This is a genomic window from Streptomyces sp. NPDC050164 (assembly GCF_044459945.1).
GTDB classification, from domain to species: domain Bacteria; phylum Actinomycetota; class Actinomycetes; order Streptomycetales; family Streptomycetaceae; genus Streptomyces; species Streptomyces coeruleorubidus_A.
This window is the reverse complement of record NZ_JBITJK010000031.1, coordinates 55,464-110,485: the sequence shown is the minus strand read 5'-3', so window position 1 is coordinate 110,485 and position 55,022 is coordinate 55,464. Positions and strand designations below refer to the sequence as shown.

Below are 55,022 nucleotides of genomic sequence, written 5' to 3'. Positions count from 1 at the left end.
CACTCTCCGGCATCCACAGGCCGTGGGACGACGCCCACAGGCCGTGGGGACGGAGTCGTACGCCCGGACGCCCGCCGGCGGACAGGCGGCGTCACGCCGCCGCGTCGAACCCGGTGCTGCGCGCCAGCTTCTTCAGCTCCAGCAGCGCGTGCTTCTCGATCTGCCGGATGCGCTCGCGGGTCAGGCCGTGCTCCTTGCCGACCTCGGTCAGCGTGCGCTCCCGGCCGTCCTCGATGCCGTAGCGCATCTTGATGATCGAGGCCGTGCGCTGGTCGAGGCGGCCGATGAGGTCGTCGAGCTCCTCGCTGCGCAGCAGCGTGAGCACCGACTGCTCGGGCGACACCGCTGAGGTGTCCTCCAGGAGGTCGCCGAACTGGGTCTCGCCCTCGTCGTCCACCGACATGTTCAGCGAGACCGGGTCGCGGGCCCAGTCGAGCACGTCGATGACGCGCTCAGGCGTCGAGCCGAGCTCGGCGGCGATCTCCGCGGGCTCCGGGTCCCGCCCGTGCTCGCGGTTGAACTCGCGCTGCACCCGCCGGATCCTGCCAAGCTCCTCCACGAGGTGGACGGGCAGGCGGATCGTACGGGACTGGTCGGCTATGGAGCGGGTGATGGCCTGGCGGATCCACCACGTCGCGTACGTGGAGAACTTGAAGCCCTTGCGGTAGTCGAACTTCTCGACCGCGCGCACCAGGCCGGCGTTTCCCTCCTGGATCAGGTCCAGCAGCGGCAGACCACTGCGGGGGTAGCGGCGGGCGACGGCGACGACCAGGCGCAGGTTGGAGCGGATGAAGACGTCCTTGGCCCGCTCCGCGTCGGCGACCAGGGCTTCGAGCTCCTCACGGGTGGCGTCGGCCTTGGTCTCCTCGCATCCGTCGAGGACCTGTCGCGCGAACACACCCGCTTCGATGACCTGGGACAGCTCGACTTCCTTGGCGGCGTCGAGCAGCGGTGTACGCGCGATCTCGTCGAGGTACATGCCGACCAGGTCGCGATCGGCGATCTCGCCGCCATGGGCGCGAACACTGCTTGCCGCGTCGGCCGTCTCGCCGGTGGCGGACTGACGACGGGCGACGGCACGGGTTGCCATGCGTGCTCCCTTGCGATGGTGAGGTCAGCGGGTGGTCCTTCGGACGCTGGACTCCGTCTCCGGGACTCTCCGGGACTCTCCTCGGGTGCCCTGCATCCGATGGAAACAACGACTGGAATCAGGACAGAATTCCCAACCCACCCCACGATTTTTCTGATCATGCAGTACCCTGTCCGGCCACACGAGGAGGCGAGATGCCGTCGGAACGTACAGAGGTGCAGGTCAGGACGGGAGTCGAGGATGACCTCGAGGCCCTCACGGCCCTCTACAACCACTATGTACGTGAGACGGCGATCACATTCGATACCGCGATCTTCACTCCGGAAGAGCGCCGCCCTTGGCTGCTCTCCCACCCTGAAGACGGACCGTACCGCCTGATGGTTGCCGCGGACCGGGACTCACAGGAGATTCTGGGCTACGCCACATCCAGCCCCTTCCGGGCGAAGCCCGCCTACGCGACCTCCGTGGAGACGACGGTGTACGTCGCCCCGCACGCCGGCCGCCGCGGCGTCGGCACCCTCCTGTACAAGGCCCTCTTCGAGGCGCTGTCCGGCGAGGACCTGCACCGCGCCTACGCGGGCATCGCGCAGCCGAACGAGGCGTCGGCCCGGCTGCACGAGCGCTTCGGCTTCCGGTACGTCGGGACCTACGGGGAGGTCGGCCGCAAGTTCGGCCGCTACTGGGACGTGGCCTGGTACGAGAAGGACCTCGCGCAGGTGCCGGCATAGGGTCCGGCCTCAGCCGAACAGCACCGGCGTCAGCCGAACTGCACCGACCGCTTCGCCAGCCCCATCCAGAAGCCGTCGATCACCGACTTGTGCGCGTCCAGCTCACCGGCCGCGTCGGCCGCGCCCATGGTCACGAACAGCGGGGCGAAGTGCTCCGTGCGCGGGTGGGCGAGCCGCCCCGCGGGCGACTTGCGGGTGAAGTCGAGCAGGGCGTCCACGTCACGCGCCTGAAGCGCCCGCCGCCCCCAGTCGTCGAACTCCGCCGACCAGGCGGGGATGCCGCCCTGCCGGAGCGCGGCCAGGTTGTGGGTGAAGAAGCCGGAGCCGACGATGAGCACGCCCTCGTCCCGCAAGGGGGCGAGCCTGCGGCCGATCTCCATGAGCCGGACCGGGTCGAGCGTCGGCATGGAGACCTGGAGGACCGGGATGTCGGCCTCCGGGTACATCTCGACCAGCGGGACGTACGCGCCGTGGTCGAGGCCGCGGTCGGGGACGTCCTGGACGGGCACACCGGGGGCGCGCAGCAGCTTCCGTACCGACTCGGCGAGCTCCGGTGCGCCGGGGGCCTCGTAGGTCACCCGGTAGTAGTGCTCCGGGAAGCCCCAGAAGTCGTAGACGAGCGGGACGGTCTCGGTGGCGCCGATGGCGAGCGGGGCCTCCTCCCAGTGGGCGGAGACCATCAGGATCGCCCGGGGGCGCGGCAGGCCGGCCGACCAGGCGGCCAGTTCACCGGGCCAGACCGGGTCGTCCGCCAGCGGTGGGGCGCCGTGGCTCAGGTACAGAGCGGGCATGCGCTCCTGGGTGGCGGCGGACATGCTGCGACTCCTTCCAAAACATGATTCCCTAACAAAACTGTACGGGGCATTTGTTTAAAGTTCAAGGAGGGGCCACGTAGAGTGGAAGACATGAAGGCACCCGCATCCGCAACGACACCGGGCTCCGTCGCAGAGCCTCCGGAACCGCGCTGGCTCACCGATGAGGAGCAGCGCGTATGGCGCTCGTTCATGGAGGGCGTCACCCTCCTCGACGACCATCTCGACCGTCAGCTCCAGCGTGACGCGGGCATGCCGCACGTCTACTACGGTCTTCTGGTCAGGCTCGCCGAGGCGCCGAAGCGGCGGCTGCGGATGACGGAGCTCGCCATGCTGGCGAAGATCACCCGCTCCCGCCTCTCGCACGCCATCGCGCGCCTGGAGAAGAACAGCTGGGTGCACCGCGAGGACTGCCCCGACGACAAGCGGGGCCAGTTCGCCGTGCTGACGGACGAGGGCTACGAGGTGCTGCGGCAGACCGCGCCGGGCCATGTGGAGGCCGTACGCCAGGCGGTCTTCGACCGGCTCACCCCGGAGCAGCAGAAGTCCCTCGGCGAGATCATGCGGATCATCGCCGAGGGACTCCAGCCGACCGAAGCGGGTGCGGACCTGCCCTGGCTCCGCTGAGCCAGGGCAGGTCCTGGAATCCGTGGGTACGAGGCGTCCCCTCCTCGTACCTACGGAGGGCCCGAAGGGGTGTTTGCGGGTACGGCCGTCAGTGGGCGACGACCGGGATCTGCACCTCGTCCGCCACGTCCTCGCCGGAACCGGAGCCGGAGCCGGTCACGGTGGCGCTGTCGGGGCGGCCCGCGTTGATGAAGGTCAGGGCGATCGCGGCGGCCACCACGAGGATGCCGACGGCGAACCAGATGGCACTCGTGTAGCCCTCCACCATGGCCTCCAGCTGGACCAGCTGCTGCTGGGACCGGCTGGTGGCCCCGGCGATGTGGTCCGCGACGTAGGACGTGGTGGCCGAGGCGGCGATCGTGTTCAGCAGGGCAGTACCGATGGCGCCGCCCACCTGCTGCGAGGTGTTGACCATCGCGGAGGCGACACCGGCGTCCCGCGGCTCAACGCCCTGCGTGGACAGCGACATGGCCGGCATGAACGCCGTACCCATGCCCAGGCCGAGCAGCAGCATCGCCGGCAGCAGCAGGGCCGCGTACGAGGAGCCGATCTCCAGCCGGGTCAGCAGCAGCATGCCGAGCGCGGCGACCAGGAAGCCGGGGCCCATCAGCAGGCGCGGCGCGACCCGGGTCATCAGGCGGGTGCCGATCTGGGTGGAGCCCGTGATCATGCCCACGATCATCGGCAGGAAGGCGAACCCGGTCTTGACCGGCGAGTACCCCTTCACGATCTGCAGGTAGTAGGTCAGGAAGAGGAACAGGCCGAACATCGCGATGATCGCGAGACCGAGGGAGAGGTAGACACCGCCGCGGTTGCGCTCGGTGATCACGCGCAGCGGCAGCAGCGGGGCCTTCACCTTGGACTCGACGATCACGAAGGTCGCGAGCAGGACGGCGGAGGCCACGAACATGCCGACGGTCACGGAGTCGCTCCAGCCGTCGGACTCGGCGCGGGTGAAGCCGTAGACGAGGGCGACCAGGCCGAGGGTGGACAGGACGACGCCCGGGGTGTCGAGCGGGGAGCGGTTGCGGCCGCCCTCCGGCTCACGGATGACGAAGTACGCACCGGCCGCGGCGACGACGGCGAACGGGATGTTCACGAAGAACGTCCAGCGCCAGTCCAGGTACTCGGTGAGGAAGCCGCCCAGGATCAGGCCGACGGCGCCGCCGCCACCGGCGATCGCGCCGTAGATGCCGAACGCCTTGGCGCGCTCCTTGGCGTCGGTGAACATCACGGCGAGCAGGGAGAGCGCGGCCGGCGCGAGCAGGGCGCCGAACACGCCCTGGAGGGCGCGGGCGCCGAACATCATCGCCTCGTTCGTGGCCGCGCCACCGAGCGCGGAGGCCACGGCGAAGCCGCCGAGCCCGACGACGAACGCCCTCTTGCGGCCCCACAGGTCGGCTATCCGGCCGCCGAACAGGAGCAGACCGCCGAAGGCCAGGGCGTAGGCCGTGACGACCCACTGCCGGTTGCCGTCGGAGATGCCGAGGTCCTGCTGGGCGGAGGGCAGGGCGATGTTCACGATGGTGGCGTCCAGGACGACCATCAACTGGGCCAGCGCGATGAAGACGAGCGCTTTCCAGCGGCCGGGGTCCGGCGAGGCGGCCGGAGCCCGCAGTGCCTTTGAGGCTGTTTCAGACATGGGAGTACCCACTTCGGGACAAGGTGATGGAAAAAGGTGTCGTTGAGGGACGACTCGACGACCGGCGTGGCCGTGAGCTGTGTGTGATGACTCGGTTGGCGCCCGGAACTGATCGGTCAGGCTTGGCGGAGGTCCTCCATGGTCACTGCCGCGCCCGGCAGGGCGGAACGGGCCGGGGCCCGCAGTCCGTCCAGGAACAGCTGAAGATGACGGTGCACGAAGCGGTCGGCGCTGAAGCACGCCGTGCCGGCCGGGGGCCGGCTGAGCTGGGCCACGGCGACCATCAGGTCACCGACACCGACGTCGGGGCGGAGCTGACCGGCCGCCTTGGCACGTTCCATGACCCTTTCGAGGATCCGCTCCAAGCGCTCGCGCGCCGCTTCCAGATCGGGGTGGTTCTCGTCGAACGTGCTCGAGACCATCGGGCACAGCGCGCTGATCCGCTCGTCGGCGGAGGTGTGCACGAAGCGCTCCAGGGCCTCGAACGCGTCCCCGGCCTCCGCGAGCGCGAGCTCGCCCGCCGCGCCCGTACTGTCCAGTACGGAGCAGACGACCTCGCGTACGAGCGCGTCGCGGTCGGGGAAGTGGCGGTACACCGTGGCGTTGCCCACGCCGGCCCGGCGGGCGATCTCGTCGAGCGGCACCTCGGGGCCGTGCTCGACGAACATCTCCCGGGCGGCGGTGACGATCCGCTCCCGGTTGCGCAGGGCGTCGGCACGGGGCCGGGGCGCCTTGCGCGGTGCGGGGGTGGCGGTCTGCACGGCGTACTCCTGGGTGGTCTGAGTGTGTGTGAGGCGATCCGGGGAGAGGCTCCCCGTTTTATTCGGACACACGGCTAAACGGGGACTGGGTCCCCGCTATTTCCCGCATCTGGGATTTTCATTTGTGACCTGGCTCATGGTGCCGACGGGACCGCTACCGACGGGAAACCCACGATCGGTCTCCTCCAACGCGCGCCCCCACACCCCCCGACGCAGGGTGATCGCATGGGTGCAGCCGGAGACCGGGAGGCTGCCGTGGCGCGGGAGGTCCCTTGCAGGTCCCTGGCATCCAGCCGCAGCCCCAGCGACCCCGGTCATACGGCTCGGGGCCGCCGGGCCGCCGGATACCCAGGCGGCGCCTGGCCGCTCTCGCCTGCGTGACCGCCCTGACCTTCACGGCCAGCTCGGCCGGCACGGCCCGCCTCGCCCCGGGCACCACCACGGCCGGAGCGGGCCCGGTCTCCCTGTCCCGCACCTCCGCGCACGGCCCCTGCCTGATCCGCGGCGCCCGCGAGGTCCAGATGTCCGAGGGCATCCCCACCACCGACGGCTACGCCCGCTCCACCGGCACCGTCCGCGCCCTCACCCTGATGATCGACTTCTCCGACGCACCCGGCGAGGGCAAGGCCCTGGACCGCTACCGGGAGTTCTTCCCGCAGACCCGGCACTGGTTCCGCACCAGTTCCTACGGCCGCCTCGACTACCGCCCCGAGACGCCGATACCGCAGTGGCTGCGGATGCCGAAGTCCTTCCACGAGTACGGCATAGAGCGCGGCGCCCCCTTCGACCCCGGCTACCGCGCGCTGGTCCAGGACCTCGTGGCCGCGGCCGACCCGAGGGTGGACTTCCGCAAGTACGACCTGCTGAACGTGCTGGTCACCCCGAACGCCGGCCCCTCCGCCCTCGACACCGTCCTCTCGGTCACCTTCGCCGGCAACCCCGAGGCCCCGAGGGCCGACGGCATACCCGTGGCCAATGCCTCCTTCGTCTACTCCCGCCAGGACGACGGCTCCGGCTCCTACGGCCGCACCGGCTACCGCGTCCTCCCCCACGAGAACGGCCACGTCTTCGGCCTGCCCGACCTGTACACCGCTCAGGGCGGGGGCGCGGTCGGCCACTGGGACATCATGAGCGAGGACTGGGGCGCCAACAACGACCTCCTCGGCTGGCACAAGTGGAAGCTGGGCTGGCTGGACGCCGCGCAGGTGCACTGCGCATCGGCCCCCGGCACCGCGGAGTTCACCCTGACGCCGCTGGCCCGCGCGGGCGGCTCCAAGCTGGTCGTCGTACCCCTGGACAGCAGATCCGGCTACGCCGTCGAACTGCGCACCCGGGCCGGCAACGACGAGTCGGTGTGCCGCCCGGGCGTCCTGGTCTACAAGGTCGACGCCGAGGTGGACACCGGCATGGGCCCGGTCACCGTCCACGACTCCCGCCGCGACAGCGGGGGCTGCACGCGCGCGCCGAACGTCCACGCGGAGCTGTCGGACGCGCCGTTCGCGCCCGGGGAGACGTTCAGGGATGCGCGGAGAGGGGTCGTGATCAGGGTGGTCGGGGCGGATCCCGGGGGGGATTACCGGGTACGGGTGACGCGGGGCCGGCCGCGGACGTGACGGCACTCGGCGCTCATTACAGGGGTCCGTTGCGGACTACGGTAGCCCTGCGCCGCGACCGCCGTACCGGAGAGCCGATGCCAGCCAAGCCCATGAACGACGCCGCCGACGAGGCCATGCCCGAGGAGGCCGTCCGGGCGGAGGCCACCCCTGCGGAGGCGGTCACGCCGCTGATCCGCGGTATCGCGGTCCTGCGGGAGCTGACCGAGGCGGACGGCACGCTGAGCCTCAGCGCCCTCGAACGGGCCACCGGTCTCGCCCGTTCCACGGTCGACCGCATCACGGCCACACTCGCCCGCATGGACTACGTCCGCGTGGACGGCCGGGACGTGCACCTGGCCCCCCGCCTGATGGAACTGGGCAACGCCTACCTCGCCGCCCTGCGCCTGCCCGCCCTCCTCTCCGCCCGAGCGGACGCCCTGGCCGACGAACTGGACGAGTCGGTCTCGCTCGCGGTCGCCGACCGCGACGGCATCCGCTTCATCCACCAGGCGACCCGCCGCCGCGCGATGTCCCTGAGCTTCCGCATCGGCGACCTGCTCCCCGCCGAACGCACCGCGCCGGGCCCGCTGTTCGCGACGCAGTGGACGCACACCGACTGGCAGCGCTGGCGGGACCGCAGGGCGTCGGACCCGAGGGACCTGTCCTTCACGGCCGTACCGCCGCGCACGTACGGAGAGGACGAACGGGACGACGAGGCCTTCGCCAGCCGCACGCAGGAGGCGGCCGCGAACGGCTGGGCCCTGGACGACCAGCTGATCGAACCCGGCCTGGTGGCGGTCTCGGTACCGGTCCGGTCCCCTCACACGGGCGGCCGCCGGAAGATCGCATGCGTGGCGAGCGTGGTCAGCCACACGAGTCGGCACACGGCACACGACCTGCGCACCACCCTGCTGCCGAGGTTGCGGTCGGCGGTGACGGAGATGGAACGCGAACTGCACCGCACGCCGCCCCCGGAGCCCGGCCCGCCCCCCTCGGACCTGGCGCTCTGGACGGGCGCTTCCAAGCAGCGGCTGGGCCGCGACTTCATCGAATCCCTGGCACGAGGCCTGACGGTCCTCACGGCCTTCGGCGAGGGCAGGCCGGAGCTGACCCTCACGGAGGTGGCCCGGGCGACGGGCCTGGCCCGGGCGACGGCCCGCCGAGCACTGATCACCTACGAACACCTGGGCCTGGTGACCACCCCGAGCCCCCGCACCTTCACCCTGACCCCCCGGGTCCTCTCCCTGGGCTTCCCGCCCCTCTCCCGCACGTCCCTCCCCGAGATCGCCCAGCCCCACCTGGCCGACCTGACGTCCCGCATCCACGAGTCGACCTCGATGGCGGTGCTCCCGGACCCGGGCGATGAGATCCAGTACACGGCCAGGGTGGCGACGGGCCGGGTGATGAGCGTAAACATCACGGTGGGCACACGCCTGCCGGCCTACGCGACGGCACTGGGACGAGTCCTGCTGGCGGACCCGCACAGGGACCACGGACGGCTCGGTGACGAAGAGACACCGTCCCGCACCCTGGCCTCGATCCACTCCCAGGGCTACGCCCTGGTCGACGAGGAACTGGAAGAGGGCCTCCGTTCCCTCGCGGTCCCGATCCGCGACCGGTCCGCAAGGGTGGTGGCCGCCCTGAACACGGCGATGCACGCCAGCCGCCACACCCTGCGCGAGTGCGTGACGGACCTGCTCCCCGAACTCACCTCAACAGCCGCCCGCATCGAGTCGGACCTCCACACCGCCGGCCGCTTCACCCACGTGTCGCTGACCTGACCCCACACCCGGGAGGGCGACGGGTGATCCGTGCCGCTCACCGGAGCGCCAGGTGGTCGAGGTAGGACCGGACGTTGCGGCGGGTCTCCTCGACGTTGTCTCCACCGAACTTCTCCGCCACCGCGTCCGCCAGCACCAGCGCCACCATCGCCTCCGCGACGATGCCGGCCGCCGGCACCGCGCACACGTCCGAGCGCTGGTGGTGGGCGGCCGCCGGCTCGCCCGTGGTGACATCCACCGTCTTCAGCGCCCGCGGCACCGTCGCGATCGGCTTCATCGCCGCCCGCACCCGCAGCAGCTCACCCATGGACAGCCCGCCCTCGGTGCCGCCGGAACGGCCGGACGTCCGCTTGATGCCCTCGGCGGTCGTGACGATCTCGTCGTGCGCCTCGGAGCCGGGGACGCGTGCCAGGCCGAAGCCGTCGCCGACCTCGACTGCCTTGATCGCCTGGATGCCCATCAGGGCGGCGGCCAGGCGGGCGTCCAGGCGGCGGTCCCAGTGCACGTGCGAACCGAGACCGACCGGCAACCCGTACGCCAGCACCTCGACCACGCCGCCGAGCGTGTCGCCGTCCTTGTGCGCCTGGTCGACCTCCGCGACCATCGCCTTCGACGCGTCCGCGTCCGCGTCCAGGCAGCGCAGCCCGTATTCGGTGGCTGGAGACGACCTTTGCGTTCACGTTTCCCCCGCTCGCCAACTTCACGGTTGCGCCCTCAACACTGGCCGCTCAGGTCCGACACGGGGAGGTGCACCGGGCACACACCTGCGAGCGACAACGGTTGCCGGGCCACCCCCTCGCTCCTGGGGCGCGATGCAACTACGACCTCAGCCCACCACCCCACCCCGATCCGCTACCCTGTCAGGGGCCGCCACCTCGGTGGTGTCCCGGCCCTTGCCGCAATCGGGGCGAATAGTCACTCAGAGTATTCAGCCACGGTCACGCAAGGCCCGCCTTCGCCTTCGTGGGGCTTGATCGAAACTCTGAGAGCGCAGGTCAGAGAGGGCGGCCTCGCTGCACTCAGAACGCGCTTCGGGCGATCTGGGAACGCCGTCGGCATCGCTGCAGGTCACAGGCCGTCAGCCTCCCTCCCGCCCACGCCTCTTGGCCGCACAGCCGGCGCCATGGTTGAGCCTTCCGCTCCATGCCCGTCGCTTTCATTCGCTCCGGCGCCTCTCAGGGGCGCCGAGGCGGCCATTGCCGGACTCTCGTTCCGCAGGCGGTCCGCCGCCCGCCGCCGACGGCGGCACAGCCCGGCTGCAGCTCAGGTCACCACACTCCCGGTCAAGCCCGCCCCGGCCCGGGACGGCCTGTAGTGCGTAGGCACCAGGACTGGCGAGCGGCGGGTCCTGGTGCACCAGGCCAAGACGGCTGCAGGGGACGATGCCCGCCAGGGCGCCGCAGGGAAGTGTGGGAGGCGCGCGAGATCTCGCGCATCCCTCTGGTCCAGTGGTGTCCGGAGTGATCAGCAGGTGACGACTTTTCCTTTGGTGCCCCCGGCGGGATGGGGAAGTGTCCCGCCGGGGGTTGCTCATCGCGGTGGCCTCAGAACTTGTGGTGGAGGGCCACGGCCAGCTGGGCGTCGATGGCCGACAGCGTCGTGAGGTAACCGCTCCCGATGCGGAAACGGGGGGCGGCGTGGTTGTGGAGCGCGTTCTGGGCGGCCCTGGAGAGGTCGCTCCAGTCGTTCTCGAAGTCCAGGCCCGTCACGTCGATCATGCTTCCGCCCGAGTTCGACCCGTTGCTGCTGATCGTCGACGACTCTCCGGGGTAGTAACTGTGGCCGCCCCTGATCGCCTGGCTGACGCGGTAGGAGATGAAGTCGGCGCGGGCACCTTCCGCGAAGGCCTGGGTGAGGATCAGCAGGGCCCGTGCCTGGTCCCGCCCGGCCGCCGTGTAGTGCTGGCCGCCCAGGTCGCTGATCGAGCCCTGGATCGTGCCCAGGGAGATGCCCAGGCTGCCCCGGCTGATGTTGCCTGCGGCCCCCTCCATGTTGTTGTAGTTGAGCCAGTTCAGATGGCGCACCCTGGCCCCGGCGATGGTCGCGGGCCCGTGGCCCAGCCGGTAGTACGTGTTCGTTTCGTGGTTGCGCCAGCCGACGATGTACAGGTTCCTCGCGTTGAACACCAGGGTGACCTGGCTGCGGCCCATGGCCAGGGTGACCGGGAAGTAGTCGTCCTGGTTCCGGGCGAGAATGATGTTGCCGTAGAGCCGGGTGCCCCCGACCCGGCCGCGGATGTCGTTGATGAGGGCGTCGTACCGGCGGGCGAGGTCCGAGTGGACGCCGGTCGTCAGGTCGTAGCTCTTACCGTCGGTCGGTATGGAGTCGCTGACCAGCTGGGCCTCCTGCCCGAGCGATGTGTGGTGCGTCTCGGTGAGTCCGCTCATACCGGTGACGGCCAGGGCGCCGACGAGTGCCGCCGGCACGACGGCCGAGGTACGAAGCCTGCGGAGGACCTGAAATCGGGACATTGCGCTGTTCTCCCCGTGCTGGGTGTGCCGGATACCGGCCTTTCCCCACCGACGTTCGCAACCGGAACCTTGATTGGCACGTCCCTTTTGTCAGGTCAATCAATCCTGTGGGCGAAAGGGGATTGATTGACTTCACATGCCGCAACACCTGCACACCACCCGTGGGCAACCTGGGCGCTGTCGGGCGTCTTGTGTGTTCATCACGCTAAATGTCGCTTTCGCCTGGCTGTACGGAGGTATGCGCATGGGGCGCCCGGAAAGACCGCTGGACCCGACGGCCGGCCCCGTGCCGCGGCTCGCGCACGAGCTCCGGGAGCTGCGCCGGACGGCCGGTGGCCCGTCCTACCGGGCCATGGCCAGGACGGCGGGGTTCTCGGCCACGACGTTGTCCCAGGCCGCGGCCGGCGAACGGCTGCCGTCGCTCGCCGTCGTCCAGGGATATGTGCGGGCCTGCGGAGGAGACCCGGCCGAGTGGGAGTCCCGGTGGAAGGCGGCTCAGGCGGAGGCCGCGGGCACCGCGCGCGAGGACGACGAGGACGCCGTGCCGCCGTATCGGGGACTGGCGCGGTTCGAGCCCGACGACCGGGCGCTGTTCTTCGGCCGGGACCGGCTGGTGGAGGAGTTGCAGGAGCTGGTGTGCGAGCACCGTTTCGCGGTGGTGTTCGGCGCCTCCGGCAGCGGGAAGTCCTCGCTGCTGCGGGCCGGACTCATCCCCCGCCTGCGGGAGAAGATCCTGGAACTGGGCTCCCCGGCAGTCCTGCGGATCCTCACCCCGGGGCCCCGGCCCGCCTCCGAGTACGGCCACCTGCTGGCCCCGGCGCAGGACGAGCCGGAGAGCTGGGTGGTGGTGGACCAGTTCGAGGAGGTCTTCACCCTCTGCCGGGACCGGGAGGAGCGGGCGCGCTTCATCGACCTGCTGCTGGCCGCCCGGAAGCCGGACAACCGACTCCGGGTGCTCATCGCCGTACGCGCCGACTTCTACGCCCGCTGCGCCGAGCACCGCGACCTGGCGGACGCCCTGCGCGGCGCAGGACTGCTGGTCGGCCCGATGACCGCGGACGAGCTGCGGGAGGCGGTGGTCAAGCCCGCGCAGGCGGTCGGGCTCCTGGTCGAGCGGGAGCTGACCGCGCGGCTCGTCGAGGAGGTGCTCGACGAGCCCGGCGGACTGCCGATGCTGTCGCACGCGCTGCTGGAGACCTGGCGCCGCCGCAAGGGCAGGATGCTGACGCTGACCGCGTACGAGGCGGTCGGTGGAGTGCGCGGTGCGATCGCGGCCAGCGCCGAGGAGGTGTACGGGCAGCTGTCGGCGGCACAGGCCCACACCGCCCGCCGCCTGCTGCTGCGGCTCGTCGAACCCGGACAGGGCACCCCCGACACCCGCCGCCCGCTCTCCCGGTCCGAACTGGAGGAGTGGGGGGACCCTGACGTGCCGCCGGTGGTGGAGCGGCTGTCCGGCGCCCGCCTGCTGACCGTCGACGAGGAAGCCGTCCACCTCACCCACGAGGCCCTGCTCACCTCCTGGCCCCGGCTGCACGGCTGGATCGAGGAGGACCGCGAGCGGCTGCGCCACCACCGGAAGCTGACCGACGCCGCCCGCACGTGGCTGGAGCACGACCGCGACCCCGGCGCCCTGTACCGGGGCACCCGGCTGGCCCGCGCGGAGGAGCTGTTCCCCGACCACGAGCGGGACCCCGCACTGACCGCGGCGGAACGGGCGTTCCTCACCGCCACGCTCGACGTCCGCGATGCGGAAGCCCGGGCCGCCGCCCGCTCCACACGCCGGGCACGGGCCGCGGTGGGCATGCTGTCGACCGTCCTCGTGGTGGCGCTGGTCGCCGGTCTGGCCGCCTGGACACAGCGCCGGGACAACCAGCACCGGCGCACCGACGACGTGGCCCGCCGGATCGCCGACGTCGCGGACGCCCTGCGCACGACCGAACCTCGCGTCGCGCAGCTCCTGGGCGTCGCCGCGTGGCGGGTGGCCCGCCTGCCGGAGACCCGGCGGGCCCTGCTGGGCTCACTTGGCCAGCAGGAACTGGACACCTTCAGCGATCACGCGCCGGGCGACAGCGCCTCCCGCTATCTGACGGACTCGGGTCGCACGTTGCTCAGCGTCGAAGGCCGCACCTGGCGGACCTGGGACGTGGCACGGCACCGGCGGATCACCTCGGGACGGGTGCCGGTGGGCGGGCTGGTGCTCGGGGCGAGTCCGGACGGCCGGCTGCTGGCGGTCCACGCGGACGACGGCGTACGGCTGTGGGACACGGCCGCCGGACGGTGGAGCGGTGACCGGCTTCCGGCGTCGTCCCTCGTGGACTTCGCCGGGAGCAGCTACGCCGTGAGCGGCGTGGACGACTTCCGGGTGCAGGTGCGTTCGAACGCGGACGGCAGGCTGCTGTTCGAGACGCAGTCGGCGACCCTGGTCCCCAGCGCGGACGGCCGACTGGTCGCGTTCTGCCATGCCGGTGACGGGCTGCGGGTGCGGGACCTGCGAAGCGGGCGCACGGTGCCCGGGCGCTGGGAGCACGGCGGCGAGGTCTGCGGCGACGAGCGGGCACAGCTGGTGCTCGACGACGGGAAGAGACTCGCCGCCGTGAACGGCACCGGCGTGCGCGTCTTCGACGTCCGGACGGGGCGGCAGCTGGCCGAACTGCACGACGCGGGGGTGAAGCTGGCCGCCTTCAGCAAGGACGGGAACTTCCTGGCGACCGCCGACGGGGAGGAGCTCAGGGTGTGGCGGCTGGGCGTCGACGCCCCGGTGTTCCGGCACCCCCTCAACAACCAGCATCTGTACGGCGCTCTGGCCTGGGACCCGGCTCAACCGGTGCTGCGGTATCTGGAGGGCGGCACGGTGCACTCGCTGGACGTCGCGACGGCCGTGACCTCCGCCTGGCAGGACCAGCCACTGGACAGGGTGCTGATCGGCCCGGACGGCCGTACCGTCGCCACCGCCCGGCGCACCGGCGACCGCTACGTCTTCGAACTGCGCGACACCCGCGACGGGCGGCTGCTGCGGACGCTGCCGTCCCCGCCGCTCCCCGTCTCCCGCGACCCCTCCCGGCCGGTGGACGCCGAGCAGACCCTTGCCCTGCTGGCCTTCGGCCCCGACGGCACGTCGCTCGCGTACGGTGTCTCGGCCCCGGGCAGCGAGGCGTCCGCGCAGCGCATCACGATCTGGGACGTCACGCGGGGACGGGCCCGCACGACGGTGGATCTGGCGCCGGGCGGGCCGGACGGGGCGGTGATCACGCTCGCCCTGGGCCCGGACGCCCGCACGCTCTACGCCGCCCGCACCCTGGCCGAAGGCACGCTGAGCAACGAGGTCTGGGACACCGCGCACCACCGCAGGACGGCGGTCCTCCCGGCGCTGTCCAGCCACCACCTCGCCGTCCGCCCCGACGGCGGGCTCCTGGCCGGCGACAACCGTTCGGCGGTCCTGCCCGGCGGCAAGGTCGCCGGACAGGACCTCGTCCAGGGCGAAGAGCTCGGCACCCTCGCCTTCTCCCCCGACGGTTCGCGGCTGGCGGCGGGGGACCAGACGGGCCGGGTGGCGCTGTGGGACGGGACGCTGCGGCAGCGGGCGGGAGTCCTGCCGAGCGTCTTCCCCACACTCCCGGAGGGCATCTCCGACTCACTCCTCGGCGACACATCGGAGGCCGTCAGCGCCCTCGCCGTCAGCCCTGACGGCAGCACGCTGGCGGTGGGCGGCGAGGCGGGGACTCTCCAGCTGTGGGACATCGCCACGCAGCAGCCGATCGGCGGTCCGCTGACGACACCGGGCGAGGCGATCGACACGGTGGCGTTCGCCAGGGACAGCTCCACGGTGTACGCGGGGAGCGCGCACGTACCCCTCCAGCGCTACACGATCCACCCGTCGAAGGCCGTCGAGTCGGTGTGCGCGCGAGCGGGCGGCGGCGACCTCACTCGGGCGCAGTGGCAGACGTACGCGCGTGACGTGCCGTATCGCGAGGTGTGCGACGACTGACCCGTCCGGCATTGATTTCCCTGGTCAGAGGCGATTGATTGACCTGATGGAAAGGCTGGCCGATCAACCCCCCGGGCCTGACGATCGACCCGTCGCTGCCCCGGTCCGACTCCCCCCTCGGCCGGGGCAGTGGCCGACCCGACCAGCGGGTCGAGGAATCCGACGGGAGAACCACCCATGAAGATCCGGAAGACCGGCCGCCGCCGGACGGCCGTGCTGACATCGGCCCTCGCCCTGGCGCTGATCCCCCTCTCCACGGGCACGGCCGGCGCCAACACCAGCCCTGGCTGGGGCGACGACAAGCCCGACGTGATCTGGGACTGCAACAACGGCAAGGCCGACCTGTGCCAGTACCACGAGGTCAACGCGTGGACCCAGCTGGGCAAGCGGCGTCAGGTCGGCAACCCGGTGTACAACTGCGCGGGCAGCAGGGACCTGGGCTTCGACCTCGCCTTCAGAACCGACCGCAGCACCTCGTACTCCTTCCAGCAGGAGACGAAGGTGGAGGTCAAGGCCGGCTTCTCGGACGTGCTCGAAGGGGGCATGTCCGCCAGCCTGTCGCAGACGGAGAAGTGGGAGGTCGGCAGGACCACCAGCGCCGGCACCACGCTCAAGGGCGTCATCCCGCCCCGTATGGCGGGCGGGTACTGGTTCGCGCCGTACTGGCGGAAATCCCAGGGGTGGCTGGAGGTCCACTACGGCAAGCGCAAGCACGACCACTACTTCTGGTACTACCCCGGCAAGGGCTCCACGGGTGTCCGGATCGCGACGCCGGTGATGAACTCGGACGGCTCGATGAAGGGCAAGTGGTACTGGGCGACTTGGAAGTGCTGACCCGGCCGGCTGCGTGATTCGCATCCCCAAGCACCTCCAGCAGTCCCCGGGTACACCCGCACCCACCGGCTCGTCCACCCCTACCGCAGCGACGCCGAGTCGGACCGCACCCAGCTCGACGCCTCACTGTGGAACGGGCGCCTGCTCCTCACCCTCGGTTTCGTCCTCGCCGAAGAGGGGTCACCCTTGCTGAGCCTCACCGCCTGAGCACCCCACCGCCCACCCACCAACACCAGCGCCCGCCCGAGCCCCGATCCGGTACCCTGTGGATCGAGCGCCCCGGCGGGCGCTGCGGCATGTCACCAGGCCCAGCCTGTCCACGCGCCACAGCGGTCGCCTCCAGGACGCTCAGGGCTTGACAGAGAGACCTGGCCACGGGCACTTCACCGAGTTCCGTGCAAGGTTTCGATCAAGCCTCGCCTTCGTAGCTCAGGGGATAGAGCACCGCTCTCCTAAAGCGGGTGTCGCAGGTTCGAATCCTGCCGGGGGCACCAGGTCAGAAGGGCTCGCACCTACGACTTTCGTAGGTGCGAGCCCTTCTGACATCTACAGCTGACATCAACGAGCCTGGTCATTGACGACCGGGGCGTCTCCTGAGCAGGCGGTCCATGTGGCTCATGGCTTCGCGCTGCGTGTCCTGGACGACGTGGGTGTAGACGTCCATGGTGATGCTGATCTGTGAGTGACCGAGGATCTCCATCACGACGCGGGGCGCGACTCCGGCCGCCGTGAGCAGGGTGGCCGTCCCGTGGCGAGCGTCGTGCAGCCGGATCACGCGGAGGCCGGCGGACACGGCGACGCGGGTGAAGGAGCGGTACAGGTTGCGCGGCTCCACGGGGCGGCCGGTGCGAGTGGCGAAGACATAGTCCGACTCCTGCCACCTCTCCCCCGCCTTGGCGCGCGCGTCCGCCTGCCGTAGGCGGTGCCAGCGCAGGGGCGCGATGCAGAGGGCGGGCAGCGGGACTGCGCGGCGACGGCGGCTCTTGGGGTCGTCGTCGTACAGAACGCCACGGCGGCGCTGGACCTGGTGGCGGACGTAGAGGACACGGTTGTCGAGGTCGAGGTCCGACCAGCGCAGGCCCACGATCTCTCCTCGGCGGAGCCCCATGGCGATGGCGAGCACGAAGGCCGCGTAGAGCGGATCCTTGCGGGAGGCAGCGAGGAAGTCGAGCGTCTCGGGGTGCAGCTCGGGCTTGTCCGTGCGGGGCGGCTCGACGAGCTTGGCGACGTTGCGCGCGATGAGTTCCTCGCGACAGGCGGAAGACAGGGCCGAGCGCAGAACTCGGTGCGACTCCTTGGCCGTTGCGGCGGTCGTCTCCTTCTCCAGGCGGACGAGGAACCGGCGGACGTCGGCGACGCCGAGGGATTCCAGCCGCTTGGCACCGAGCAGGGGCACCAGGTAGAGCCGGACGTGTGCCTCGTACTTGTCGAACGTGCTGAGCTTCCGCCGGGGCTTGATGACGTTGTCCAGCCAGTACGGGAGCCAGTCCGAGAGCTTGGCCGACTTGGTAGGCACGGGCACGCCCTGGTCGACCTTGTCCAGCAGCTCGCGACGCTTGGCGTCGCACTCGGCCCAGGTCTTGCCGTAGGCGAACTTACGGGCGCGGGTGCCGTCCGGCTGGAGGACGTAGACCGCGCACTGGAAGCGGCCGTCCTTGCGCTTGGTGATGGTGCCGGCGCCGTTGGGGTTCCGCTTGCGTTGCTGGGCCATCAGGCGGCCGCCTCCAGTTCGTGGGTGATGTACTCGCGGACAGCCCGCGCGGGGATCCGACGGCACCGGCCGATGGTGATCGAGGGCAGACGACGGGAGCGGATGAGGTCGTAGACGGTGGAGCGACCGAGCTTCAGCCGCTCCATCACGTCAGGCACCGTCAGCAGTTCGTCGTCATGCATGGGTGGGCTCTCCTTCCGTTCCGGGGGCGGGTTCGAGGGATGCGGCAAGCCAGGCTTCGGCCTCCGAGAGGCCGGTTCCGGCGAAGACCCAGTGCGAGAGCACGTACGTCGTGTCGGTCTCGGGGCCGTTGGCAGGTGTGGCTCGCGCACGGCGCCATTCGGCGCGGGCGTCGCGGAGGGCGCCGAGGGTGGTGGAGTAGCGGCGGGACTTGGTGGAGAAGTGGCCGCGGAAGCCGAGCATGTGGGCCCAGGCGCGCAGGCGGAGGTGTTCGAGGTCCTTGCGGGCGCCGAGGAACCATGCGGTGCGGATCATGCGGCGGGCGTGGTCGCTGATGTCGAGCTGGGCGAGTTCGGCGGCGAACTTGAGCGGCCGGTCGAGAGCTCCCGTCGCTGTCTCAGCGCCCTTGGTGGCGTACTTGGCGATGTAGGCGGCGACGGCTCGTTCGGTGAGCTCCTGGCCGCCGTTGAAGTCGGCCGAGCGGATGGTGCGGACGTCGAGTTGGCGGCCGAAGGTGTGCGCACGGCCGTCGATGACCGGTCCGTCCACGCGAACCCTGGCAGCGGCAGCGCGGATCGCGTCCGTGAGCAGTTCGGCGGTTGCCCAGGCAGGGGGTGGAGTGTCGCCGCCGCTGGGGCCGTCGATGCGGATGACGGCGTGGAAGTGAACTGCTCCGCGCTTCTGGTATTCGGCGACCTTGGCGAAGCTCACGCGGGCGTGCTCGCGAAAGCGCCGCTGGGACAGGCCGGCGCGCTTGGCAACCTCCCGGCGCAGGTAGGTCGAGAAGCGCCGCCAGAGGGGACCGGCGTGGGCGTTCCAGAGCACGGCGGCTTCGTAGTCGTAGGTGTCCGGGTCGAGCGCGGTGCCGAGTTCGTCGTCGTCCTGGTCGTGGTGGGTGCCGCAGCGGCAGGGGCGCCCGCTGGAGAGGCGGTTGTGGACCGGGCCGAAGCTCGGCGCGGTGAAGGTGGCGAACACGCGAGGGTGCGTGGCGACGTGTTCGGGGATCCCCTTGCCGCCGCGCAGGCCGGAGGTGATCAGGTGGAAGGTGTCGCGGCGGTACACCTCGGCGCAGGCCTGGCAGCGGGTCGTGCGGCGGTTGTTGCAGCGGACGAGGAGCTGTCCGGCCGGGAGGCTGGTCGAGTCGAGGCGGTGGAGGACGTTGCCGATCTCGCCGGTGCGGGTGTCGACGTCGTACTCGGTGCGGTGGCCGTCGAGGCGGATCGGGTGGGTGCAGCCGCCGAGTCCGGAGAGTTGGCGGAGGATACCCGGCAACGTGCCCTGCGCGGCCAGGTTCGCGAGTTCCGGGAGAGGTGCCGGAGTGGTGCGGGTGAAGATGGCGTTTCCCCTTCTGACTTGCTGGGTCGGGAGGAGCAGGCGCCGGGGCGGCGAACTGCTTGGTCGTGTGCCGCCGCCCCGGAGGCCAGCGCGGTTCAGCGGCGGTGGTGGTCGCGGAACATGGAGCGCAGGACGACGGCGGCAACGGCTACGGAGATGGCCGTGACGGCGACGGCCGCCAGGAGCGCGGTGAGGACGACCCCGCCGACGACCAGGGCCACGACGGTCTTCTGATCGATGGAGACCGACGGGAGCGAACGCCGTACGGGCGGCGGCTCGGTCGGGGTGTGGGTGTGCGCGGGCGGCGGGGTCGGGCTGTCGGGGTACTTCGGGAGGAACACGGGTGAGGTCTCCTTATCTACTCGTCTAGGCGTGTGAGCCGTTTATGACGGTCACGCCGGAGCGCGTGCCGGACTCGATGGCGGGGGCGAGGAAGGTGCGGGAGAGCCAGAAGCCGAAGAGAGCGATCAGGACGACGATCCAGACGCGGACGCCGAGGAACCTGACTGCTCCCCAGGCGAAGAAACCGAGGAGGACGACAAGCGGAAGGCTGACGGTCACGGGTCGGGAATCCTTTCAGCGCACGGGGCAGCGGTGGGTGCGGGCGGCCAGCTCGGCGGCGGCGCGGCTGTCGTAGTCGGCGGAGAAGCCGCAGCGCGGGGCGGTGCAGGCGGCGGTGTGCTTCTGCCGGCCGCGACCGTCGTAGGACGTGCCGACCTGGACGGGGCCGATGCGGCTGACGTGGCGGAAGCGCTTCGGTGCGGGCATGGTCAGTCCTCCTGTCGCGGGCTGGGGCGGGGGAAGTCGCGCAGGATCCGGGCGGCTTCCTCCGGGTCCGGCGTGCGGTCGGCGGCTTCCTCGGCGAGGAGCCGGGCGAGCGCCGATCGGCCGCTGACGGCCATCTCGCGGGCCGCTGAGAGGTAGTCGGCGGCCGTGTTGAAGCAGAAGAGGGGCATGATCTTCCTTTGCTGGTCAGGTGAGTTAGGCGGCGATGGCTTCGGCCATGGGCGGTGGGACGCCGAGGCGGGCGCGCAGGGTCGGGGTGTCGATGGCCGTTCCGGTGCGGGTGTGGTGGTCGGCGGCGACTTTGCGGGCGTGCTCGACGAGGGCGGCCGGGACAGCGACCGGAGGCGGGGCCAACGGTGGGGCCGATGCCGGGTCGGCCGCCGGTGGCGTCGGGGGGGCTGGCGTGGGATCGGGCGCGTTCTCCTGGTCCTCGATGCCGTCGAGTTCCTGTTGGTCTACGGCGTCAGTGGTCTCGTCGTGCGCTGTCGGCGGCGAGTGGACCAGGAGGGTTCCGCCGAGGAAGGCGACCGCGGGCCAGCCCGCCACGAGGATGCGCAGCCAGGCCGGTACGTGATCCAGGTCGAGCAGGCCGGCGGTGGCGACGTTCGCGCCGAGGGACGCGGCGAGTGCAATCAGGAACCAGCACCACCCGGCCGTCTTCGCTTCTCCGGAGCGCAGTCGGCGCCAGGCGGCGACGAGCAGCAGGTCGACGCTGATCGGGTAGGCCCACGCTTTCCACCCGTTCTGTCCGGACGCCGAGGCGACATCGTGCAGGTGGGCGAAGGACAGCGCGGCGGCGATGACCGCCTGGACCAGCACCGCATCGACGCGGGCCAGGTGGGCGCGCATGCTGCGGCTCCTTCCGGTTCGGGCATGGGAGGGGTAGGGACGTGGCGTGAGGCGGTCACGCCAACCGGGGTTGAGCGGGGACGCGGGTCAGTCGGCCACTGGCCGGGGCCGCACAGCCGGTCCCGGTGCCTCGACGGGCAGTACGGGCACATCGGGCCGGAAGGGCTTGAGCGCGGGCAGGTCGGGGACCAGGTGGGCCGACTCGCGGCAGGTCTCGGCAGCGTCGCCGAGGGACAGGTACGGCGTGCGGATGCGCGACCAGCCGCCGGAGGTGTCACCGGCCACGGCGAGGCCGGGCCGTTCGGGGGCAATGGCGCAGGCGGCCGTGACCGCTTCGGGTGCGATGTCGCCGAGCGCCATCTTCGCGGAGGCTTCGTCGTTGACGCGGTGGCAGACGCGGCCGGTCAGCTGGGCTCGCAGCATGGTGGCGCCCTTGCCCAGTTCGGCGCCGAAGCGCTGGCCGCAGACCTCCAGGTAGATGCCGGCCGCGCGGCCGAGCTGGGCGAGGCGAATGAGCTGGGTGACCATCTCGTCCCGGCGTTCCTCGTCCTTTCTCGTGGCGACGAGGAAGAGTTCAGCCACCTCGTCCACGAACAGCACCATCGGGACCGGGCGTTCTGACTCGGGCAGTCCCCAGACGTCCGAGGTGATCTCCTCGGCCGGAGTGTTCGGGGCGATGCCTTGCCGGGCCTTGATCAGGTCGTAGCGGTCCTCCATCTCCTTCACGAGCACGGGCAGCAACTCGGCGGCCTGTTCCGGTTCGGTCGCCAGCGCGGAGAGGCGGGGGGCGAACGGCGCCAGCTCCACGCCGCGCTTGCAGTCGATGCCGACCAGGGCGACCGGCTGAGGGGCGAGTCCGGCGATCAGGTGCCGCAGGTACATGGACTTTCCCGACAGTGTTGCGCCGAGGGTGAGTTGGTGGGGCACGGATCGGTAGTCGCGTATGAACGGCATGGCGTCTTCCCGCAGGGCCACGGGCACCTGAAGGAACTCGGTGTCCACCTTGCGAGGCATCCGCACCTGCCGCAGCACGTCGAAGCCGACCAGCCGCAGCTCAACCACACCGGGCTTGATCGTGGTCACGTACACGGCGTGGACGCCCCAGGCGTGCCGCAGCCGTTCGGCCGAGGCGGCGACGTCGGCTGGTTCCTGCCCCGGAGCGAGCCGGAGCCGGATCCGCAGCCCGGTCGAGGTGGGCCGGATGATGCCGCGACGCGGCGGCACGGGCCGGACCTCACGGCGGGTGGTGGCCTTGACCGCCAGCATCCGCAGCCGGGACGGAGCCACGGTAAGGCCGCAGGCCTCCATGACCGAGCCGTAGGAGCTGAGGAGCCGGGCGGCGGATATCGGCAGGCCGACCGTGGACCAGTACACCCCGGGATGCTTGGCCCGGGCGTAGGCGGCCCCGCCGCCGAGTGCGGCGACAGGACCACCCACCTCCAGGAGTGTCGTCAGATCGGTCATCAGGCAGCGGCCCCGGTGGCGGCCGGGAACGCGGCCGGAGTCACGGCGGCGGCGCGGTAGGCGATGCCGTGCCGCTGCTGCCCGTTGAAGACGCTCTCCCACGGCCGGGCCACCAGACCCGGCAGAGAGACCGGAGCCCCGAGCGTCAGCCCCTCGGACACTCCGCTCTCCGGAACGGTGACCTTGATCAGCGACGACTCGCCGTCTTCCAGGTAGACGACGCCGATCGTCATCAGGGCCTCTCCGCTGGTGGCGTCCTTGGCGATCTCGCCCGTCTGCCGGTTGCGGACCTTGGGCTCGGGCGCCTCGGTCAGCAGGATCGTTGCGGCGGAGGTCTCTACACGGATGGTGCGCAAGACTTCTTCCCATCTACTCGTCTATACAAGATGCGGCGTTCGAACCCGGTCCCCGGGAACGGCAACCACCTTGCCACACCACTCGCCCACTCGTCTATACGAGTAAGCGTGTTGGGGTGTACGAGTTCGGAGAAGCACCCCCGCGCACCACCACCGATCAGGCGCTCACGTCGCCGGGAGCTGGTACGACAGCACGTAGGCGTCCGCCGCCATGACCGTGTCGCAGACCTCCACGGCCCGTCCCTCCTGGTCAAACGCCGTGCGGATCAGGTGAATGACCGGCACGCCGGAGGCCAGCCGCAGCGTCCGGACCTCATCGGGCGAGGGCATCCGGGCACGAATCTCTTCCTCGAAGTGGTCGAGGCGGTGCCCCAGCTCCTCAAGCCGGGCGTAGATGCCACCAGGCCCGGGGTTCGGCTCGGCGATCGGCGTACCCCGCGCGATGTCGAGCGGCAGATACGACGTGGCGAACTCCACCGGCCGCCCGTCCAGCAGATACCGGCGACGCCGGGCGAGCACCCGTCGCACGGATCCGAGCCGGGTGGAGACGTCCTGGCTGGCCTTCTCCTCCTTGACCTCCAGGCTGTCCACCTGCGGGTGACTGCCGGCGGCGTCGGCCTCCACGATGAACGCGGACTTTCCCTGCTCGCGGTGGCGCCGGGCGAACCGGTCGGAGGCGAGCCGCCTGACAGGCGGTCGTGGTCGCACGAAGACGCCTTTGCCGTGCTCGGCGTGCACCAGGCCCTCGCCCTGGAGGACCGAGAAGGAGTTTCGAACCGTCATACGGGAAACCCCGTAATGCTCGACCAGTTCGGCCTCGGAGGGCAGCTTTTCGCCCTCTTTGAATCGCCCACGGTCGATGGCCTCACGCAGCTGGTCGGCGATCTGCCGAAAGACCGCACGATCGCTCGTGGGGTCGAGATCGCCGAGGAGGCCGGAGGAAAGAGAGGGCACGTGTACTCCTTTAGGTATCTAGACGAGTGGGCGAGCTTTGTTGCTACGGTGGAGAGCCTAGCCATCCGAGAGGGCAGAGGAACGTGAGCACCGACCGTCCGCACTCCGTGAGCGTCGCCGGAGTCATCGTCGACGACCAGGACCGCGCCCTCTTGATCAAACGCCGCGACAACGGCCACTGGGAACCCCCGGGCGGTGTCCTCGAACGCGAGGAAACCATCCCCGAGGCCCTCCAGCGCGAAGTTCTCGAAGAGACCGGCATCAAGATCGCGCTTCCCGCGATGCTGACCGGGATCTACAAGAACATGAAGGGCTTGATCGTCTCCATGGTCTTCCGCTGTGAGGCCGCCGACGGCAGGCCCACCACCGGGGACGAGACCCGCGCACTGCGCTGGGCCACCCGTGAAGAAGTCATCGAACTCGCCGATGAGGCGTACGCGATCCGCGTCCTGGACGCATTGGACGCGGCATCCCCGCCGGCCATCCGCGCCCACGACGGCGTGAAACTCGTCTAGCCCGAACCCGCTGCACATGGCGGCCTACCAGCACGAAGGAACTTGTATGCACGAGTATACGAGCACCGCCCGGGTCTGGGGACTCACTTGCCCAGGTTTTCCGGAAGAGGTGAGCCGGGCCCGCCGCTGGACGCGGGACATCCTGCGGGGATCTCCCCTGGCCGACGACGCCGAACTGATCGTGAGCGAACTGAGCGCGAACGCGATCCTCCACACGGCAAGCGGCGGGGAAGGCAGCTTCCACCTGGCTCTCGCGGTCTCCCCGAAGGTGGTGGCTCTGTCGGTCACCGACGAAGGAGGGATGGGCACGGCCCCGAAGGTCGAGCGGCCGAGCCAGGACGCAGTACACGGCCGCGGCCTGGGCATGGTCAGCGTCATCGCACACCGGGTCGTCGTCCACGGCAGCCACAGCGGCTACACCGTCACCGCGGAGCTCTTCACGGACGCTCAGCCCGGAGGTCACCCGTGCTGATGGACAAGCCCCAGCGGGGTTTCTGGTGCGAGTGCTGGACGCAGGACGTCAACGACGAGACGGGGTGGCCGGCACTTCGGGCATCCTTCGACGCCTGCTCAGCACCGCAGGCTGACAGATGGGCAGCGGTCGCCCTGCGCACCATCTCACCAGCACTCGACCCGGACGCCTCAGACGAAGCCTGGGCCTGGCTCTACGACGGCCGCATCGATACCCGACGAGCCCTCTTACGCATGGAACCCTGCACGGTCTCTCTGATCCATGCCAGCACCCGCATCACATGGACGATCCGGCCAGTGGTCTTCCTACCGCTGGTCCACCGCCAAGGTGTCGATCTCCCAGCCTGCGCATACGACTTCACCGCCCACGCCACGATGTCTAGTCCCAGGTGATGTTTGACGTTCTGGTCCCAGCTGATGCTTGACGGTGGGCCTAGACACGCCCACGCCACGGACTGAGTTACAACTTTCTCTACTGGTTCAAGGCGGCTCGCTCCGCTCCCCGCACGCGGCCCGGCCCCCGGCCGGGCCTGCGCTCCTGCCTTCGTCCCGCTCCAGCCCGGCCGGCGCCCGCGCCGCACTCGCAACGTCCAGTCACCTGAAGCCAGAGGAGAGGTGCGTCGCGGCTGGAGCGGCCGTCTCTACGGATTACAGTCTCCTCTTCCATCCGAGGCACGCATCACGCACCGCAAAGGGCATCCGCCACAGCCGGGCACAACCTCGAATGATTGACCGAATCGGACGGCCGCTCAAGGGGACCGGGCATGATCCACCCTGGTCCCCCATCACTTACGCAGCGGCAATCAGAAGCAGGATCAAGTGATCCTCTCCGTTCGACTACTCGTTCAATCCCCGGCCCACGCAGTAAGGTGGCCTCCTACGCACAGTTGCACTGTTGTCACGGTGGGAGAAAATGGCAGCCAGCGACATCACAACTTGGACCGTAGTTGCCGGAGTCGCTACGGTCACTGTGGCGGCACTTCAGCTGATCCTCATTCAGTACCGCCGATGGCGCCTCACCTCAGAGCAGAATTTTAATCTTGAGAAAGAGCGTCTAAGGATTGAACGCGATCGACTTGAGTTCGAGTTTAGACGCCGCACATCGAAGAACGAACCAGACAGGATGCTAGTTGACCTTATCGGGCGACAAAATGAGCTTCTTAGTAAACTGGATGGCCTGAATGTGGTTGTGAATGTCGCTGAAACTGGCCACGGCGCGAGCAGTCCACGAGGAGATCACCCACAAGCGGACTATACGTCGCTGATCCGAGAGATTTCGCACAGCTTGAACACGCCGCTTTCACAAATCGAGACTATGGCAATTCTGCTCAATGAGGACGGCATTGCGGCACCCGAGGCAACGGAAAGTCCTGCGGCAAGGATTTTGAGTAGCGTGGAGATGTGCAAGGCCTTCCTTTCGGGGTATCGACAGCTAACGCAGGTCGCTGATAGCGCCGCGAGATGGAACCCAAAATCCCTTAAGGAGAGTATCACAGCAGCCGGTGAAATCTATGCAACCCTGGCCGCAAATGAAATCTCCCTAGAAACAGATATTGGAGAGGAGCTCGGCGGATACCCGAACAGCTTCACTCTGTCTGCGCTACTTCCCCTACTGGAGAATGCATATGAATCTGCACCTCCGAATAGCATCGTTCAAGTCAGGCAGTCATCTGTCGCCGAAGGCTTCCGGCTAGACGTCATTAATCAGTCGGATTCCCACGCCCTTTCCAGCGACATTTACGAGCCTGGAGTTTCGCATAAGGACGGTCACCAAGGTTTGGGACTGCCGGTCGTCAAGCGGCTGCTATCGGCCTATGAGGGAGCGAACCTCAGTCACAATGTGAGCAACGAACAGGCTCGATTCACCATTTTTCTTCCTAATCAAAAGGATGACCTGGGAAATGTCTGAAAGTGTTGATGTTGTCGTGGTGGATGACATCCTGTCGGCCGCGTCGGCTTATTCCGAATTGATTCGAGTGAAGACCGGACTAATTGTCGCACATACGTCGAATCCATCCGAAGCGCTTGAGGTCTGCAGAAGAAATTCCATCAAGGTAGCCGTGCTCGACCAACGGATGCCAGACATTTCGGGGACTGATCTATATCAACGGATGATGCAAATCGACCCTAGCATTCGAGCGATCATGCTCACAGGAGAAGCAAGTGCACAGGAAGTCGGCGCAGCCATACAGCTTCAATTCAAGAAATATCTACCAAAGAATGAGGTGAGGAACCTTCCGGATGCAGTGCTAGGGGAATACGTGGCATGGCAATCTGAATCTGCTTCACGAACTCTAGCGGCAGATCGGCCAACAATCTTCGAGCGACGCACCTCCCTCCTTTCAAGGAATACGGTAAAATATGGTGTTCTGCGCGCAGAAATCGTTGACCCGTCGCATACCTTTTCCGATCAGTGGCGTGACGTGGTAAGTCTCCACGCGGGACAAGTAGAGCGACGGCAAATCCAGGTGGACATTGGGAGTTCAGTTGTCCTCGAGGAGGAAACAATTGATAGTCTGCGGACCGACCTGGGGGTATCTACCAAACACATCGCGTCGATGACCGGAAAGCTCCAGATTGAACTATCTCAGCGATTCCGAGAGACGCACACGCTAACTGCAAGCAGTACACAAATCGTTGAGCAAACTTTCTCTCTGCAGGAGCCGACTGACTTGACGCAACGGCACGTCAAATTTCGACGCATCCTGAAAGCGCCAATCTTTTCCAGAGTTAAGATCGAAATTGTAACCAGCTGTAATTGCTGTTCAGCCAGCAGTGTGAATTCTCTGGATGCCTACATTCCTACTCGTCGCACGGCCCTGCGGCAAATCGATAAGTACAGCGACGGAACTTCCGAGGAAACCGATCTTGGAGAGGTCTCGTAAGGATTTTCGTCGTCACGGTTCCCAAGCTCATAGTATTCAGGCTGATGCCCCGAGTCACTTCACGGTTGGGCTATCGCGGCTTGCTCTGGTCGACGGCACCAATGGCGTGGCTGAGACCGGTGGGAGTACAGCGAGGCACACGCGCGCCCATACGGTCGGCTGACCCGCCATCGTGGCTGACTGTCGTCGGCTGAGGCTCAGACGCTCCGGTGCCCAACTCCGCCAGGGGCTGTTCGAGACGAGGGGACCGTGCCATTTGCGTGCCAGATCCTGCGGGGAACCACGGGGAACAGCGGGGGACTCGTCACCGGTGCGACCGGGGCTCCAACACCACTTCCGCAGGTCAACGCAAGCTGCCAAAAGACCCGAGCTTCCCAAGCTCGGGTGCCGCTGGCCTGCCTCTCGTCCCGCGGTAGATCGGACCGCGCAACCGGCGCCCGGCGCGTACCAAGCCATTCTGCACGCCGGGGAAGCGCGGGTTGGAGTAGCGGGCGCGGGGCTACGGCCGCAGGCGCCTATCACTGAGGAACTCCAGATGTCGCGCCTCCCGCTGGGCGCCTACCCTCATCAGCGCGCGGATGACCTCGGCGAGGCCGTAGGAGCCCGTCGTTAGGTCGTCATGCGTCCAAGTCGTCATCTGCTCCAGAACGTCGGTGACGAGGTCAGCTTCCGGAGTGCCCAGCAGGTGGTCGACGGCGAAGTCGATCCGCACCGCGATGTCCGACCACGGACGGTCCGAGGCAGGCAGGGTGAGCAGCGCCTGCAAGGACTCGGCCAGGGCGCGTGCTCCCTCCTCCCGGTGATCGACGGCGAATAGGAGCCGTGCGATGCGGAGGTGGCTGCGGGCCAGGGCTCGATGGATGCCCCCGACATAAACGTACGAACCCGCTTCGCGGCGGGCGACCTCGCGTTCGACGTCCTTGGTCAGACGGGTGATCTCGGCCGGGATGTCAAGGTCTCGGAGGGTGGTCGGCGAGGTGCTGCCTGTGCCACTGGGCGTCCAGAACGCCGCGTCGAGTGGCTCGATGCCGTACACCGTCCAACCGTCCAACAATAGGTCGACGGTCTGGCCGTGGCTCCACCCCGGATCCCGGTAGTACTGGTTGAGCTGGTAGAGGCGGTACGTCTCGTTCGTGTGATCGGCCACGCACAGCAGGAAGACACTATTCGCGTCGATGTCCACGGTCAGCTCGATCTCCACCTCCTCCTGCTCCACGGGGAAAGAGACGACGCCGATCTCGACGTCCTCGTCCGACGTCTTCGACCTCTCGATGACAGGCAGGACGACCTCCGTGCCCGGGGCTCCCACGAACGTGAAGATGTCGCTGCGCCTGGTCGGAATGGTCGTCAGCCGTTCGACCAGGGTTTCAGTGTGGCCGTCCGCTTCCGGGGCTTTCCGGAACCGGCCCGATGCGGGATCTCCCGTCGGCGTACATCTGATGCCAATCCCACGGTGGCTGAGGTCGAGGAGCAGGGGTACGGCTCCGGTGCGCGAGGCCGAGGCGCCCATGAGGAGTGAGGAATACAGCGCCAGACCCTGGCTGACAGCGAGATCCTGGTACTGCTCGACGAACTCCACATCGTCGAGCATCTCCTCAAGGCTCTCCCGCACGGTGAAGATCTTGCCGCCCAGCCCGGTGAGCAGGACGACGCTGATGGGCTCGTCCATCAGCCAGCTGACGTAGCCGTCGTCGATCGCCGTCCGCACCACCCGGACGAAGCGAGCGGTCAACTCAGAGCAAGCCTCTCGGAACTCGGCGCGGTCAACGGTAAAGCGGCACGACAGCACCTGAGCGCCGATCTCCACGTCCCGGATCACGACTGTGGTCGACTCGTCCTCGGTGAGCAGGTGTTTGGCCCGCTCCGCCTCTCTGAGAATCTGCGCGTCCAACTCGGTATCGAAGGTCACCGCGCTGTTCCACTCCCGCAGCCGCTCCCTGAACAGGTCCGCCAGCGCCGCGTCGAAGTCGAGCCCGCCGAGGTTGTTGTCGCCGTACACCGACTTGATCTCGTGGACCCCGTCACCGACCACAGCGACCGCCACGTCGAGGGTGCCCCCGCCCAGGTCGACCACCAGGACCACCCCCTCCCAATCTGGCCGGTCCAGATGCAGCAGCACGCAGGCGATGTTGGGCTCGCCCACCATCCGCAGCACCTTTAGGCCCGCCAGTTCGAAGGCGCGCAGCAAGCTGTTGTTCTGGCGGATGCTGAAGTTGGCCGGGTAGGAGACCATCGCCTCCCGCGGCAGGGTGCCCAGCACGTCCTCCGCGTTGGCGCGCAGGCTCCGGATCACCAGCGACGACACGAGGTCGGCCGGCAGTTCCCTGCCATCAATAGGGACGGTGTGGTCCGTACCAAGGTGACGCTTGATCGCACGCACCGTACGGCCCGCGGAGTACCGCTCGAGGTCTACCGCGCGTGAGCCGACCAGATAGTCGAGGTCCGGTACAAAGGTGACAACGGACGGCACGAGGCGACGCCCGTCGCCCCCCGGAATGAAGTGGGTGTTCGACTCGTCGTCGGCCACCGCGATGACCGAATTGGTGGTCCCGAAGTCGATGGCGAAGGGCGCCCGTTCGGGAATCTTCGCACTGCTGATGGGGACCACAGACTGCTGCCTTAGCTCCACGCCCACCCGCGCCGACGCCCGCCACTCGTTGCGCTTGCGCGGCGAGACGACATCGAGGTCCATAAGAGCCGCCGGTTCAAGTCGGGAGTACGGTTGCTGCTGTGGTTTGTCGTACTCCCGGGCGAGGCGCGGCACATAGGCCGTCAGATAGCTGTCGAGGTGTCCGACTGTGATGCAGCGGCCATCGTCACCAAAAGCACCACAGAGCGCCTCGGTAAAGATGCCGGACTTCAACTGGTGGCTCTCGTAGGAGCTGGTGCCCGGCGCGCACGAACAGAAGGACACCACACCGGGCGGGCAGAGCCGCTCGACGTCCACCTTTCGCGCCGTCGCGAAGAGCGACTTGCCGCCGGCGAGGGGGGTGCGGCAGGCGTCTAAGAGCAGCACCACGTGCCGGGCGCCAGTCGCCTGCAGCATCCGGAGCAGGAAGGCGAAGTTGAGGCTTGTGTCCTCCAAAGCGTCGGTGAGCGCTTCCCGTGTGATCAGGTAGTCTTCGCCGTCCGACGTCGAGTGGAAGCCGTGGCCGCTGAAGAAGAAGTACAGCCGCTCGATCGGAGCCGCTGCCTGCTTCGCTAACCTCGACAGCGTGCGGATGATGTTATGCCGGGTGGGCTCGGAGTCGAGCAGTCCGTCAGCGAAGGTGAAGAGAGCGTCCTCGGGGATGTCCATGGAGTCCCTGAACACCTCGCGAATACGCAGCGCGTCCAGATGGGCGAATTGCAGATTCGCGATGTCATCGTCCTCGTAGCGCGAGCAGCCGACGGCTAGGGCCACATTCAAGGTGTGCCGCCCTACCGACGCTGGAAAATCAGTTTCATGCCCCCGTTGATCTCGGCGGAGGTGGCACCTACCAACCGCACCTCCCCCTTGCCAGTGACCTGAACATGGACTTCCAGGCCGGTCAGTTCGAGTGTGTCAGAGGCGGTGGATGCCTGGTCGAAGACCCCGCCGACATACTGGCAGAGATCAGCGACGCCTCGGGCGAGGACGTCGGTGCTGATTCGAGTGACGTGGGTTACCGCCGTCCGGGTGCGGGAGAACACAGACTTCTCGCCGTCATCGACGCCGTAGTCCACGGTGATGACGGGCACTTCTGCGTCGGGCTGCTCGCTGTTCATGCCCACAGTCTTGCTGGTCGACATGCCCCGGAGGGGCCGTTTCGTTAGTTTCTTCGCTACGTGACCCGACAGGTGTTGGCACCATCGCTCCATTGGCGCAGCATTCTGACGCTCTCGTCGAGGGACCAGCGGGTGGACCGACCGTGATCGCTGCCGTCTCAGTTGCGCATGAGCATTGACAACGCGCCCCAACGAGTACGGCCTCTGCCACTGTGCGGTTCGCACCACAAGCGCACCAGATCGGGCGGGGAACAGCGGGGAATCACGGTGAACGCGGTCAAGCCCAATGGTGCTGCGCCATGACCGTTCGCCCAGGTCACCGCCCAAGCCCAGCCTCAAATGATCGCAGCTTCCCAAGCTGATGGCCCGGTAGCTCAGTACGGCCGCGGAATGTCGTGCTCGCCCAACGCAGCCTCGTACCGCGCCAGCAGAGCATCCAGGTTTGCGAGAAGTAGGCCAGCGGAGTCCCGAGCCTCCTCCAGGTTGCCTCGCTCGCATGCCTCCACCACCTCGGCCACGTCACTGCGGAGGATGTGAAGGGAGTCGCCCTGCACCAAAACCCCGGGGAACCGTCGGCCGGGGAGGCGAACCACTGCGTCGTTGCTGCCATCCGTGAACAGCTCGGCCTCTATGCGCTCCATCGGACCATCCAACCTGACATCACCAGATGACATCAACGACTGTGGAACCAGGCGGCCTTGAGCGATCACACACGCCAAACCGGCAAGACTGGGACAGCCGTACGAGAGCCGCCCGACCGAACTCCTAAAGCGGGTGTCGCAGGTTCGAATCCTGCCGGGGGCACAGCCAGAAGGGCCAGCTCAGGAGGGGTTTCCTCCCGGGCTGGCCCTTAGCCGTTTCAGGCGCCGTGCCACACGCGTGCCACTACGTCCGCTCGGCGTCCTCTCCGGGGGAACCTGAGGCCACTCCCCCGCCGTCCCGGATCATGGCCCCGAGCCGATCCGCGATGGCACGGTCCCGGTCGCTGGTCATGTGCTGATAGATCAGCGCCGTCCGGGAGTTGCTGTGCCCCATCCGCGTCATCAGCTCCCGCGTGCTGGCCCCGGCCGTGGAGGCCAGAGTGTTGCCCGTGTGGCGCAGGTCGTGAAAGTGCAGCTCGGCCGTGACGCCAGCCGCCTTCCGGGCCAACGGCCCATCTCGCGGTAGGGGGTGGGGTACCGCAAGTCCGCACGGCGCCCGCCATCGAACTGCGCACGTTCACCACCCTCGACACCGTCCGCGGCGATCTCCTCGACGTGTACGCCGATGTGCGCGCCCCGCTCCTCCACCTGCCGAACTACGCCGTCACGGCGTTCGGTGAACGCCTGGACCGGCACGGCACCGAGCCGGGGTTCACAGCCGTCCTCGCCTACGCGGACGGGCATCCGGTCGGCTACGCCTACGGCAACACCATCGAGCACGGCGACCGGTACTGGCAACGCACCAGCCCGACGCCGGCGGAGAAGTACACCGAGCGCTCGGCCGTGGCCCTGAAGGAGATCGGCGTCCGGCCGACCTGGCGGAAGACCGGCACCGCCCGCCGCATCCACGACGCCCTACTCGCCACCCGCAACGAGCCGTACGTCACGCTCATGGTCAACCCGGCCGCCGGGGACGGAAAGGTCCACGCACTCTACAAGGTGTGGGGATACAAGGACATCGGACAGCGCCAGCCGTCACCGGCCTCGCCGGTCCTCACCGTGATGATCCGCGCTATCCGCTGACTGGTGGTCAGCTCCACCCCATCTGACGAAGGCATCCAAGCTGCTCTCCATCCGCTCCTCAGGGCGAAGGGCCAGGAAGACGCCACACTGCAGTACTTCGTCAATGATGTCGAACGGGATCTCCGCGGCTTCGCTGACGACGACTCCGAGCTCGTGTACTCGGATCACGAGCAGGGCTTCGAGTACTACTGGAGCAAGGCTACCGGCGAAGGCACTGGAACCCAGCCCCGCCGAGACTACTTCCGCCTCGGCCGGGCGATCCCGGTGTCGTGCATGAGGTCGTCCAGAAGGAACGCCATCAGGTCGCCTCTCGTACGTCGATCTGACCTGTCCCAGCGGCGGTGATGAGCGCAGTCCGGCGTATCGGTCCCCGGTGCGGGGCGGATGTTCCCCTGTCCCGCCCCTTCCCGTAACTGGGGCACTGCCCCCGGACCCCCGGACGCCCTCCGGGCGGGTCCTCAGTTGTCGCACTGGCACACACCACGTGATCATTCCGGGGCCGTCGCCATGTCGGGAGGGCAGATCCCGGCCGTCACACTTCGCACATGATCAGCCACCCGACAGGCTCTCAGGAGGCCAGGGCGGCGCGTACGACCTCGGTTGGCGTCGTGGTGGGGCGGCCCAGCAGGCGCGTGAGGTCGGTGCTGTCGCTGTACAGCGCGCCGCGCTTGACGGCCAGGTCGGAGTCGGCCAGGGCCTTGGCGATCCCGTCGGGTACGCCCACGCCCACCAGCATCGCGGCGAACTGCTCGGGTGGCAGGTCCTGGTAGGTGACGGTGGGCCGCTGATGTCGCTGATGATCGCGGCCAGTTCGGTCAGGGTGAAGGCGGTGTCGCCGGCCAGTTCGTAGACGGCGCCGGCGTGGCCTTCTCCGGTCAGTACAGCGGCGGCGGCGCCGGCGTAGTCGGCACGGGCCGTCCCGGAGACGCGTCCTTGGCCGGTGCTGCGCACCAGTGCGCCGTGCTCCAGGGCGATGGACAGCATGCTGGTGTAGTTCTCCACGTACCAGCCGTTGCGCAGCAGGGTGTGGGGTAGGCCGGACTCGGCCAGGGCCTGCTCGGTGGCCACGTGTTCGGCGGCCAGGATCATGCCGGAGGTGTCGGCACCCAGGAGGCTGGTGTAGGCGACGAGGCCGACTCCGGCCTTGACCGCGGCGTCGATGGCGTTGAGGTGCTGCTGCACGCGCAGTCCAATGTCGTCGCTGGAGACGAGCAGCAGGCGGTGGGTCCCGGCGAACGCGGTGGTGAGTGTCTCCGGGCGGGTGTAGTCGGCCTCGCGTACGATCACGCCCCGGTCGGCGAGGTCGCCGGCCTTGTCGGGCGTGCGGACCGCGGCGACGATGTCGCCCGCGGCGACGCCGCGGGCGAGCAGGTCCTCGATGACGAGTCGGCCGAGGTGGCCGGTGGCTCCGGTGACGGTGATCATGCGAATCCTTCGGTGGGCAGGGGGACGGGCCGTTCCCGTCCCCCACTACGGGCTGGTGTGGCGACGCCATCCCGACGCCACCCACCCACATGAAAGTACTAACCATTGGAAAGTGCTAACCATTCCCTAGTGCTTACTTGTTCGTTGTGGATGGACTAGACTGGCCGGCATGAGCGTGCCCAGCCCCACCCCCTCCGACGGCGACGACACCGCCCAGTGGGCCGCCAACGTCTTCTTCCGCGCCTGCGCCTCCCGGCCGGTCCTGGAGCACATCGCCAGCAAGTGGGGCGCCCTCGCTCTGGCGGCGCTACGGGAAGGTCCCTACCGCTTCAACGCGCTACGGCGCCGCGTCGATGGGGTCAGCGAGAAGATGCTGTCGCAGACCCTGCACGCCCTGGAACGCGACGGCATGGTCAACCGCCACGAGCACAGCGCCATCCCGCCGCGCGTGGAGTACAGCCTCACCCCACTGGGCGCCCAGGTCGCCGACCGGCTGATCGACGTGATCGAGCTACTGGAAAGCGCGCTACCGCAGGTCACCGTGGCCCAGCAACGCTACGACGCCGCACGCCAACCCGCGCCCTCTGAACCCTCCGAGTAGTCGACAGCGGCGGCGGGACAGCGCGACTCCTGATCTTCAACGGGTGATGCCAGGGACGGCTATCTGCCCGGAGAGCTGAAGCCCGGCCTGCGCGAGGAGCCCGTCAAGGGCCTCGGGGCGATGCTGCACGCGGCGGAGGGATCTTCGAACCGCTCGGGAGAGGTGATCGACGTCGGTCACGGCGAGGTTGGCCAGGTCTCCGCGTTTGATGAGGGACCCCAGGCGCTCGACCGGGTTGAGATCGGGAGCGTAGGCAGCCAGGGGGCGGATGGTGATCACGGGGGTGGTGCCGCGCGGTGACCAGGTGCGCCGCACGGGCGGCCTCAGGGCGTGGCCGGACTCGTCTTCGAAGACGATCCAGGCGCCGGAGGCCACCACGGTCTGTTTGCGGTCGGCCAGACGTCCTTCTTCGGCCCGCAGGCCGATGAGGCCGACAGTTACGCGATCATGGACGCGGCGCTCGACGCGGGCATCAACTTCTTCGACACGTCCAAGGCGGCGGGCTGACACCTCAGAGCCGGGCCCGCCGCGAGCAGATCCGCTTCCAGGCCGCCCGGTCTTTCGGCCAAGGCGTCCCGCCCGCCGCGCGGCCGAGCGCGACGAAGACGCCATCGAGGCTGTTCTGCCTGATCAGCGCCACGCGGTATGGGGGCAAGAACCGGCGTGTGATGGCACGTCTGAGGCGTGAGGTGTGGGCGACAGCTACGGCGACTGACGGCCGAGGCCGACGCCCCACACAAGGCACGAGGTGCGGTGATCGGAGAGGGGGCGGGGACGCCCCAACCCCGTTCAGAACATGGTGTTGTTGTTCGCCGACGTCTCCGGCACGGCCTGGAACACATCCCAGTGCTCGACGATCTTCCCGCCTCGGACCCGGAGCAGATCGACAACTGCCATACCCCGCTCCCCCGGCGCATTCACAAAGTGACTGTGAACGGCAACCAGGTCACCCTCCGCGGTGATCCGCTGGGGCGTGACCGTCAGCTTCGGGAACGCTGCGAAGTACGCCCCCAGCCCGGCCTTGAGACCCTCCATCCCGTCGGCGCTGTTCGGGTTGTGCTGGTGGTATTCGGGGGCGACGTACTTGTCGATGGCGGTCACAGGCGTACGGTGACGGCCTTCTGGTAGCTGAGGCGGGCGGAGTACCACCCGGCAAGGACGCGATCCCACTCCTAAAGCGGGTGTCGCAGGTTCGAATCCTGCCGGGGGCACAACGCGTTACCGCTCTGCCCTGGGGTTTGTCCCCCAGGGAGGGCTCCTACTCGGCCTCGGACCCCTCGTCCGGGGCCGTTTGCGTGAGCGGTGCGTGAGCGGACGGAGAGTTGATCTCCGAAACTCCTCCCAACGGATCAGCATCATCCGGCACGGACTCCGGGCCGGAATGCTCCGCGTCGTCGGGCTCGGCCTCCGCCTCGGGGGCGGTGTTTTCAGAGGTGGCGCGGGCGCGCGGAACGAGCCGGGCTGCGGCCTCGGCAATCGCCAGGCCCGCTTCGGGAAGCAGGCTCGGTACGTGTCAGCTGTGATGGTGATCGAGGAGTGGCCGAGCATCTCCTGGATGTCCTTCAGGTCTGCCCCGGCCGCGTGGGCGAGCGTCGCGGCACCGTGGCGGAGGTCGTGGAGCCGGACCGGCGGGAGGTCGATCTCCTCGTACAGCTCGATGAATCGCCGTGTGACGTTGGCGGGGTGGAGCATCTCGCCGTTCTCCTTCGTGAAGACGCGGCCGGTCTCCACCCAGGCGCTCTCCCACTCCTTACGGTCCTTGTTCTGCTGGGCGCGGTGCCGCTTGAGGGCCTGGACCGTGTCGGAGCCCAGCGCAATGGTGCGCGCACCGGCGTCGGTCTTGGGGTCGTCCGCGTACACCTCCCAGCCCTCCACGACGAGTTGCTCGGCAACGGTGATGAGACCGGCGTCCAGGTTGGTGTCGGTCCACTTCTGCCCGCACGCCTCGCCCCGTCGCAGTCCGCGGAACGCGATCAGGTGGAACAGCGGGTACAGGCGGTCCTCCGCGATGTGGTCGAGGAAGAGGCCGGTGTGCTCCGGTGTCCAGACCATCACCGGAGCACTGCTGCCGAGCACTGTGACACTCCCGAACGGCCGCACACTCCGGCGGCACTTGTGTCCGCCGCCGTGGCCGGGCCTTCAGCGGACCGGGCGCCGAGGGGAGCGCCACATGGAGCGGGCCGCCAAGTAGAGCAGATCGGCGATGAGGAGTAGTACGCCGACGGACAACATGTAGAGCATGCCGTCGACGGCCGCGCCGATGGCGACCAGAACGATCCCGGCGATGAGCAGGGTCAGGAAGAGGACCATGACGGGATGCCTCGGAATCGCGCGGGCTCTGCGTGGCCTCTCGAATACGGCGGGACACGTGTGACTGTGCTCGGTTTCGAGTAGGCCTTGGAGTGGTACGTGACGGCCCCTGCACACAGGCCGCTACCAAGCAGTGGCGGCGTCCGCTTCGGCCCAGGGGATCTCAGGCGGTGCGTTGGGCGCGGTGGCGGACTTCCCGGAGTCGGACCTTCGAGGGGAGGTGGTCCAGGCCGGCCGAGTCTCGTGCGTGTGCGAGCGTTTCCCGGCTCAGGTGTCCCAGGGTCCGCGCTGGATCCGCGTGAGGCTCCAGCAGCAGCCGCACGCGTGCGGTGGGAGCTGTACTTCGGCCCGTCAGCCGTACATGGGCCCGCGAGACCCCGTCGAGGGCTTGCGCCTCTTCCTCGATGGCGTCCTCCAGCGTGCGGCCGTTGAGTCGGGCAGCCGCGCCATCTTCGCTGTTGACGAGGACGTGGGCCAGGCGGTGTCTGCGTTGCGCGAGGAGCCACCACAGCAGCAGGGCCAGCAGCACGGCGAGCGTCGCGATGATGGTCGGCCACCACCAGCCCTCGTCCCGCCACCGGGTGCGTCCTTCGGCGCCCAGCAGCACATCGTCCGGCCCGCGGAAGGGCCACCAGCCCGGTATGCCGAAACCCCAGTGGCGTTGCAGATCCAGCCCGCCCAGCAGTACGCCGCCGCCCAGGGCGAACAGTCCGAGGCCGAGAAGCCCCAGTAGCACCCGGTTCACTGTCTTGAGCATCAGGAATCGCCTCAGTCCTTCTTCGGGCGCCGGACGCGCACGGTCAGCGTGGGTTGCCGGGCGAGACGCAAGGACGTCACGGCTTCGCCCAGCGTGGCGTCCAGGTCCGCGCGGACCTCCTGGAGATCGCGGAAATGTGCCCGTGCCCGGGCTTTGACCTTCCGGCGGCCGACAGCGACCTGTGCCGACTGGACACCGGGCACCCGCATGGCCCGGTCGCGCAGAACCAGGGCGGCCGCGCGGCGGTCGAGCCCGGCGTGGACCCCCTCGGTCCTGGGGATGCCGGTGGGCTGCCGCATGGGCAGCAGCCTGCGCAGTCCCGGCGACACCGCCAGCAGGAAGAGCCACAGGCCGAGGGCCATCGCCAGTGCGGCCCCGACGATCATCCAGATGTCATCCAGGGGCCGTGTGGCCAGTTCCTCGGCGAGCCGCCGCCGCCAGCGCATCGCAGACCGGCCTGCCCGGACCGAGACCACGTCGTACAGGAGCAAGCCAATGGCCGCGGCGGACAGCAGGGCCACAAGGGCCGCGGGAATCCGCCGCGCTGACCAGAAACGGCGCGCCGACCGGCCTGTCTTGTCGGTCGCCGCCGTCGCGCCCGTCCCCGTCCCCGTCGGGTCATCGGCGGACGGAGCTGCCTGTCCGGGTTCGGGGGGAAGGTTGTTGTCACCGGTCGGCTGCCGCCAGGTGTTCGCGCTCATCTCACCCTCTCCTGGTCCGCGTGCCGCGCGTGCACCGAGTGCAGCCTCTCGACCGACACCACGAGGTCGGACACCTCCATGCCGGCCCATGTCCTGAGCTGTTCGGTGACCTCCCGGCGCACCGCGGCGCACTGCGCCCCGATGTCGGACGGATAGCCGAGCTCCACGGTGATGCGCATCCGTGCCTCGCCGAGCACCGCCTGCCGCCTGTCGGCAGACTCGGCGTCCGGCCCTGCGGGGTTCCGCTCCGGTGCCCGCCGTACGGCTGTGGTCACGTGTGGCGTCCGGCGGCCGGGTGGCACGTGGCCGGTCGACTCGGTGAACCGGCTCAGCGCCTCGCGCGCCGCCTGGGAAGCGATCTTCGCAACGACCCGGTCGGCGACGGTGATCGCACCGCGCTCCCCACGGGGGACACCCGGGCGCCGGTCGGCTTCACCGGTCACTGCCGCCAGTCTCCCCGAGCCCGCCGCCGGTCATCGCGGATCCGCTCCTGCCGGTCTCGGCGGCGGACGAAGTCACCCGGTTCGAGATCACCTTCCATGAACCGCCCGACCACGAGACCGACGACACCCAGCCCCAGCACCAGCAGAAAGGCCCAGAAGTCACCGAAATACGCGGCGAAACCCAGCGCCATTCCGGCCATCAAGCCCACTACGGCCCTGCTCATCACGCGCTCCTTCGTTCACGTGGGCTGCTCCGCCCCGGCTACTGGATCCGCTGCCGCTCCTCCCCTTCGTCCTCCTCGTCGGGCAGCTTCACGTCGCTGACCATGATGTTGACTTCCACGACTTCCCGGCCCGCCATCCGCTCCACTGCGGAGATCACGTTCTCCCGCACCGCACCGGCCACGTCCGTGATCGAGATGCCGTAGTCGACGACGATCTCCAGATCGATGGCCGCCTGCAGCTCGCCGACCTCGACACTGACCCCCCGTGTGACGGACTTGCCACTACCGGTACCGGGCATCCGCTCCCGCATGGCTCCCATCGAGCGCGCGAACCCGCCGCCCAGGGCATAGACGCCACGTACGTCCCGTGCCGCCATTCCGGCGATCTTCTCCACCACCACATCGGCGATGGTCGTCCGACCGCGAGAACCGGGCGCACCGCCATGCCTTACGCCGGTGTTCTCTGTCATCGAGGTCATCGAGGTCATCCCTCCCTCAAGAAGCCCACTTTGCACCCTTCGTTCAGATTATATTCTTGTTAGGGCGTTTTACTCGATATGTGTGCTGTGAGGCGGAGTGGTCCAACGAGTGGCCCGAGCGTCCCTGCCCGGAGCCCTCGCGGACACTCCGGGCGCAGTGCGGCAGGAAGAGAACCGCGGCCGTGGAAGAGGGAGGGTGAGAGGCCGGTGAAAACCGAGGCGTGGACGCAGGCAGTACGGCACCAGCTCAACCTGGGCCGGCTGCTCCCGCTCGGCGGCCCCGACGACGGGACATGGATCACCGAGCAAGCGGCTGTCCGGGCCCTCGGGCGCGCGGCCGCTGAGATTCCCACTGTCCGGATGGAGACCCTGCGCATCGGGTCGGCACCGCTCGAGCCCGTATCCGAGCCAGCCGTCCGTCCCCCGGCCAGCGCGCTACCACCCGGCCCGCTCAGGATCGAAGCCGCCTTCAGAGCATCCCTCGGGCTTCCACTGCCCGAGACCACGGACCAGTTGAGGAGCACACTGCTCAACGCGGCCATCGAACGGCTCGGCCTGGCCACCGTGACAGCTGACCTGCGCGTCACCGATCTCCATGAGGGCCCGGAGACAGGCGTGAAGTCGCGGACCGCGGAGAAGGCCATGAGGCCCCCGCCGGAAGCCGCAGCCGCGCGAAGCTCGGCCCCGGCCACCGGAACAGGATCCATGCGGGGGCCCATCGGTGAGCTGGCCGACGTCGCAGCGGCCGTTCCGGGCGTCGCCCGCCTCACCACCGTGCTGGGAAGCCGCCCGGTCAAGGTGGAGAACCATGACGATCCACCCGGCCGACACATCGAGGTCCATCTCGCGGTCGCCTCCGGACACCATCCACTGGAAGTCGCCCGCGCCGTCCGGGCAGCGGTAGCCAGCGAAGCCACCAGTGATACCCCGGGCCCGGTGACCGTCGCCGTCCTCATCACAGAAACCGCAGCCTAGCCAGCCGTCAACGGCAGGCTCGACGCGCTGGGCCCGATGCCGGTGCCGCTTCTGCGGCCTCACCCTCGGCGCAGACCACACCGCGGCCACCGCTTGGCCCGAACACACAGACACCCGCCTCGGCCTTGCCATTTCTACTGTCGAGGCCTCAGCGCTCTCCGGATCAGCAGGAAGGCCGCAATGGCAATCAGAGTGACCCCCATGAGGATCACGACTGCCCCGACGATGCCCAGGAGCGTCCCAAGCAGAATCAAGATGGTCCCGATGATGAGAAGAAACATCGCGAGGACGGTCACGGTCGCCTCCTGTCCCCCCTCCGACTCTGACTCCTTCCGGCCATCTATCGCAATATTTCTGGATAAATCAACTAGTTTACCGCTCTCGCCGGTGCCCGCCTCGCTGGGGTCCGGCCCACCCACGGTCCGGCCTCGGTTCTGCCATGAAGGCGCGCGGACCGCTCCAGAAGCCCTGCCTGTCCTGTCACGGTGTGAGACCTGCCTGGCAGGGAACTCGCACTCAGATAGAGGGCCTGCGCTCGAAGCAGACGTCGTCCTTGCTCCAAGGTCGCGCGATGCGCTTCCCTCAGGGGGCAGCGGATCCCTACCTGCGGTCCGGTCTCAGCGGCTCCCGGGGCGGCGGCGAGCCATCTGCATCCCGGGGAGAGAGTTTCACCATCATGAGCAGAAACATCATGGTCCACCCCCCGCCCTCGGAGACGTCGGGCAGTGACTTCGCCCCATTGTCGAGAAAGATCGCTGATGCCGGCCTGCTGGGACGCCGTCCCGGCTATTACGCACTGCGGATCACAGTGGTGGCCGGCCTCTACTTCAGTGGGTGGGCCGCCGTCGCACTCATCGGCGACAGTTGGTGGACGCTGGCAGTCGCCGTCTTCCTGGCCGTGGTCTTCGGTCAGGTCGCCCTGCTCGCCCATGACGCGGCACACCGTCAGGTGTTCCGCCGACGCCGGGCCAGCGAGGTGTCCGGACGGATCGCCGGTGCCGCTATCGGGATGGGATACGGGTGGTGGCAGGACAAACACACCCGCCACCACGCCAACCCCAACCATGAGGAACTCGACCCCGACCTCGACCCCAACCTGCTGGTCTGGTCCCAGGACCAGGCCCGGGCCGCCAAAGGGCTCCCCCGCCTGATCGGCCGCTGGCAGGCGTTCCTGTTCTTCCCGCTCCTCACGCTGGAGGGCTTCAACCTGCACGTGTCCAGCGTGAAGGCGCTGGCCAATCGCTCACTCAAGCACCGAACGCTCGACGGCACCCTGCTGTTCGCGCACTTCGCGGTCTACCTGACCGTCCTGCTCTGGCTGCTGCCGCCCGGCATGGCGATCGCCTTCCTCGCCGTCCACCAGTGCCTGTTCGGCGTCTACCTCGGCTCTCTCTTCGCGCCCAACCACAAGAGCATGCCGATCCTGAAAGGCGTGGACCGCCCGGACTTCCTCCGCCGCCAAGTGCTCACCTCACGCAACGTGCGCGGCGGCAGGTTCACCGACATCGCACTGGGCGGGCTGAACCATCAGATCGAGCACCACCTGTTTCCCAGCATGCCCAGCCCCAACCTGCGCAAGGCCCGGACCATCGTCCGCAGCTACTGCGAGGAACTAGGCGTGGACTACGTCGAGACCGGGCTGATCACCTCCTACCAGCAGGCCCTCACCAGCCTCCATCAGGCCGGAGCACCGCTCCGGCACGCCCGCGTCCCCGCCTAGGGACGTGCGGCAGCCATCGGCGGCAGTGATGTGGTAGCCGACGGCACGCACCGGATACGACCAGCAGACCAACGGTGACCATGAGACGTGCGGAGCTGGTGCATGAGCGGTCCCGGCGCACCTGCTGGAAACGCCCCGAGGCCCACCCGGGGCTGGCCGACGTCATGGCAGCCGTTCCGGACCGTTCGGCTCACCGAGCGTTCAATTCGATCTGTCGGTGAACGAACCGGTCGCCATGGTGGCCACGCGCCTGTCCGACGTGAGCGAGTCTTACGTGCTCGTTCGAATATATCCAAGCCTCTTGGCGATGAAGTACCCAAGACCGAAGGTGCCGCAGAATGCGCTCACAGCGGCCATTGCCGTCGTCTTGAGGCTCGCACCGACGAGGGCGAGCACCAGCTCAGACATCAGTGTCACGCATGTCGACGCGAAAAGGATGACCCCGATGGAAAACCTGCGGATTTCGACGTCTTCCGATTCCTCTTGAAAAGTTTTACTTGCTGGAGGCGTCTGACCGGTTCCAGTCACAGGTGGCGTCTGATTTTTCACTCAATTCACTCTCTGGTTGACGGGTGGCGCGCTGCTCGCCACCTTCGTTCCGACGCCCCGTCGCCGACGACGGGATCTTTTCTTGCTCGTCGGGCGCAACATCGCCCCGTGGCCCCTAGGGGGTGTCCGCATGCTGCGCAGGTGCTCGGAGCGCTGGTTGTCGGGGATGTCGGCGGCGTTGAACGTCGGCTGCAGGTACGGCTCGGGCTTCTCCGGCGTAGCCAGCCACCGCTCCATGTCGGTGTTCCCGGCTTCCGTAATGGCGTACCGCTTGCGCTCGGGACCGCTGCCGGCCTCGATCCCGTCGACTTCGACGAGGCCGTTCTTCAGCAGCCGGGACATCGTCGAGCAGACCTGGCCGTAGTGCGGTGGCCGGTCATGACCGAACTCTTCATCGAAGGCCCGCTTGAGGTCGCAGCCGTGGTCGGGGCCCGGACTCCAGGAGCCCTAGGAGTGTGTGGCTGGTGGACATGCGCAGCACTCTACACGAAGTGTATACTCTGCATGTATACATCGAGTGCTGAGTTCACACGGGAGCATGGCCGCGCAGGTGGGGGCCGGTTTCCACGGCTTGCTGCCGCGTCTACTGCTGGGTTCCGGTAACCGGGTCCGGGCCGACAGGTGTCTGCGCCGGTGCCGGTGGCCTGGACCGTGGCGGGCTCCCGGGCGGCCGTCCGCGACAGGGCAGTGACCCGGCCTTGCCTGGAGCCCTCCGGCCCGCGAGCGCCCGCCGCCGCAGGAACTCGATCTGCGCGTTGGCCGAGCACAGATCGTCCGACGCTCCCTCTTCGGTCGCCGTCGCTGGTAAAGCGTCTCGGCGTTGAGTACGGACTGCGGCGCCCGGTCACGGCACAGCACCGCCATCAATGTAACCGTCCAGCTCAGCCACAGCCCGGGCGGCGGCGTCCGGTCGTCGGCAGCGCTTGTGGTCTGTGCGGCATCACCGGCAGCAATCGCCACCAGGGCGGCGCGGCGGACCCGTGCGCGGGCGTCGGCAGTCGCCGCCGAACGGCATACTGCCTCACGTAGCCGGCGCCTGGCCTCGGAGGCCGCCCAGTCGGGGTCGCCAGCGTCCGGGCAGTACCTGGTGGACGCCGCTACGGCGAGCGGCAAGACGGCGCAGAGCCCCACCAAGCCGCCGATCACTCCAGCCGCCGTGGCGGTCAGGGCACCGGACCACCCAGACGTCGGCACAGGGCATCACCTCGCGGGCATCGAGCGTGACGAGGAGTTCGGTGATCGCCTCGTGCGGCACGCCGAGGGTGAAGTACGCGTTCCACTCTGACATCCCGGAGTCCGCGTGCGAGCGGGCGCTCAGCTGCGGTACGACGGGCAGTCCGCCGAGCTCAAACGGGGAGCTCGCGAGGATCCACTCGACGCCACACAGCTCGTCCGGGCTCACGTACAGCAGAGTGTGGCGGGAGGTCGGCGACCGGCCGCCCGGTGCGGGTGGCGAAGCGGACCGCTCGCCGGGCTTCGTTGTCCCGACGGATCGGCACCTTCCGGCGCGGACCCGCGGCTGAGCCCTCCGCATCATCCTGTCGACCGTTCCTGGGTGGGCAAAGTGGCGACTTTCCAGAAAGTCCGCTCGATGGCCTGCCGTTGGGCGATCCTGACCAGTTCACGCTGACAGGTGTTCGGCGCGGTGGACGACCGTGATGAGGGGGTCGGGGCCAGGCGTCTCGAGTTCGTCGACCACGGCGACGGCCAGGTCCTCGGCGCTGATCCAGGATTGGCCGTCGGCGCTGATGAGCAAGGTGTCGCTGCCGCGCCGATAGCGGCCGGTCCGTTCGCCGGGTTCGAGCAGGGCCGGTGGACTCAGGTAGACGCAATCGGTATAGGCATGGGACTGGCAGGTTCGCAGCTGAGCGATTCCGGCGGCGGCGACGGCCTTGATTTCGGCGGGCACGTACGCCGGGTTGTCGGCGACCAGCAGATCGCGGTCGCCGGGGCTGCGCAATACACCGGCGCCGCCGACCACGAGGACGCGGATCCCGAGTTGTGCGGCGATGTCCAGCACCGTACGGGTAGCGCCGACCAGGAACTCCTCGTCGACCGGCGTGGTCCGCACGGTCAGTACGACGGCGTCCGCGGCGCCGTGGGAGGCGGAGCCTGCCAGCGCCTCGCGTATGGCGTGTGCGTCGTTCGCGTCGACGGCGATCGGCGTCACGTTCGGGTTCCTCGGGTTCTCAGCCGCGGGTTTCCGGGACAGAGCGATCACTTGGTGTCCGCGTGCACTGGCCTCGTTGATCACCCGGCTGCCGACCATCCCGGTGGCGCCCAGTACAGCGATCGTCATGCTTGTCTTCATCAGATCCGTCCTTCTCGTATGTGATCGTCGTGCATCTGGTCTTCTCGGATTTGGTCTTCTCGGATTTGTGCTTCTGCCAGCCCGCGGCGCGCCACGCGGCCCGACAGGTTCGGGACATTGAGCTGCGCCGCGAGCAACGCGGCCAGGGCGAGGACGAAGCCAGAGGTCTGCAGCAGGCTCAGTGACTCGCCCAGCGCGATGCCGATGACGGCCGCGACCAGTGGGGACAGCAGCACCAGCGGTGCAAAGGCGCCGACCGGCAGCTTTCCGATACCGCGGAACCACAGCGTGGACGCGATCAGCCCACCCACGCTGCCGAGCCACAGGTATCCGCCGGCGGCTCCGGTGTCGATGCGCGGCGGCGCCCCCTCGATCGCGAGGGCGAGCGGGAGCAAGAGGAGGCCGCCCGCCGTCAGTTGCCAACCGGTCAGGGTCAGTGGACCGACACCCGCGGGAAGGCCCCACCGCTTGGTGAGGACGATCCCGGCGGCCATGGCGGCCGTACCACCGAGGCCGGCGACGACCCCGACGGCGTCCAGCCGGGCCCGCGGCCCCAGTACGACGAGTCCGACACCGACCGCGCCGAGCACGCCCCAGGTCAATCGCCAGACCGTCGGCCGGTCGTGGAGCAGCGCGACGGCCAGCCCGGCGACCATCAGCGGCTGGGTGGCACCGAGAGTGGCGGCGACACCGCCAGGGAGTCGCTCGGCCGCCACGAACAAGAGGGGGTACAAGGCACCGATGTTGAGCGCGCCGAGGACGGTGGCCTTCCACCACCAATCCCCGCGCGGGAGCACACGGGTGATGGCCAGCGCGAGCAGCCCGCCGGGCAGGGCGCGCAGCATCCCGGCGAACAGCGGATGCCCGGGCGGGAGCAGTTCCGTGGTGACGACGTACGTGGTGCCCCAGGACGCGGGGGCGAGTGCGGTCAGTGCGACGGTGACCACCTGCTGCGCGTACGGGATTCGCGGCGAGTCCGGTGCCCGCTCGGTCGAGGTATGCATGTGATGAAGTCTCAGAACCAGCCCGTCATGAGTCCAACACATGCTTGTCATCGCAGCCATGAACCAGAACGATGACCGCGTGGATCTCCAGCAGATGCGCTACGTCGTCGCCGTGGCCGAAACCCGTAACTTCACCCGCGCCGCCGAGCGCTGCTTCGTGGTGCAGTCGTCGCTCAGTCACCGGATCGCCGGCCTGGAGCGGGAACTCGGAGTCAAGCTGTTCGCCCGGTCCAGCCGCCGCGTCGAGCTGACCCCTGCGGGAGCGGCGTTCGTCGCCGGCGCACGCGAGTGCCTGGCCGCCGCCGACCGCGCGGCTGCCGACGCCGCCGCCGCTACCGGCGTGGTACGCGGCCGACTCGCCGTCGGCGTGATCGTGACGACGGCTGCCGTCGACGTACCGGAGCTGCTGCAGCGGTACCGCGCCCAGCACCCGGACGTCCACGTCGCCCTCCGTTCCGGACGCAGCGATGAACTGGCGGCGGCGGTCCGGAACGGCGACCTGGACATCGCCTTCCTCGGCATGCCGGAGAGCGAACGGCCTTCCGGTGTGGAGTGCGTTGTTCTCGCTCACGACGAGCACGTGCTGGTGGTGCCGGCCGGGCACCGACTGGCGGGCGTTTCCCAGGTCACGCTGCGGGAGATCGCCGAAGAGACGTTCGTGGACTTCGTGAGCGGGACGCCCGCCCGGGCCCAGTCCGATCAGGCGTTCGCCGCCGCGGGCCTGGTCCGCGACGTCGCGTACGAAGCCGGCGTCGTCGAGCTGATCACCCGGCTGATCGCCCGCGGGCTAGGCATCGCGCTGCTGCCGTCGGCGTTCATCCGGCCGCGGGCCACCGACGACCCCGAACTGGCGCTCGTCCCGGTGGTCGACGGACCGCATCGCATCGAGTACCTGGCGTGGAGCCGCTTCAACCCCAGCCCTGCCACCCGAGCGATGCTCGACATCCTCGGGGTCGGGCCGCCGTCAACAGTGTCCTGACCCGCAACGGTTTCATCACGGGTGGCATCAACTTCTCGCGTCTGCCGTCGTTGACGTCACAACGGGGTCAGCCGTACGACGCCGACGGGCCGTTGAGCCGCGTCATGTCGCGTCCCGTACCGTGCCGGTGACCTCCGACCCCTTGACCTCCTTGTCGCCGTCGGCCGTGTTCAGCCGCAGCCGAAGGGACTCCACCGGCTCGGTCACCCGGTCGGCGATGGTGGGCACCTTCACGTCGACGCTCCGGCTGCCCGCGGGAATCTCGAACGACAGACGAGGTTCGTCCGGCATCCGCGACAGCGCCCGCTGCGGACTGGGTGAGACGTCGAAGTTCTCCTTCAGCCACGAGGGAGGGACATCCTTGGTGGACAGCTCGGCGCCACGGCGGACGGGCAGGATCCACAGATCTCCGTACAGGGTTTCGTCGGCTGCCGCGGACAGGCTGATCCGCCAGACCAGTTGCTTGCCCTCGGTGACGCGGTCGGCGACCGGTGTCACCCGCATGGTGGGCTTGGGGTCGTCGTTCTTCACGATGATCTTGCCGCGATGGGAGCCGACCACCGCGCCGTGGATCGACTTGACGAACACCGGCCGGTCGACCTCGTCCTCGTAGCGGTCGTCGCCCTTCACCGTCATCCGTACGTTGACGGGGGTGCCCGGGCGGACCGTCACCGTGCGCACGACCGGGTACTTGTGTCCCGACTCGTCCACGAACACCCGGACCTGGCCGCTGCCCTTGCCGGAGACCGTCACCGGCACCTGATAGGTGCGCGTGCCGGGGCCGCCCTCCTTGACGGTCGTACGGCCGACGTCCACGCGGGCCAGCTGAGCCGGCTTGACCGCAGGGGTGCCGGGGCGCCAGCCCCAGGCGTCCATCAGCCACGCCTGTCCGGACGAGGTGCGGGGGGTGAGGTGGAGGGTCTTGACGTGTGCCAGGTCGAGTCCGGCCCTGGCCGCGGCGGACAGCGGTACGCGGACTTCGCGCGCCCAGTACGAGGACGTCAGGCTGGTGCCGGGCAGGCCGTCGACGCGGACGCGGCCGAGAGTGGCCCGCTTGCCGGACGCGTCGGAGAGTGACACGTCCAGCCGGGTGCCGGTGGTGTTGGGCGGCACGATCACCCGCAGGGTCAGCGCCTTGGCGCCGGACAGGGAGACCGGGCGAGCGGGGCTGAGCCGGGTGGCGGCGCCGGACTTGGTCCAGCGCATGGCCAGCGCGGAGCGGCCGGGCTCCTTCTGTGTCTCCCAGAGGGCGAAGTGCGGCGAGGCCTGCTGGAGGCGGGACGGCAGGCAGGAGGCGGCCGGATCCGTGTCCACCTGGGCGCACAGTCTGCCGCCGCCGACCGTGGCGGAGGTGTCCGGCAGGAAGGCTCCGCTGCGCCCGGCGCCGACGGCGTGGGTGTAGACCCGGGCGGGCCCGGCGGAGGCGGCGCGCACGCCTGAGCCGTCGATCAGCGGGCGGGCCCGGTCGTCCCGGGCGACGAACAGCCGGGCCGCGGCGGCGATGTAGGTCGATCCCGCCTTCTGCTGCTGCTTGGCGGTCAGACGCGTCTTGGCGCCCTTCGAGCACAACCGGTCGTCGTGGTCGCCGGAGTAGGTGACGTCGTCCTCGGCGGGGGCCGCGGCCTGGCCGGGAGTCCACTCGGTGTTGAAGTAGTTGTGGTTCGCGCCGACCATGTAGACCGCGCTGTGCAGTGCCGTGCCGCGGCTGACACCACGCGTGCCGTCGACGTACGTCTCGCCCTGCAGATTGGGCATGTCGCCGTCGCAGCCCGGCAGGATCGTCATGGACGGCACGTCGGGGACGGGGTTCTGGGCCAGGGCGGAGGGGGCTACCAGGACGGTGCCGCGTATCGTCCAGCGGACGCGGCCCCGGTAGCCGTCCCGCGCGGCGGGCGGCGGGTACAGGCTGTCCAAAGTGGCCTGGTTGACGGCCTCACCGCCTCGCGAGTGCCCCACCAGCAGCACACGTCCCAGGTCGGCTCGGGGCGCCTTGCGCACGGCCGCCGGCGCCTTGGACGGGTCGGCGGCCCAGTCCGCCCAGTGCCCCAGGTGCAGCCGTATCAGGGACGACCGCAACGCTGCGCCGCCGTCCGCCCTCATCGCGTCCTGGGCGTTGATGCCGTTGGCCGAGACCGACACCGTCACATAACCCTGGGAAGCCAGCAGCTTCTGGTCGTGCAGGTGACCGCGGTAACTCGGCACCGGCTTCTGGCCGGTGCCGCACGGCCAGTCCGCGGTCAGCGTTCCTTCCGTGTCGAAGCAGGTGTCATGGCGGCCGTGCAGGAACAGCGCCAACGGCCGGCGGCCCGTGGCGCCGGCCGGCGCCACGACCACGGCCTTCATCTCCACCCGTGTGTCCAGCCCCGGCAGGCGCACCGACGGCAGGGAGTACTCGCCCTGGACGGTACGGAACGTGCCGGCGACACCGGGATCGATCTTGTGCACAGGGTTCACAGGCAGGGTTCCCGTCAGAGGCGACGGGGTCGAAGGGCCTTGGAAGCTGTGTCCGCGCCCGGCGTCCGTTCCCTCCGCGTCCAGCCGCCGTCCCGCGGCCTCGACCCTCAGATCCCGCGCCTGTCCGAGACGTACCCCGTCCAGCGGAAGCCGGAAGACGCGCCCGTCCGCGGCAGCCGCAGGATGCCCCAGGAGCCGGTTCCCGCTGCGGAACTCGATCCGGGCATCGCCCATCGGCACCCGGTCGGGTGAGCGCCACTCCAGCTTCTGCGTCCCGCCCGAGCCGGTGATCCTCCAGCCGTCGGGAAGGTGCGGTGAGGCGTCGGCGGACGGCCTCTGGGGCTCCGGGTCGGGGGAGGCCTGCACTGTGCCCGGCCATCCCCACGCCACCGCGAAGGCCGCCGCCACAGCGGCCATCACGCGCGGGATACGCATCACGTCTCGTTTCTCCTTGTCGTCGGATGCCACGCCGGACGGAGCTGGACAGCACTGCTCCCGGGCGCTCGGCGGCCACCGGAGCCCGGTGGCCGGGCGGCGGTGGGCGGTGCGGCTCGCACCGGGGAACGGCTGTGGCCACGGCGGACCGGCCCCGTTCACGGGCCGCTCCGGGCCACGCGACTACTCAGGTGCGGGGGGACCGAGGAGAGGGAGAATCGAGAGAATCGGGGTGTGACTGAGCATGGGACCAGAACCTGAGCAGCGGGCTTACCGAATGTCACCGAGGGGACGATCATCGAGGTCGGATGCGTTTTTCAGCGACCCCGGGGGTCACTCTGAAAAACGCATCCGGCCGAGGCACTCTCAGACCAACCCGTCCTGACCCCAACACCCGAGCGGGGCCGCAGGCACAACCGCCTGCGGCCCCGCCATGGCCGAGGGACCCCGCGCAGGCGTGGGGCGCGTCACTTCATGGGATCGCCTGTCGGCGTGGGTCAGTTCGTCGCGCGGAAGGTGGCATCGCTGCGGGCCGTCGTGGTGGTGATCGGGTCGAGGCGGAGCTCGTAGGCGTAGTGGCGGATGTACCGGTCGGGGTGGCTGTACGACTGGAAGGACGACCATGTCGAGTCGGCGAGGCCGGCGACCTGGCGGAAGGTGGCGTCCGCGGCGAACCGGGTGGTGCCGTCGTTGTAGGCCAGCTGGAAGTCGTAGTTGGAGTGCCGCAGGAAGTGGCCGGGGAAGTTCACCGACTCGAAGGAGACGGTGCCCGAGCCCGCCAGGCCGGGCCTCAGCCGGAACTGGGCGTCCGGGCCCGTGACGTTCTGGTCGATGCGCACGTCGAAGTTGGCGTGCCGTACGTACCGGTCCTGGAAGTTGAACGACTGGAGCCGCTTGGCCGGGGTGTTGGCCCAGCGTGCGAGCACACGGCTCTCCTCGGCGGCCGTCAGGTTGAGGATCGCGCCGTGGCGCTTCTTCGTCCCGCCCAGGTTGTAGCTTCCCGACGCCGGGAGCCGGTAGGTGCCGACGGCGGAGGGGTTGGTCGTCGTGACCGGCATGTAGCCGCGTCCGGAGGCGTACTGGTCGAGGTACAGGGTCCACTCGTTGCGGTCCCTGAACTTCATCCACATCGGGCCTTCGACCTGGGAGCCGGTCAGGCCGATGCCGGAGAGGTTGCCGAGGCTGGTCCACGTACCGAGGATCGAGTTGCTGCCTTCGAGCGTGATCTGGCCGTCGCCGGAGGCCCGTACGTAACGGAAGTCACCGACGCCGGACGGCACCTCGACGATCTGGGTGTCGATGATGTTCTGGGTGCCGGGGCGGTCGATGTAGAGCTGCGGGGTGGTGATGGTGCGGAAGTCGGTGGTGCGGGCGTAGTAGATGCGGTGCTTGAGCACGCCGCCCCGGGTCGCGTTCGTCGCCCAGTACAGGACGTAGTCGTTGGTCTCGGGGTTCCAGATCGCTTCCGGCGCCCAGGCGTTGCGCCCGTCGGGGATCGCGCCGGCGACGTTGAGCAGCCACGGCTGTGACCAGGTGACCAGGTCCGTGGACTCCCACACCACGAGGTTGCGGCTGGCGTTGTTCACGGACTGGTCCCACGACTGTCCGCAGCCGATGCACAGGTCGGTCGCGATGATCCAGTACTTGTCACCGCCGGGGGCTCTGACCAGTGCGGGGTCGCGCACCCCACGGGTTCCCACCGTGGAACGCAGGGTCATCCCGCCGCCGTTGAGGTCACTCCAGTTCAGGCCGTCCGTGCTGTGCGAGAAGTAGATCTGCTGACCGGTCGACCCCTCCCCGATGAAGTGCGTCATCAGGTAGCCCGGGTCGGCGGCGGCGGCCCGCTGAGCTGTGGTCAGGGCCTGGCCTGTGAAGAGGAGGCAGACGGCGAGCAATATCGTCGACAGCCTGGAGAGAAGCGCGCGCATGTGCATTGCAGTGCCCGTCAGGTCTTCCGGCGTGCCGTCATGGTCCGCTGGATCAGGATGAAGGCGCACAGCAGCACACCTGTGGCGATCTTCGTCCACCAGGAGCTGAGCGTGCCCTCGAACGTGATGACGCTCTTGATCAGGCCGAGCACCAGCACCCCGAAGAGCGTGCCCACCACGTAACCGGAACCGCCGGTCAGCAGGGTGCCGCCGATGACCACGGCGGCGATGGCGTCGAGTTCCATGCCGATGGCGTGCAGCGGGTCGCCCGACTGGATGTACAGCATGAACAGCAGACCCGCCAGGGCCGAGCAGAAGCCGCTCACCGTGTACACGGCGATCTTCGTGCCGCCCAGCGGAAGGCCCATGAGCAGAGCCGACTGCTCGTTGCCGCCGATGGCGTACACACGGCGTCCGAAGCGTGTGTAGTGGAGCACGTAGCAGGCGACACCGAGGACGACCAGGGCCACGAGGGCGCCGATCGACAGTTCCCCCAGGCCGAGCGACACCCGCGTCTGGGCCAGGGTGCCCACCGAGGCGTCGCTGATGGAGATCGATTCCTTGCTGATGACCAGACACAGTCCGCGGAAGAGGAAGAGCCCGGCGAGCGTGACGATGAACGGCTGGATCTCGAAGTTGTGGATCACATAGCCCATCAGGAAACCGCCGAAGGCGCCGACGGCCAGCGCGAGGGGGACGACCAGGAGCAGCGGCAGTCCCTGACGTTCCACCAGCCACGCCGTGAACATGGTGGTGAAGCCGATCACCGAGCCCACGGACAGGTCGATGCCGCCGGACATGATGACGAAGGTGGCACCGATGGCTGCGACCAGCAGATAGCCGTTGTCGATGAACAGGTTGAGGAACACCTGGGGTTCGCCGAACCCGTAGTTCTGGTACCGGCTGAGGCCACCGATGTACATGGCGATGAACAGGCCGGCCGTGACCAGGACGGGCAGACGCCTGTCGCCGAGCAGGCGCGCGCCACGGGAGGCGGTGCTGCCGCTCGGAGCCGCCTTGGGGGTCTGGGCGGTCGCGCTCATCGCGACACCTCCATCTTCGGGGCGGCGTCGGCCGCCGGAGCGGGCTCCACCGGGGCGGCGTCCAGGCGCGGGCCCTTGGGGCCCTTCGCGCCGAAGACCTTGGCCCGGAACTTCGGGGACTGCAGCAGGCAGACGACGATGACGACGGCGGCCTTGAAGACCAGGTTGGTCTGGGTCGGCACGCCGATGGTGTAGATCGTGGTGGTCAGGGTCTGGATGACGAGGGCGCCGACCACCGTGCCGCCGATGGAGAACCGGCCGCCGAGCAGCGAGGTGCCGCCGATGACGACAGCGAGGATCGCGTCGAGTTCGATCCACAGACCAGCGTTGTTGCCGTCCGCGGCCGAGGTGTTGGAGCTGATCATCAGGCCCGCGATGCCGGCGCACAGCGCGCAGAACATGTAGACCATGATCTTGATGCGCGTGGACCTGATGCCGACCAGGCGGCTGGCCTCGGCGTTGCCGCCGACCGACTCGACCAGCAGGCCGAGCGCCGTGCGGCGGGTCAGCGCCACGGTGACGGCCACCACGGCGGCCACCACGAAGACAGAGAAGGGCAGGGTCAGCCAGTAGCCGCCGCCGATCAGCTTGTACGGCTCGCTGTTGATGGTGATGATCTGGCCGTCGGTGACCAGCTGGGCGACACCTCGGCCCGCGACCATGATGATGAGGGTCGCGATGATGGGCTGGATTCCCATCCTGGCCACCAGGAAGCCGTTCCACAGACCGCAGACGACCGCGGCCACCAGCCCGATGCCCATCGCCAGGAACACCGCGGACAAGGTGTTCTGGTCGGCCTGGTCGCTGATGTACGAACAGGTCAGGGCGCCGGTGATGGCGACCACGGCACCGACGGAGAGATCGATGCCGCCGGTGGCGATGACCAGGGTCATGCCGACCGCGACCAGGATCAGCGGTGAGCCGAACAGCACGATGGAGACGAGGCTGCCGTAGAGGTGGCCGTCCGTCATCTTGATCGAGAAGAAGTCGGGTGTGAAGGGGACGTTGACGAGCAGCAGGGCGATCAGGACCGCGACCGGCCAGAACAGGTGGTGATGCGTCAGTGCTCGCCAGCGGGAGGTGGTGGTCACTGGTGTTCTCCGCTCGCGATGGTCTCGAGGATCTTGCTGGTGGTGATCTCCGGCCCGTTGGTCAGCCGTGCCACCAGCCGGCGGTCGCGCAGCACTCCGATGGTGTGGCTGAGCCGGAGCACCTCCTCCAGTTCGGCCGCGATGTACAGCACCGACATGCCGTCCTCGGAGAGGGACACCACCAGTTTCTGGATCTCCGCCTTGGCGCCGACGTCGATGCCGCGCGTCGGCTCGTCCAGGATCAGCAGCTGCGGCTGGGTGATCAGCCAGCGGGCGAGCAGCACCTTCTG

55 protein-coding genes, 1 tRNA gene and 5 pseudogenes (1 of these 61 only partly in view) are annotated in these 55,022 nt (G+C 68.8%); 20 read left to right on the top strand and 41 right to left on the bottom strand.

Annotation, left to right across the window (positions count from 1 at the left end; translation table 11 throughout):
• Nucleotides 1-91: 91 nt before the first annotated feature.
• Complete coding sequence (locus ACIBNA_RS32280) at nt 92-1,090, bottom strand: RNA polymerase sigma factor RpoD/SigA (RefSeq protein WP_274816975.1); 999 nt, start codon at nt 1,088-1,090, stop codon at nt 92-94.
• Nucleotides 1,091-1,284: 194 nt separating this feature from the next.
• Between ACIBNA_RS32280 and ACIBNA_RS32275 the strand changes: the two genes are divergently transcribed.
• Nucleotides 1,285-1,818: a GNAT family N-acetyltransferase gene (locus ACIBNA_RS32275; RefSeq protein ID WP_399168708.1), complete on the top strand. Its 534-nt coding sequence runs from the start codon at nt 1,285-1,287 to the stop codon at nt 1,816-1,818.
• A gap of 29 nt (nt 1,819-1,847) precedes the next feature.
• On the opposite strand, the gene ACIBNA_RS32270 is transcribed toward ACIBNA_RS32275, so the two are convergent.
• Nucleotides 1,848-2,633: a dioxygenase gene (locus ACIBNA_RS32270; protein WP_274816977.1), complete on the bottom strand. Its 786-nt coding sequence runs from the start codon at nt 2,631-2,633 to the stop codon at nt 1,848-1,850.
• 90 nt (nt 2,634-2,723) lie between these two features.
• Between ACIBNA_RS32270 and ACIBNA_RS32265 the strand changes: the two genes are divergently transcribed.
• A complete protein-coding gene (locus ACIBNA_RS32265; RefSeq protein ID WP_399168707.1) occupies nt 2,724-3,257 on the top strand; it encodes a MarR family winged helix-turn-helix transcriptional regulator in 534 nt (177 codons plus the stop codon).
• Between the two features lie 88 nt (nt 3,258-3,345).
• Here the strand turns inward: ACIBNA_RS32265 and ACIBNA_RS32260 are convergent, their stop codons facing one another.
• The gene (locus tag ACIBNA_RS32260; protein WP_399168706.1) at nt 3,346-4,899 is read right to left on the bottom strand and encodes an MFS transporter; all 1,554 of its coding nucleotides are present in this window, start codon (nt 4,897-4,899) and stop codon (nt 3,346-3,348) included.
• Between the two features lie 116 nt (nt 4,900-5,015).
• Nucleotides 5,016-5,660: a TetR/AcrR family transcriptional regulator gene (locus ACIBNA_RS32255; protein WP_399168705.1), complete on the bottom strand. Its 645-nt coding sequence runs from the start codon at nt 5,658-5,660 to the stop codon at nt 5,016-5,018.
• A 287-nt stretch (nt 5,661-5,947) separates the two neighbouring features.
• Between ACIBNA_RS32255 and ACIBNA_RS32250 the strand changes: the two genes are divergently transcribed.
• Together ACIBNA_RS32250 and ACIBNA_RS32245 are read left to right on the top strand one after the other, a co-directional pair.
• Nucleotides 5,948-7,273 carry a M6 family metalloprotease domain-containing protein gene (locus ACIBNA_RS32250; protein WP_399168723.1) on the top strand — a complete coding sequence of 442 codons (1,326 nt, stop codon included), beginning with the start codon at nt 5,948-5,950 and terminating at the stop codon, nt 7,271-7,273.
• 77 nt (nt 7,274-7,350) lie between these two features.
• Entirely contained in the window at nt 7,351-9,036 is a 1,686-nt protein-coding gene (locus ACIBNA_RS32245; protein WP_399168704.1) for an IclR family transcriptional regulator C-terminal domain-containing protein, read from the top strand.
• 37 nt (nt 9,037-9,073) lie between these two features.
• Here the strand turns inward: ACIBNA_RS32245 and aroC are convergent.
• Both aroC and ACIBNA_RS32235 read right to left on the bottom strand, forming a co-directional pair.
• Nucleotides 9,074-9,679: pseudogene (aroC, locus tag ACIBNA_RS32240) on the bottom strand (chorismate synthase); the annotation flags it as partial.
• Between the two features lie 901 nt (nt 9,680-10,580).
• Entirely contained in the window at nt 10,581-11,507 is a 927-nt protein-coding gene (locus tag ACIBNA_RS32235; protein ID WP_399168703.1) for a ribosome-inactivating family protein, read from the bottom strand.
• A gap of 244 nt (nt 11,508-11,751) precedes the next feature.
• On the opposite strand from ACIBNA_RS32235, the gene ACIBNA_RS32230 reads away from it, so the two are divergent.
• The 3 genes from ACIBNA_RS32230 (at nt 11,752) to ACIBNA_RS32220 (ending at nt 16,820) form a co-directional block, all read left to right on the top strand.
• Nucleotides 11,752-15,492 carry a hypothetical protein gene (locus ACIBNA_RS32230; protein ID WP_399168702.1) on the top strand — a complete coding sequence of 1,247 codons (3,741 nt, stop codon included), beginning with the start codon at nt 11,752-11,754 and terminating at the stop codon, nt 15,490-15,492.
• Between the two features lie 177 nt (nt 15,493-15,669).
• Entirely contained in the window at nt 15,670-16,326 is a 657-nt protein-coding gene (locus tag ACIBNA_RS32225) for a hypothetical protein (protein ID WP_399168701.1), read from the top strand.
• 418 nt (nt 16,327-16,744) lie between these two features.
• A tRNA-Arg gene (locus ACIBNA_RS32220) sits at nt 16,745-16,820 on the top strand.
• 77 nt (nt 16,821-16,897) lie between these two features.
• Here ACIBNA_RS32220 and ACIBNA_RS32215 read toward each other — a convergent pair.
• The 11 genes from ACIBNA_RS32215 to ACIBNA_RS32165 all read right to left on the bottom strand — a co-directional run bounded on the left by ACIBNA_RS32215 (nt 16,898) and on the right by ACIBNA_RS32165 (nt 23,961).
• A complete protein-coding gene (locus tag ACIBNA_RS32215) occupies nt 16,898-18,037 on the bottom strand; it encodes a tyrosine-type recombinase/integrase (RefSeq protein WP_399168700.1) in 1,140 nt (379 codons plus the stop codon).
• On the bottom strand, nt 18,037-18,219 hold the full coding sequence (locus ACIBNA_RS32210) for a helix-turn-helix domain-containing protein (RefSeq protein ID WP_062927388.1): 183 nt from the start codon (nt 18,217-18,219) through the stop codon (nt 18,037-18,039). Before ACIBNA_RS32210 ends, ACIBNA_RS32215 begins: the two co-directional genes overlap by 1 nt.
• On the bottom strand, nt 18,212-19,489 hold the full coding sequence (locus ACIBNA_RS32205) for a replication initiator (protein WP_399168699.1): 1,278 nt from the start codon (nt 19,487-19,489) through the stop codon (nt 18,212-18,214). Before ACIBNA_RS32205 ends, ACIBNA_RS32210 begins: the two co-directional genes overlap by 8 nt.
• Before the next feature lie 158 nt (nt 19,490-19,647).
• Complete coding sequence (locus tag ACIBNA_RS32200) at nt 19,648-19,893, bottom strand: SpdD protein (RefSeq protein ID WP_399168698.1); 246 nt, start codon at nt 19,891-19,893, stop codon at nt 19,648-19,650.
• A gap of 25 nt (nt 19,894-19,918) precedes the next feature.
• Nucleotides 19,919-20,113: a hypothetical protein gene (locus ACIBNA_RS32195; protein ID WP_399168697.1), complete on the bottom strand. Its 195-nt coding sequence runs from the start codon at nt 20,111-20,113 to the stop codon at nt 19,919-19,921.
• A gap of 15 nt (nt 20,114-20,128) precedes the next feature.
• Nucleotides 20,129-20,320: a mobile element transfer protein gene (locus ACIBNA_RS32190; protein WP_399168696.1), complete on the bottom strand. Its 192-nt coding sequence runs from the start codon at nt 20,318-20,320 to the stop codon at nt 20,129-20,131.
• 2 nt (nt 20,321-20,322) lie between these two features.
• Complete coding sequence (locus ACIBNA_RS32185; RefSeq protein WP_102910783.1) at nt 20,323-20,508, bottom strand: hypothetical protein; 186 nt, start codon at nt 20,506-20,508, stop codon at nt 20,323-20,325.
• A gap of 25 nt (nt 20,509-20,533) precedes the next feature.
• Entirely contained in the window at nt 20,534-21,187 is a 654-nt protein-coding gene (locus ACIBNA_RS32180; RefSeq protein ID WP_399168695.1) for a DUF2637 domain-containing protein, read from the bottom strand.
• Between the two features lie 87 nt (nt 21,188-21,274).
• Nucleotides 21,275-22,651 carry an FtsK/SpoIIIE domain-containing protein gene (locus ACIBNA_RS32175; RefSeq protein WP_399168694.1) on the bottom strand — a complete coding sequence of 459 codons (1,377 nt, stop codon included), beginning with the start codon at nt 22,649-22,651 and terminating at the stop codon, nt 21,275-21,277.
• Nucleotides 22,651-23,007 carry a hypothetical protein gene (locus ACIBNA_RS32170; RefSeq protein WP_399168693.1) on the bottom strand — a complete coding sequence of 119 codons (357 nt, stop codon included), beginning with the start codon at nt 23,005-23,007 and terminating at the stop codon, nt 22,651-22,653. The genes ACIBNA_RS32175 and ACIBNA_RS32170 overlap by 1 nt, the downstream gene beginning before the upstream one ends.
• Before the next feature lie 165 nt (nt 23,008-23,172).
• Nucleotides 23,173-23,961, bottom strand: a complete 789-nt coding sequence (locus ACIBNA_RS32165) for a GntR family transcriptional regulator (protein WP_020274970.1) — start codon at nt 23,959-23,961, stop codon at nt 23,173-23,175.
• Nucleotides 23,962-24,068: 107 nt separating this feature from the next.
• Between ACIBNA_RS32165 and ACIBNA_RS32160 the strand changes: the two genes are divergently transcribed.
• The 5 genes from ACIBNA_RS32160 (at nt 24,069) to ACIBNA_RS32140 (ending at nt 27,832) form a co-directional block, all read left to right on the top strand.
• Nucleotides 24,069-24,476 carry an NUDIX hydrolase gene (locus ACIBNA_RS32160; RefSeq protein ID WP_399168721.1) on the top strand — a complete coding sequence of 136 codons (408 nt, stop codon included), beginning with the start codon at nt 24,069-24,071 and terminating at the stop codon, nt 24,474-24,476.
• Between the two features lie 46 nt (nt 24,477-24,522).
• Nucleotides 24,523-24,948: an ATP-binding protein gene (locus ACIBNA_RS32155; RefSeq protein ID WP_399168692.1), complete on the top strand. Its 426-nt coding sequence runs from the start codon at nt 24,523-24,525 to the stop codon at nt 24,946-24,948.
• Nucleotides 24,948-25,340: a hypothetical protein gene (locus tag ACIBNA_RS32150; protein ID WP_399168720.1), complete on the top strand. Its 393-nt coding sequence runs from the start codon at nt 24,948-24,950 to the stop codon at nt 25,338-25,340. Before ACIBNA_RS32155 ends, ACIBNA_RS32150 begins: the two co-directional genes overlap by 1 nt.
• Nucleotides 25,341-25,860: 520 nt before the next feature.
• A complete protein-coding gene (locus tag ACIBNA_RS32145; protein ID WP_399168691.1) occupies nt 25,861-26,856 on the top strand; it encodes a hypothetical protein in 996 nt (331 codons plus the stop codon).
• Entirely contained in the window at nt 26,849-27,832 is a 984-nt protein-coding gene (locus ACIBNA_RS32140; protein ID WP_399168690.1) for a response regulator, read from the top strand. Before ACIBNA_RS32145 ends, ACIBNA_RS32140 begins: the two co-directional genes overlap by 8 nt.
• Before the next feature lie 499 nt (nt 27,833-28,331).
• Here ACIBNA_RS32140 and ACIBNA_RS32135 read toward each other — a convergent pair whose 3' ends face one another.
• The 4 genes and pseudogenes from ACIBNA_RS32135 to ACIBNA_RS32120 all read right to left on the bottom strand — a co-directional run.
• Nucleotides 28,332-31,235, bottom strand: a complete 2,904-nt coding sequence (locus ACIBNA_RS32135) for an Hsp70 family protein (protein WP_399168689.1) — start codon at nt 31,233-31,235, stop codon at nt 28,332-28,334.
• A gap of 17 nt (nt 31,236-31,252) precedes the next feature.
• Nucleotides 31,253-31,603, bottom strand: coding sequence for a hypothetical protein (locus ACIBNA_RS32130; RefSeq protein ID WP_399168688.1), 351 nt, complete (start codon nt 31,601-31,603; stop codon nt 31,253-31,255).
• 350 nt (nt 31,604-31,953) lie between these two features.
• Nucleotides 31,954-32,220, bottom strand: coding sequence for a DUF6959 family protein (locus ACIBNA_RS32125; protein WP_399168687.1), 267 nt, complete (start codon nt 32,218-32,220; stop codon nt 31,954-31,956).
• A 244-nt stretch (nt 32,221-32,464) separates the two neighbouring features.
• Nucleotides 32,465-32,725: pseudogene (locus tag ACIBNA_RS32120) on the bottom strand (tyrosine-type recombinase/integrase); the annotation flags it as partial.
• 56 nt (nt 32,726-32,781) lie between these two features.
• Between ACIBNA_RS32120 and ACIBNA_RS32115 the strand changes: the two are divergent.
• Nucleotides 32,782-33,303: a GNAT family N-acetyltransferase gene (locus ACIBNA_RS32115; RefSeq protein ID WP_399168719.1), complete on the top strand. Its 522-nt coding sequence runs from the start codon at nt 32,782-32,784 to the stop codon at nt 33,301-33,303.
• Nucleotides 33,304-33,306: 3 nt separating this feature from the next.
• Entirely contained in the window at nt 33,307-33,648 is a 342-nt protein-coding gene (locus ACIBNA_RS32110) for a hypothetical protein (RefSeq protein ID WP_399168686.1), read from the top strand.
• Nucleotides 33,649-33,871: 223 nt separating this feature from the next.
• On the opposite strand, the pseudogene ACIBNA_RS32105 reads toward ACIBNA_RS32110, so the two are convergent.
• Nucleotides 33,872-34,728, bottom strand: a pseudogene (locus ACIBNA_RS32105) (SDR family oxidoreductase).
• Nucleotides 34,729-34,897: 169 nt separating this feature from the next.
• On the opposite strand from ACIBNA_RS32105, the gene ACIBNA_RS32100 reads away from it, so the two are divergent.
• Nucleotides 34,898-35,329 (top strand): winged helix-turn-helix transcriptional regulator, encoded by a 432-nt coding sequence (locus tag ACIBNA_RS32100; protein WP_399168685.1) that lies wholly within the window; start codon nt 34,898-34,900, stop codon nt 35,327-35,329.
• A gap of 36 nt (nt 35,330-35,365) precedes the next feature.
• Here the strand turns inward: ACIBNA_RS32100 and ACIBNA_RS32095 are convergent, their stop codons facing one another.
• Entirely contained in the window at nt 35,366-35,608 is a 243-nt protein-coding gene (locus ACIBNA_RS32095) for a hypothetical protein (protein WP_399168684.1), read from the bottom strand.
• A 102-nt stretch (nt 35,609-35,710) separates the two neighbouring features.
• On the opposite strand from ACIBNA_RS32095, the pseudogene ACIBNA_RS32090 reads away from it, so the two are divergent.
• Nucleotides 35,711-35,833: pseudogene (locus tag ACIBNA_RS32090) on the top strand (aldo/keto reductase); the annotation flags it as partial.
• 285 nt (nt 35,834-36,118) lie between these two features.
• On the opposite strand, the gene ACIBNA_RS32085 reads toward ACIBNA_RS32090, so the two are convergent.
• The 8 genes from ACIBNA_RS32085 to ACIBNA_RS32050 all read right to left on the bottom strand — a co-directional run bounded on the left by ACIBNA_RS32085 (nt 36,119) and on the right by ACIBNA_RS32050 (nt 40,234).
• Entirely contained in the window at nt 36,119-36,430 is a 312-nt protein-coding gene (locus ACIBNA_RS32085) for a nuclear transport factor 2 family protein (protein WP_399168683.1), read from the bottom strand.
• 117 nt (nt 36,431-36,547) lie between these two features.
• Nucleotides 36,548-37,405 carry a site-specific integrase gene (locus ACIBNA_RS32080; protein WP_399168682.1) on the bottom strand — a complete coding sequence of 286 codons (858 nt, stop codon included), beginning with the start codon at nt 37,403-37,405 and terminating at the stop codon, nt 36,548-36,550.
• Nucleotides 37,406-37,468: 63 nt separating this feature from the next.
• The gene (locus tag ACIBNA_RS32075; RefSeq protein WP_399168681.1) at nt 37,469-37,639 is read right to left on the bottom strand and encodes a hypothetical protein; all 171 of its coding nucleotides are present in this window, start codon (nt 37,637-37,639) and stop codon (nt 37,469-37,471) included.
• A 163-nt stretch (nt 37,640-37,802) separates the two neighbouring features.
• Complete coding sequence (gene amaP, locus ACIBNA_RS32070; protein WP_399168680.1) at nt 37,803-38,396, bottom strand: alkaline shock response membrane anchor protein AmaP; 594 nt, start codon at nt 38,394-38,396, stop codon at nt 37,803-37,805.
• A gap of 11 nt (nt 38,397-38,407) precedes the next feature.
• Nucleotides 38,408-39,097: a DUF6286 domain-containing protein gene (locus tag ACIBNA_RS32065; protein WP_399168679.1), complete on the bottom strand. Its 690-nt coding sequence runs from the start codon at nt 39,095-39,097 to the stop codon at nt 38,408-38,410.
• Nucleotides 39,094-39,540 (bottom strand): Asp23/Gls24 family envelope stress response protein, encoded by a 447-nt coding sequence (locus ACIBNA_RS32060; RefSeq protein ID WP_399168678.1) that lies wholly within the window; start codon nt 39,538-39,540, stop codon nt 39,094-39,096. The genes ACIBNA_RS32065 and ACIBNA_RS32060 overlap by 4 nt, the downstream gene beginning before the upstream one ends.
• Complete coding sequence (locus ACIBNA_RS32055) at nt 39,537-39,764, bottom strand: hypothetical protein (protein ID WP_055539113.1); 228 nt, start codon at nt 39,762-39,764, stop codon at nt 39,537-39,539. Before ACIBNA_RS32055 ends, ACIBNA_RS32060 begins: the two co-directional genes overlap by 4 nt.
• A gap of 38 nt (nt 39,765-39,802) precedes the next feature.
• A complete protein-coding gene (locus tag ACIBNA_RS32050) occupies nt 39,803-40,234 on the bottom strand; it encodes an Asp23/Gls24 family envelope stress response protein (RefSeq protein ID WP_399168718.1) in 432 nt (143 codons plus the stop codon).
• A 216-nt stretch (nt 40,235-40,450) separates the two neighbouring features.
• On the opposite strand from ACIBNA_RS32050, the gene ACIBNA_RS32045 reads away from it, so the two are divergent.
• Nucleotides 40,451-41,218, top strand: a complete 768-nt coding sequence (locus tag ACIBNA_RS32045; protein ID WP_399168677.1) for a hypothetical protein — start codon at nt 40,451-40,453, stop codon at nt 41,216-41,218.
• 134 nt (nt 41,219-41,352) lie between these two features.
• On the opposite strand, the gene ACIBNA_RS32040 is transcribed toward ACIBNA_RS32045, so the two are convergent.
• Nucleotides 41,353-41,514 carry a hypothetical protein gene (locus tag ACIBNA_RS32040; RefSeq protein WP_399168676.1) on the bottom strand — a complete coding sequence of 54 codons (162 nt, stop codon included), beginning with the start codon at nt 41,512-41,514 and terminating at the stop codon, nt 41,353-41,355.
• Nucleotides 41,515-41,894: 380 nt separating this feature from the next.
• On the opposite strand from ACIBNA_RS32040, the gene ACIBNA_RS32035 reads away from it, so the two are divergent.
• Together ACIBNA_RS32035 and ACIBNA_RS32030 are read left to right on the top strand one after the other, a co-directional pair.
• Nucleotides 41,895-42,938, top strand: coding sequence for a fatty acid desaturase family protein (locus tag ACIBNA_RS32035; protein ID WP_399168675.1), 1,044 nt, complete (start codon nt 41,895-41,897; stop codon nt 42,936-42,938).
• A 217-nt stretch (nt 42,939-43,155) separates the two neighbouring features.
• A complete protein-coding gene (locus ACIBNA_RS32030; RefSeq protein ID WP_399168674.1) occupies nt 43,156-43,425 on the top strand; it encodes a hypothetical protein in 270 nt (89 codons plus the stop codon).
• A gap of 188 nt (nt 43,426-43,613) precedes the next feature.
• Here ACIBNA_RS32030 and ACIBNA_RS32025 read toward each other — a convergent pair.
• The 4 genes and pseudogenes from ACIBNA_RS32025 to ACIBNA_RS32010 all read right to left on the bottom strand — a co-directional run.
• Nucleotides 43,614-43,959: pseudogene (locus tag ACIBNA_RS32025) on the bottom strand (PadR family transcriptional regulator); the annotation flags it as partial.
• 549 nt (nt 43,960-44,508) lie between these two features.
• Nucleotides 44,509-44,889: a DUF317 domain-containing protein gene (locus ACIBNA_RS32020; RefSeq protein WP_399168673.1), complete on the bottom strand. Its 381-nt coding sequence runs from the start codon at nt 44,887-44,889 to the stop codon at nt 44,509-44,511.
• 219 nt (nt 44,890-45,108) lie between these two features.
• Entirely contained in the window at nt 45,109-45,786 is a 678-nt protein-coding gene (locus ACIBNA_RS32015) for an NAD(P)-dependent oxidoreductase (protein ID WP_399168672.1), read from the bottom strand.
• 11 nt (nt 45,787-45,797) lie between these two features.
• Nucleotides 45,798-46,802 carry an EamA family transporter gene (locus ACIBNA_RS32010; protein ID WP_399168671.1) on the bottom strand — a complete coding sequence of 335 codons (1,005 nt, stop codon included), beginning with the start codon at nt 46,800-46,802 and terminating at the stop codon, nt 45,798-45,800.
• Nucleotides 46,803-46,881: 79 nt separating this feature from the next.
• On the opposite strand from ACIBNA_RS32010, the gene ACIBNA_RS32005 reads away from it, so the two are divergent.
• Entirely contained in the window at nt 46,882-47,781 is a 900-nt protein-coding gene (locus tag ACIBNA_RS32005; protein WP_399168717.1) for a LysR family transcriptional regulator, read from the top strand.
• A gap of 102 nt (nt 47,782-47,883) precedes the next feature.
• Here ACIBNA_RS32005 and ACIBNA_RS32000 read toward each other — a convergent pair whose 3' ends face one another.
• The 5 genes from ACIBNA_RS32000 to ACIBNA_RS31980 all read right to left on the bottom strand — a co-directional run.
• Nucleotides 47,884-50,673 carry a hypothetical protein gene (locus tag ACIBNA_RS32000; RefSeq protein WP_399168670.1) on the bottom strand — a complete coding sequence of 930 codons (2,790 nt, stop codon included), beginning with the start codon at nt 50,671-50,673 and terminating at the stop codon, nt 47,884-47,886.
• Between the two features lie 494 nt (nt 50,674-51,167).
• Nucleotides 51,168-52,598: a glycoside hydrolase family 43 protein gene (locus ACIBNA_RS31995; RefSeq protein ID WP_399168669.1), complete on the bottom strand. Its 1,431-nt coding sequence runs from the start codon at nt 52,596-52,598 to the stop codon at nt 51,168-51,170.
• Between the two features lie 17 nt (nt 52,599-52,615).
• Nucleotides 52,616-53,641, bottom strand: a complete 1,026-nt coding sequence (gene yjfF, locus ACIBNA_RS31990; protein WP_399168668.1) for a galactofuranose ABC transporter, permease protein YjfF — start codon at nt 53,639-53,641, stop codon at nt 52,616-52,618.
• Nucleotides 53,638-54,732: an ABC transporter permease gene (locus tag ACIBNA_RS31985; protein WP_399168667.1), complete on the bottom strand. Its 1,095-nt coding sequence runs from the start codon at nt 54,730-54,732 to the stop codon at nt 53,638-53,640. Before ACIBNA_RS31985 ends, yjfF begins: the two co-directional genes overlap by 4 nt.
• Nucleotides 54,729-55,022: the final stretch of a sugar ABC transporter ATP-binding protein gene (locus ACIBNA_RS31980; protein ID WP_399168666.1), read on the bottom strand. Its footprint extends 1,245 nt past the window's final position; the window shows 294 of its 1,539 coding nt (coding positions 1,246-1,539); its start codon lies beyond the right edge, outside the window — the gene reads right to left on this strand; it ends in the stop codon at nt 54,729-54,731. Before ACIBNA_RS31980 ends, ACIBNA_RS31985 begins: the two co-directional genes overlap by 4 nt.

What these genes read in the sequence shown, in the direction of transcription:
- amaP (WP_399168680.1), bottom strand. Translation starts at nt 38,396, where the DNA reads ATGCTCAAGACAGTGAACCGGGTGCTACTGGGGCTTCTCGGCCTCGGA.
- ACIBNA_RS32235 (WP_399168703.1), bottom strand. Translation starts at nt 11,507, where the DNA reads ATGTCCCGATTTCAGGTCCTCCGCAGGCTTCGTACCTCGGCCGTCGTG.
- yjfF (WP_399168668.1), bottom strand. Translation starts at nt 53,641, where the DNA reads ATGAGCGCGACCGCCCAGACCCCCAAGGCGGCTCCGAGCGGCAGCACC.
- ACIBNA_RS32180 (WP_399168695.1), bottom strand. Translation starts at nt 21,187, where the DNA reads ATGCGCGCCCACCTGGCCCGCGTCGATGCGGTGCTGGTCCAGGCGGTC.
- ACIBNA_RS32265 (WP_399168707.1), top strand. Translation starts at nt 2,724, where the DNA reads ATGAAGGCACCCGCATCCGCAACGACACCGGGCTCCGTCGCAGAGCCT.
- ACIBNA_RS32230 (WP_399168702.1), top strand. Translation starts at nt 11,752, where the DNA reads ATGGGGCGCCCGGAAAGACCGCTGGACCCGACGGCCGGCCCCGTGCCG.
- ACIBNA_RS32015 (WP_399168672.1), bottom strand. Translation starts at nt 45,786, where the DNA reads ATGACGATCGCTGTACTGGGCGCCACCGGGATGGTCGGCAGCCGGGTG.
- ACIBNA_RS32035 (WP_399168675.1), top strand. Translation starts at nt 41,895, where the DNA reads ATGAGCAGAAACATCATGGTCCACCCCCCGCCCTCGGAGACGTCGGGC.
- ACIBNA_RS32050 (WP_399168718.1), bottom strand. Translation starts at nt 40,234, where the DNA reads ATGACAGAGAACACCGGCGTAAGGCATGGCGGTGCGCCCGGTTCTCGC.
- ACIBNA_RS32155 (WP_399168692.1), top strand. Translation starts at nt 24,523, where the DNA reads ATGCACGAGTATACGAGCACCGCCCGGGTCTGGGGACTCACTTGCCCA.
- ACIBNA_RS32245 (WP_399168704.1), top strand. Translation starts at nt 7,351, where the DNA reads ATGCCAGCCAAGCCCATGAACGACGCCGCCGACGAGGCCATGCCCGAG.
- ACIBNA_RS32270 (WP_274816977.1), bottom strand. Translation starts at nt 2,633, where the DNA reads ATGTCCGCCGCCACCCAGGAGCGCATGCCCGCTCTGTACCTGAGCCAC.
- ACIBNA_RS32275 (WP_399168708.1), top strand. Translation starts at nt 1,285, where the DNA reads ATGCCGTCGGAACGTACAGAGGTGCAGGTCAGGACGGGAGTCGAGGAT.
- ACIBNA_RS32280 (WP_274816975.1), bottom strand. Translation starts at nt 1,090, where the DNA reads ATGGCAACCCGTGCCGTCGCCCGTCGTCAGTCCGCCACCGGCGAGACG.
- ACIBNA_RS32190 (WP_399168696.1), bottom strand. Translation starts at nt 20,320, where the DNA reads ATGCCCGCACCGAAGCGCTTCCGCCACGTCAGCCGCATCGGCCCCGTC.
- ACIBNA_RS32065 (WP_399168679.1), bottom strand. Translation starts at nt 39,097, where the DNA reads ATGAGCGCGAACACCTGGCGGCAGCCGACCGGTGACAACAACCTTCCC.
- ACIBNA_RS32075 (WP_399168681.1), bottom strand. Translation starts at nt 37,639, where the DNA reads ATGGTCCTCTTCCTGACCCTGCTCATCGCCGGGATCGTTCTGGTCGCC.
- ACIBNA_RS32225 (WP_399168701.1), top strand. Translation starts at nt 15,670, where the DNA reads ATGAAGATCCGGAAGACCGGCCGCCGCCGGACGGCCGTGCTGACATCG.
- ACIBNA_RS32150 (WP_399168720.1), top strand. Translation starts at nt 24,948, where the DNA reads ATGGACAAGCCCCAGCGGGGTTTCTGGTGCGAGTGCTGGACGCAGGAC.
- ACIBNA_RS32145 (WP_399168691.1), top strand. Translation starts at nt 25,861, where the DNA reads ATGGCAGCCAGCGACATCACAACTTGGACCGTAGTTGCCGGAGTCGCT.
- ACIBNA_RS32260 (WP_399168706.1), bottom strand. Translation starts at nt 4,899, where the DNA reads ATGTCTGAAACAGCCTCAAAGGCACTGCGGGCTCCGGCCGCCTCGCCG.
- ACIBNA_RS32125 (WP_399168687.1), bottom strand. Translation starts at nt 32,220, where the DNA reads ATGGAGCGCATAGAGGCCGAGCTGTTCACGGATGGCAGCAACGACGCA.
- ACIBNA_RS32185 (WP_102910783.1), bottom strand. Translation starts at nt 20,508, where the DNA reads ATGCCCCTCTTCTGCTTCAACACGGCCGCCGACTACCTCTCAGCGGCC.
- ACIBNA_RS31995 (WP_399168669.1), bottom strand. Translation starts at nt 52,598, where the DNA reads ATGCGCGCGCTTCTCTCCAGGCTGTCGACGATATTGCTCGCCGTCTGC.
- ACIBNA_RS32010 (WP_399168671.1), bottom strand. Translation starts at nt 46,802, where the DNA reads ATGCATACCTCGACCGAGCGGGCACCGGACTCGCCGCGAATCCCGTAC.
- ACIBNA_RS32055 (WP_055539113.1), bottom strand. Translation starts at nt 39,764, where the DNA reads ATGAGCAGGGCCGTAGTGGGCTTGATGGCCGGAATGGCGCTGGGTTTC.
- ACIBNA_RS32140 (WP_399168690.1), top strand. Translation starts at nt 26,849, where the DNA reads ATGTCTGAAAGTGTTGATGTTGTCGTGGTGGATGACATCCTGTCGGCC.
- ACIBNA_RS32100 (WP_399168685.1), top strand. Translation starts at nt 34,898, where the DNA reads ATGAGCGTGCCCAGCCCCACCCCCTCCGACGGCGACGACACCGCCCAG.
- ACIBNA_RS32130 (WP_399168688.1), bottom strand. Translation starts at nt 31,603, where the DNA reads ATGTCGACCAGCAAGACTGTGGGCATGAACAGCGAGCAGCCCGACGCA.
- ACIBNA_RS32175 (WP_399168694.1), bottom strand. Translation starts at nt 22,651, where the DNA reads ATGACCGATCTGACGACACTCCTGGAGGTGGGTGGTCCTGTCGCCGCA.
- ACIBNA_RS32215 (WP_399168700.1), bottom strand. Translation starts at nt 18,037, where the DNA reads ATGGCCCAGCAACGCAAGCGGAACCCCAACGGCGCCGGCACCATCACC.
- ACIBNA_RS32210 (WP_062927388.1), bottom strand. Translation starts at nt 18,219, where the DNA reads ATGCATGACGACGAACTGCTGACGGTGCCTGACGTGATGGAGCGGCTG.